Annotated in this window: 52 protein-coding genes, 2 pseudogenes and 1 riboswitch (1 of these 55 running past the window's edge); of the genes and pseudogenes, 28 read left to right on the top strand and 26 right to left on the bottom strand. The window is 71.5% G+C overall.

Annotated features, from left to right (window positions below):
• Together aroA and ACVV2G_RS04640 are read right to left on the bottom strand one after the other, a co-directional pair.
• On the bottom strand, nt 1–1,139 hold the 5' portion of the coding sequence (aroA, locus tag ACVV2G_RS04645) for a 3-phosphoshikimate 1-carboxyvinyltransferase (RefSeq protein ID WP_453841283.1). Its footprint begins 178 nt before the window's first position; only the first 1,139 of its 1,317 coding nucleotides appear in the window; it begins with the start codon at nt 1,137–1,139; its stop codon lies off the left edge, out of view.
• A 156-nt stretch (nt 1,140–1,295) separates the two neighbouring features.
• On the bottom strand, nt 1,296–2,018 hold the full coding sequence (locus ACVV2G_RS04640) for a M50 family metallopeptidase (protein WP_453841282.1): 723 nt from the start codon (nt 2,016–2,018) through the stop codon (nt 1,296–1,298).
• 104 nt (nt 2,019–2,122) lie between these two features.
• On the opposite strand from ACVV2G_RS04640, the gene ACVV2G_RS04635 reads away from it, so the two are divergent.
• The 10 genes from ACVV2G_RS04635 (at nt 2,123) to ACVV2G_RS04590 (ending at nt 12,583) form a co-directional block, all read left to right on the top strand.
• Complete coding sequence (locus ACVV2G_RS04635; protein WP_453841281.1) at nt 2,123–2,938, top strand: SOS response-associated peptidase; 816 nt, start codon at nt 2,123–2,125, stop codon at nt 2,936–2,938.
• A 1-nt stretch (nt 2,939) separates the two neighbouring features.
• Entirely contained in the window at nt 2,940–3,593 is a 654-nt protein-coding gene (locus ACVV2G_RS04630; protein WP_453841280.1) for an alpha/beta hydrolase family protein, read from the top strand.
• Nucleotides 3,594–3,850: 257 nt separating this feature from the next.
• Entirely contained in the window at nt 3,851–4,534 is a 684-nt protein-coding gene (gene sigR / locus ACVV2G_RS04625) for an RNA polymerase sigma factor SigR (protein WP_121749131.1), read from the top strand.
• Nucleotides 4,531–4,848, top strand: a complete 318-nt coding sequence (gene rsrA / locus ACVV2G_RS04620) for a mycothiol system anti-sigma-R factor (RefSeq protein ID WP_453841279.1) — start codon at nt 4,531–4,533, stop codon at nt 4,846–4,848. Before sigR ends, rsrA begins: the two co-directional genes overlap by 4 nt.
• A gap of 148 nt (nt 4,849–4,996) precedes the next feature.
• Nucleotides 4,997–6,334, top strand: coding sequence for an HD-GYP domain-containing protein (locus ACVV2G_RS04615; RefSeq protein ID WP_453841278.1), 1,338 nt, complete (start codon nt 4,997–4,999; stop codon nt 6,332–6,334).
• Nucleotides 6,335–6,464: 130 nt separating this feature from the next.
• A complete protein-coding gene (locus ACVV2G_RS04610; protein WP_453841277.1) occupies nt 6,465–7,745 on the top strand; it encodes an HD-GYP domain-containing protein in 1,281 nt (426 codons plus the stop codon).
• A gap of 305 nt (nt 7,746–8,050) precedes the next feature.
• A complete protein-coding gene (locus ACVV2G_RS04605) occupies nt 8,051–9,031 on the top strand; it encodes a tetratricopeptide repeat protein (protein ID WP_453841276.1) in 981 nt (326 codons plus the stop codon).
• Between the two features lie 149 nt (nt 9,032–9,180).
• Nucleotides 9,181–9,831: a peptide deformylase gene (gene def, locus ACVV2G_RS04600; protein WP_453841275.1), complete on the top strand. Its 651-nt coding sequence runs from the start codon at nt 9,181–9,183 to the stop codon at nt 9,829–9,831.
• Between the two features lie 248 nt (nt 9,832–10,079).
• Nucleotides 10,080–11,171 (top strand): epi-isozizaene synthase, encoded by a 1,092-nt coding sequence (cyc1, locus tag ACVV2G_RS04595; protein ID WP_453841274.1) that lies wholly within the window; start codon nt 10,080–10,082, stop codon nt 11,169–11,171.
• On the top strand, nt 11,168–12,583 hold the full coding sequence (locus ACVV2G_RS04590) for a bifunctional albaflavenone monooxygenase/terpene synthase (RefSeq protein ID WP_453841273.1): 1,416 nt from the start codon (nt 11,168–11,170) through the stop codon (nt 12,581–12,583). The genes cyc1 and ACVV2G_RS04590 overlap by 4 nt, the downstream gene beginning before the upstream one ends.
• Nucleotides 12,584–12,586: 3 nt before the next feature.
• On the opposite strand, the gene ACVV2G_RS04585 is transcribed toward ACVV2G_RS04590, so the two are convergent.
• Nucleotides 12,587–13,555, bottom strand: a complete 969-nt coding sequence (locus tag ACVV2G_RS04585; RefSeq protein ID WP_453841272.1) for a helix-turn-helix domain-containing protein — start codon at nt 13,553–13,555, stop codon at nt 12,587–12,589.
• Between the two features lie 92 nt (nt 13,556–13,647).
• On the opposite strand from ACVV2G_RS04585, the gene ACVV2G_RS04580 reads away from it, so the two are divergent.
• Nucleotides 13,648–13,893: a hypothetical protein gene (locus tag ACVV2G_RS04580; protein WP_453841271.1), complete on the top strand. Its 246-nt coding sequence runs from the start codon at nt 13,648–13,650 to the stop codon at nt 13,891–13,893.
• Here the strand turns inward: ACVV2G_RS04580 and ACVV2G_RS04575 are convergent.
• From ACVV2G_RS04575 to ACVV2G_RS04550, 6 genes are all read right to left on the bottom strand, one after another.
• A complete protein-coding gene (locus tag ACVV2G_RS04575) occupies nt 13,806–14,819 on the bottom strand; it encodes a ribonucleotide-diphosphate reductase subunit beta (RefSeq protein WP_453841270.1) in 1,014 nt (337 codons plus the stop codon). The genes ACVV2G_RS04580 and ACVV2G_RS04575 overlap by 88 nt on opposite strands.
• Nucleotides 14,819–17,197, bottom strand: a complete 2,379-nt coding sequence (locus tag ACVV2G_RS04570) for a ribonucleoside-diphosphate reductase subunit alpha (RefSeq protein WP_453841269.1) — start codon at nt 17,195–17,197, stop codon at nt 14,819–14,821. Before ACVV2G_RS04570 ends, ACVV2G_RS04575 begins: the two co-directional genes overlap by 1 nt.
• A 124-nt stretch (nt 17,198–17,321) precedes the next feature.
• Nucleotides 17,322–17,465, bottom strand: a riboswitch (cobalamin riboswitch).
• Between the two features lie 74 nt (nt 17,466–17,539).
• A complete protein-coding gene (locus ACVV2G_RS04565) occupies nt 17,540–18,046 on the bottom strand; it encodes a GNAT family N-acetyltransferase (RefSeq protein WP_453841268.1) in 507 nt (168 codons plus the stop codon).
• A 73-nt stretch (nt 18,047–18,119) separates the two neighbouring features.
• Nucleotides 18,120–19,730 (bottom strand): monocarboxylate uptake permease MctP, encoded by a 1,611-nt coding sequence (gene mctP, locus ACVV2G_RS04560; RefSeq protein WP_453841267.1) that lies wholly within the window; start codon nt 19,728–19,730, stop codon nt 18,120–18,122.
• A complete protein-coding gene (locus tag ACVV2G_RS04555) occupies nt 19,727–19,984 on the bottom strand; it encodes a DUF3311 domain-containing protein (RefSeq protein ID WP_453841266.1) in 258 nt (85 codons plus the stop codon). Before ACVV2G_RS04555 ends, mctP begins: the two co-directional genes overlap by 4 nt.
• Before the next feature lie 166 nt (nt 19,985–20,150).
• Complete coding sequence (locus tag ACVV2G_RS04550) at nt 20,151–20,915, bottom strand: GntR family transcriptional regulator (protein ID WP_453841265.1); 765 nt, start codon at nt 20,913–20,915, stop codon at nt 20,151–20,153.
• Nucleotides 20,916–21,368: 453 nt separating this feature from the next.
• Between ACVV2G_RS04550 and ACVV2G_RS04545 the strand changes: the two genes are divergently transcribed.
• From ACVV2G_RS04545 to ACVV2G_RS04530, 4 genes are all read left to right on the top strand, one after another.
• Nucleotides 21,369–22,646, top strand: coding sequence for an extracellular solute-binding protein (locus tag ACVV2G_RS04545; protein ID WP_453841264.1), 1,278 nt, complete (start codon nt 21,369–21,371; stop codon nt 22,644–22,646).
• A 91-nt stretch (nt 22,647–22,737) separates the two neighbouring features.
• Complete coding sequence (locus ACVV2G_RS04540; protein ID WP_453841263.1) at nt 22,738–23,724, top strand: carbohydrate ABC transporter permease; 987 nt, start codon at nt 22,738–22,740, stop codon at nt 23,722–23,724.
• On the top strand, nt 23,721–24,551 hold the full coding sequence (locus tag ACVV2G_RS04535; RefSeq protein ID WP_453841262.1) for a carbohydrate ABC transporter permease: 831 nt from the start codon (nt 23,721–23,723) through the stop codon (nt 24,549–24,551). The genes ACVV2G_RS04540 and ACVV2G_RS04535 overlap by 4 nt, the downstream gene beginning before the upstream one ends.
• A gap of 9 nt (nt 24,552–24,560) precedes the next feature.
• Nucleotides 24,561–26,054, top strand: a complete 1,494-nt coding sequence (locus ACVV2G_RS04530) for a glycoside hydrolase family 3 protein (protein ID WP_453841261.1) — start codon at nt 24,561–24,563, stop codon at nt 26,052–26,054.
• A gap of 504 nt (nt 26,055–26,558) precedes the next feature.
• Here ACVV2G_RS04530 and nagB read toward each other — a convergent pair.
• Both nagB and ACVV2G_RS04520 read right to left on the bottom strand, forming a co-directional pair.
• Complete coding sequence (gene nagB, locus ACVV2G_RS04525) at nt 26,559–27,344, bottom strand: glucosamine-6-phosphate deaminase (RefSeq protein ID WP_453841260.1); 786 nt, start codon at nt 27,342–27,344, stop codon at nt 26,559–26,561.
• Between the two features lie 132 nt (nt 27,345–27,476).
• Nucleotides 27,477–28,229 (bottom strand): SDR family oxidoreductase, encoded by a 753-nt coding sequence (locus ACVV2G_RS04520; RefSeq protein WP_453841259.1) that lies wholly within the window; start codon nt 28,227–28,229, stop codon nt 27,477–27,479.
• 97 nt (nt 28,230–28,326) lie between these two features.
• Between ACVV2G_RS04520 and ACVV2G_RS04515 the strand changes: the two genes are divergently transcribed.
• Together ACVV2G_RS04515 and ACVV2G_RS04510 are read left to right on the top strand one after the other, a co-directional pair.
• The gene (locus ACVV2G_RS04515; RefSeq protein WP_453841258.1) at nt 28,327–28,971 is read left to right on the top strand and encodes a TetR/AcrR family transcriptional regulator; all 645 of its coding nucleotides are present in this window, start codon (nt 28,327–28,329) and stop codon (nt 28,969–28,971) included.
• A gap of 418 nt (nt 28,972–29,389) precedes the next feature.
• A complete protein-coding gene (locus ACVV2G_RS04510) occupies nt 29,390–30,865 on the top strand; it encodes a sensor histidine kinase (protein WP_453841257.1) in 1,476 nt (491 codons plus the stop codon).
• A 241-nt stretch (nt 30,866–31,106) separates the two neighbouring features.
• Here the strand turns inward: ACVV2G_RS04510 and ACVV2G_RS04505 are convergent, their stop codons facing one another.
• Together ACVV2G_RS04505 and ACVV2G_RS04500 are read right to left on the bottom strand one after the other, a co-directional pair.
• Nucleotides 31,107–31,364, bottom strand: a complete 258-nt coding sequence (locus ACVV2G_RS04505; RefSeq protein WP_003973730.1) for a WhiB family transcriptional regulator — start codon at nt 31,362–31,364, stop codon at nt 31,107–31,109.
• Nucleotides 31,365–31,683: 319 nt separating this feature from the next.
• Nucleotides 31,684–32,652 (bottom strand): diacylglycerol/lipid kinase family protein, encoded by a 969-nt coding sequence (locus ACVV2G_RS04500; RefSeq protein ID WP_453841256.1) that lies wholly within the window; start codon nt 32,650–32,652, stop codon nt 31,684–31,686.
• Nucleotides 32,653–32,779: 127 nt separating this feature from the next.
• On the opposite strand from ACVV2G_RS04500, the gene ACVV2G_RS04495 reads away from it, so the two are divergent.
• Nucleotides 32,780–33,226, top strand: a complete 447-nt coding sequence (locus tag ACVV2G_RS04495) for a hypothetical protein (protein WP_453841255.1) — start codon at nt 32,780–32,782, stop codon at nt 33,224–33,226.
• A 59-nt stretch (nt 33,227–33,285) separates the two neighbouring features.
• On the opposite strand, the gene ACVV2G_RS04490 is transcribed toward ACVV2G_RS04495, so the two are convergent.
• From ACVV2G_RS04490 to ACVV2G_RS04480, 3 genes are all read right to left on the bottom strand, one after another.
• Nucleotides 33,286–34,350: an RNA polymerase sigma factor SigF gene (locus tag ACVV2G_RS04490; RefSeq protein WP_453841254.1), complete on the bottom strand. Its 1,065-nt coding sequence runs from the start codon at nt 34,348–34,350 to the stop codon at nt 33,286–33,288.
• A 17-nt stretch (nt 34,351–34,367) separates the two neighbouring features.
• Complete coding sequence (locus tag ACVV2G_RS04485; RefSeq protein ID WP_006136266.1) at nt 34,368–34,781, bottom strand: ATP-binding protein; 414 nt, start codon at nt 34,779–34,781, stop codon at nt 34,368–34,370.
• A 249-nt stretch (nt 34,782–35,030) separates the two neighbouring features.
• Nucleotides 35,031–35,291 (bottom strand): UBP-type zinc finger domain-containing protein, encoded by a 261-nt coding sequence (locus tag ACVV2G_RS04480; RefSeq protein WP_453841253.1) that lies wholly within the window; start codon nt 35,289–35,291, stop codon nt 35,031–35,033.
• Between the two features lie 61 nt (nt 35,292–35,352).
• On the opposite strand from ACVV2G_RS04480, the gene ACVV2G_RS04475 reads away from it, so the two are divergent.
• On the top strand, nt 35,353–36,945 hold the full coding sequence (locus ACVV2G_RS04475; RefSeq protein WP_453841252.1) for a Na+/H+ antiporter: 1,593 nt from the start codon (nt 35,353–35,355) through the stop codon (nt 36,943–36,945).
• Between the two features lie 60 nt (nt 36,946–37,005).
• On the opposite strand, the gene ACVV2G_RS04470 is transcribed toward ACVV2G_RS04475, so the two are convergent.
• Together ACVV2G_RS04470 and ACVV2G_RS04465 are read right to left on the bottom strand one after the other, a co-directional pair.
• A complete protein-coding gene (locus ACVV2G_RS04470; RefSeq protein WP_453841251.1) occupies nt 37,006–37,908 on the bottom strand; it encodes a 1-aminocyclopropane-1-carboxylate deaminase/D-cysteine desulfhydrase in 903 nt (300 codons plus the stop codon).
• Nucleotides 37,909–37,945: 37 nt separating this feature from the next.
• A complete protein-coding gene (locus ACVV2G_RS04465; protein WP_453841318.1) occupies nt 37,946–38,524 on the bottom strand; it encodes an N-acetylmuramoyl-L-alanine amidase in 579 nt (192 codons plus the stop codon).
• A 329-nt stretch (nt 38,525–38,853) separates the two neighbouring features.
• Between ACVV2G_RS04465 and ACVV2G_RS04460 the strand changes: the two genes are divergently transcribed.
• From ACVV2G_RS04460 to ACVV2G_RS04450, 3 genes and pseudogenes are all read left to right on the top strand, one after another.
• The gene (locus ACVV2G_RS04460) at nt 38,854–40,260 is read left to right on the top strand and encodes a family 2B encapsulin nanocompartment shell protein (RefSeq protein WP_453841250.1); all 1,407 of its coding nucleotides are present in this window, start codon (nt 38,854–38,856) and stop codon (nt 40,258–40,260) included.
• A gap of 88 nt (nt 40,261–40,348) precedes the next feature.
• Nucleotides 40,349–41,506: a family 2 encapsulin nanocompartment cargo protein polyprenyl transferase gene (locus ACVV2G_RS04455; protein ID WP_453841249.1), complete on the top strand. Its 1,158-nt coding sequence runs from the start codon at nt 40,349–40,351 to the stop codon at nt 41,504–41,506.
• A 286-nt stretch (nt 41,507–41,792) separates the two neighbouring features.
• Nucleotides 41,793–42,365, top strand: a pseudogene (locus tag ACVV2G_RS04450) (GNAT family N-acetyltransferase).
• A gap of 111 nt (nt 42,366–42,476) precedes the next feature.
• Here ACVV2G_RS04450 and sodN read toward each other — a convergent pair.
• Nucleotides 42,477–42,872 carry a superoxide dismutase, Ni gene (sodN, locus tag ACVV2G_RS04445; RefSeq protein ID WP_053136948.1) on the bottom strand — a complete coding sequence of 132 codons (396 nt, stop codon included), beginning with the start codon at nt 42,870–42,872 and terminating at the stop codon, nt 42,477–42,479.
• 145 nt (nt 42,873–43,017) lie between these two features.
• On the opposite strand from sodN, the gene sodX reads away from it, so the two are divergent.
• A complete protein-coding gene (sodX, locus tag ACVV2G_RS04440) occupies nt 43,018–43,452 on the top strand; it encodes a nickel-type superoxide dismutase maturation protease (RefSeq protein WP_453841248.1) in 435 nt (144 codons plus the stop codon).
• Here sodX and ACVV2G_RS04435 read toward each other — a convergent pair.
• Nucleotides 43,356–43,985 (bottom strand): CGNR zinc finger domain-containing protein, encoded by a 630-nt coding sequence (locus ACVV2G_RS04435; RefSeq protein ID WP_453841247.1) that lies wholly within the window; start codon nt 43,983–43,985, stop codon nt 43,356–43,358. The two genes, sodX and ACVV2G_RS04435, sit on opposite strands and share 97 nt — an antisense overlap.
• Nucleotides 43,986–44,084: 99 nt before the next feature.
• Between ACVV2G_RS04435 and ACVV2G_RS04430 the strand changes: the two genes are divergently transcribed.
• Nucleotides 44,085–44,864, top strand: coding sequence for a class I SAM-dependent methyltransferase (locus ACVV2G_RS04430; RefSeq protein WP_453841246.1), 780 nt, complete (start codon nt 44,085–44,087; stop codon nt 44,862–44,864).
• A gap of 115 nt (nt 44,865–44,979) precedes the next feature.
• Here ACVV2G_RS04430 and ACVV2G_RS04425 read toward each other — a convergent pair whose 3' ends face one another.
• From ACVV2G_RS04425 to ACVV2G_RS04415, 3 genes are read right to left on the bottom strand one after another with little or no spacing between them, the layout of a single operon-like run.
• Nucleotides 44,980–45,741 carry an amino acid ABC transporter ATP-binding protein gene (locus ACVV2G_RS04425; protein WP_453841244.1) on the bottom strand — a complete coding sequence of 254 codons (762 nt, stop codon included), beginning with the start codon at nt 45,739–45,741 and terminating at the stop codon, nt 44,980–44,982.
• The gene (locus tag ACVV2G_RS04420; protein WP_453841243.1) at nt 45,738–46,685 is read right to left on the bottom strand and encodes an amino acid ABC transporter permease; all 948 of its coding nucleotides are present in this window, start codon (nt 46,683–46,685) and stop codon (nt 45,738–45,740) included. The genes ACVV2G_RS04425 and ACVV2G_RS04420 overlap by 4 nt, the downstream gene beginning before the upstream one ends.
• Nucleotides 46,686–46,714: 29 nt before the next feature.
• Nucleotides 46,715–47,674 carry an ABC transporter substrate-binding protein gene (locus ACVV2G_RS04415; RefSeq protein WP_453841242.1) on the bottom strand — a complete coding sequence of 320 codons (960 nt, stop codon included), beginning with the start codon at nt 47,672–47,674 and terminating at the stop codon, nt 46,715–46,717.
• A 642-nt stretch (nt 47,675–48,316) separates the two neighbouring features.
• Here ACVV2G_RS04415 and ACVV2G_RS04410 point away from each other — a divergent pair.
• The 3 genes and pseudogenes from ACVV2G_RS04410 to ACVV2G_RS04400 form a co-directional block, all read left to right on the top strand.
• Complete coding sequence (locus tag ACVV2G_RS04410) at nt 48,317–49,543, top strand: NAD(P)-dependent malic enzyme (protein ID WP_453841241.1); 1,227 nt, start codon at nt 48,317–48,319, stop codon at nt 49,541–49,543.
• A 247-nt stretch (nt 49,544–49,790) separates the two neighbouring features.
• Entirely contained in the window at nt 49,791–50,756 is a 966-nt protein-coding gene (locus ACVV2G_RS04405) for a zinc-binding dehydrogenase (RefSeq protein WP_453841240.1), read from the top strand.
• A 78-nt stretch (nt 50,757–50,834) separates the two neighbouring features.
• Nucleotides 50,835–51,158 (top strand): annotated as a pseudogene (locus ACVV2G_RS04400) (Clp protease N-terminal domain-containing protein); the annotation flags it as partial.
• 309 nt (nt 51,159–51,467) lie between these two features.
• Here ACVV2G_RS04400 and ACVV2G_RS04395 read toward each other — a convergent pair.
• Both ACVV2G_RS04395 and ACVV2G_RS04390 read right to left on the bottom strand, forming a co-directional pair.
• Complete coding sequence (locus ACVV2G_RS04395) at nt 51,468–52,544, bottom strand: PadR family transcriptional regulator (protein ID WP_453841239.1); 1,077 nt, start codon at nt 52,542–52,544, stop codon at nt 51,468–51,470.
• Nucleotide 52,545: 1 nt separating this feature from the next.
• Complete coding sequence (locus ACVV2G_RS04390; protein WP_453841317.1) at nt 52,546–53,508, bottom strand: DUF4097 family beta strand repeat-containing protein; 963 nt, start codon at nt 53,506–53,508, stop codon at nt 52,546–52,548.
• 137 nt (nt 53,509–53,645) lie between these two features.
• On the opposite strand from ACVV2G_RS04390, the gene ACVV2G_RS04385 reads away from it, so the two are divergent.
• On the top strand, nt 53,646–54,455 hold the full coding sequence (locus ACVV2G_RS04385; protein ID WP_453841238.1) for a hypothetical protein: 810 nt from the start codon (nt 53,646–53,648) through the stop codon (nt 54,453–54,455).
• 224 nt (nt 54,456–54,679) lie between these two features.
• Here ACVV2G_RS04385 and ACVV2G_RS04380 read toward each other — a convergent pair whose 3' ends face one another.
• Nucleotides 54,680–54,862, bottom strand: a complete 183-nt coding sequence (locus tag ACVV2G_RS04380) for a DUF6104 family protein (RefSeq protein ID WP_453841237.1) — start codon at nt 54,860–54,862, stop codon at nt 54,680–54,682.
• Between the last annotated feature and the right edge of the window lie 184 nt (nt 54,863–55,046).

Here is a 55,046-nt window from a genome sequence, read left to right as displayed (position 1 = left end):
TGCAGGCCGTCGGCGGTCTCGGTGACGTCACCGCCGAGTTCGTTGATCTCCTTGGTGAGCGCGGCCAGGCGGTCCGTCTCGTGCAGACGCAGGTGCGCGACCCCCCGCAGGGTCGAGGGGGAGTCCGCGAGGGCGGCGACGGCCGCGATGCCCGGGGTCAGCTCGCCGACCTCGCCGAGGTCCACGTCGATGCCGTGCACGGCGCCCGACCCGGTGAAGACGAGCCCGTAGTCGGTCAGTTCGCAGCTGCCGCCCATCTCGGTGAAGATCTGGCGCAGCCGGTCACCGGGCTGGGTGGTGCGGGACGGCCAGTCGGGGATCACGACCCTGCCGCCGGTCACCAGCGCCGCCGCCAGGAACGGCTGCGCGTTGGAGAGGTCCGGCTCGATCGTCAGGTCCCGGCCGAGCAGCGCGCCCGGCGTGACCCGCCAGACGTTCGGCTCGCCGCCGGACTCCGGGGTGTCGACCTGGGCGCCGACCGCGCGCAGCATGTCGACGGTCATGCGGATGTGCGGCATGGACGGCAGCGCCGAGCCGGTGTGGCGGACCTCGACGCCCTGGTTGAAGCGCGGGCCGGACAGCAGCAGGGCGCTGACGAACTGAGAGGACGACGACGCGTCGATCTCGACCGCGCCGCCCTCCAGCGCCCCGCCGCCGTGCACGGTCATCGGGAGCGCTCCCCGCGCGTCGTCGTCGATGCGGGCGCCGAGGGCGCGCAACGCGTCGATCACGCCGTGCAGGGGACGCTCGTAGGCGCGCGGGTCGCCGTCGAAGCGGATCGCGCCGTCGGCGAGCGTGGCGACCGGCGGCAGGAAGCGCATGACCGTGCCGGCGTTGCCGACGTCGACCGTGGCCGGGCCGCGCAGGCCCGCCGGGATGACCCGCCAGAACTCGCCGGTCCCGTCCGGCCCGACGCCCTCCTCGATCTCGACGCCCATCGCGCGCAGGGCACCGGCCATCAGCAGGGTGTCCCGCGAACGCAGCGGACGGCGCAGCCAGCCGGGCTCGGAGGCCAGGGCGGCCAGCACCAGGGCGCGGTTGGTGACCGATTTGGACCCGGGCACGTGGACGGTCGCGTCGATGGCTCCGCTCGCGTGCGGGGCGGGCCAGAGGGCGGTGTGCGCGGGGTTCAGCGTCATGGGCCCCACTTTAATGGCTGACGACGACCGGAGATCTTGATCAAAAGCGGCGAAACCTGACCGAAAGCGCGTGAGGGTGGGGACGGTGCATATCCCCGCCGCCATGTGCCATGCATATATGCGGGACTTCCGGTAGTTGCGGGAGGCCGCCTCCCGCTACAGCTCCAGCAGCCAGCGCGCCCCGCCGATCAGCGAGCACAGCGACACCGCGTGGAACAGGAAGAACCACACCCCGGCCGGCGCGTGGGTCAGCCGGGCCAGCTGGTCCGCGTCCGAGTCGCCGGCGCCGCCCCGCGCCCGCTTGGCCTGCAGCTCGAAGGCCGGCCGCACCCCGCCGAACAGCAGGAACCACACCACCGCGTACGCGAACGCCGCCTGCACCTGCGGACCGGTGAGCCACGACACCAGGACGAACGTGGCGCCGGTGAGCACCACCGTCAGCACCCCGTAGGCGTTGCGCACCATCACCAGCAGGGCGACGAGCAGCGCCGTCGCCAGCCACAGCAGCAGGGTGATGCGCCCCGAGGCCAGCAGCGCGGCACCGCCGAGGCCGAGCAGCGGGGGAGCGGTGTAGCCGGCGACCGCGGTGAGGATCATGCCGAGCCCGTGCGGCTTGCCGCGGCTGACGGTCAGGCCGCTGGTGTCCGAGTGCAGGGTGATGCCAGTCAGCGTCCGCCCGGTCAGCAGCGCCACGAGCCCGTGGCCGCCCTCGTGGGCGATGGTGACCGCGTTGCGCGCTATCCGCCACAACCCGTGCGGCACGACGACGGCGAGCGCGGCCGCCAGAGTCGCGATCACCACCCACAGGTCGGGGTGGGGCTGGGTGCCGGAGACCTCGTCCCAGAGGGAGGCGAGCGAGGCCGATGCGAGGTGGTCCATGTGCGGTGAGGGCTCCTCGTGGTGCGGTTGAGCGGGTTGTGGTGCCGTGCGCCTCGTCGGCGGGTGGTGGCCGGGAGACGGGCGGGCCTGGCAGTGTGGCACGTATGTGCGGACGGTATGCGGCGAGTCGTCGACCCGAGGATCTCGCGGGAACCTTTGAGATCGAGAAGTGGGAACCCGGGGAAACCCTGGAGCCCGACTACAACGTGGCCCCGACCAAGGAGGTCTACGCCGTCCTCGACCGTCCCCTGAAGGACGCCGGGGACCCGAAGCCGGTTCGCCAGCTGCGGACGCTGAAGTGGGGTCTCGTCCCCTCCTGGTCCAAGACGCCCGAGGGCGCCGCCCGCATGATCAACGCGCGCGCGGAGACCGTCCACGAGAAGCCGTCCTACCGGCGGGCCTTCGCCACCCGGCGCTGCATCCTGCCCGCCGACGGCTACTACGAATGGGTCACCGGCGCACAGGAGCGCGACCTGGAGGTGGAGGGGCGCAGGAAGCGGCCCCGCAAGCAGCCGTACTTCGTGACCCCGGCCGACGGGTCCGTGTTCGCCATGGCGGGGCTGTACGAGTTCTGGCGGGACAGGACACTGCCGGACGACCACCCGCGGGCCTGGTGGGTGACGTGCTCGGTGATCACCACGGAGGCGGAGACCACGCCGCTCGCGGCCGCCCCGGACGACGGACCGCGCGCCCTGGCCGACATCCACCCGAGGATGCCGCTGATGCTGACGCCGGACCGGTGGGACGACTGGCTCGACCCGGCGCGCACGGACCCCGACGAGCTGTCCGCCCTGCTGGCGCCGCCGCCCGCCGGACTGATGCGGGCGTTCCCCGTCACCACGGCCGTCAGCAACGTCCGCAACAACGGCCCGGAGCTCCTGAAGGAGCTGGAGGGACCGGAAGAGGGCACACTCTTCTGACGTGACCAGCGAGAACACGCACACCGAGACCGTCGGCACGGACGCGGGCCCCGCCCGCCTCACCTGGCACCCGGCGAAGGAGCCCCGCCTCGTGCTGGGCCTGGGCCACGGTGCCGGCGGTGGCATCGAGGCCCGAGACCTGAGGGCACTGGCGGCCGTGCTGCCCGCGCACGGAGTGACCGTCGCCCTCGTCGAACAGCCCTGGCGGGTGGCCGGCAGGAAACTCGCGCCCGCGCCGAAGACCCTGGACGCCGGCTGGCGGGGCGTGTGGCCCGCGCTGGCCGCGCCGGGGCTGCCGGTGGTCTCGGGCGGCCGGAGCGCCGGGGCCCGCGTCGCCTGCCGTACCGCCGCCGCACTGGGCGCCCGCGCCGTCCTCGCCCTGAGCTTCCCGCTGCACCCGCCGGGCAGGCCGGAGAAGTCGCGCGCGGAGGAACTGCTCGGGGCCGGCGTGCCGACCCTCGTCGTACAGGGCGGCAACGACCCCTTCGGCGGACCGGAGGAGTTCCCCGAGGCCCCCGAGGGGACGTACGACCTGATCGAGGTGGCGTACGGCGACCACGGCTTCGCCGTGCCCAAGCGGGCGGAGACCACCCAGGAACGGGCCCTCGAAGTGATCACCGAGGGGGTCGCGGAGTGGGTCGGCTCACTCGGGTGACGGCCTGGGAATGACCGGCACGGGACCACTGTTGTCGCGGACATACGTTGCTGAGAATCAGCACCGACGCCGTACGAGAGGAAGTCCGCCGCATGGCTTCAGCCTTCTGCCCGAGTCGCAGCAGCCGCGCCGACCTGGACTGGACGGTGCTGCACGCGGCGAAGACCGCCCCCATTCGGGCGGCGGGCGGACCGGATCGTCGTCTATCCTCCGATTCGAGTGGGGCCGGTCTCGGCCTCGCGACGTCACTGGAGGAGGTGGGTCCGGTCACTGGGACCGACGCAGGGACCGAACACGGCCAGGCGGAGCAGCCCGAGGGCCGGGGCGCGGGCGCGGAGTCGACCGCGGAGCGCAGCGCGCGCTTCGAGCGGGACGCGCTGGAGTTCCTCGACCAGATGTACTCGGCCGCGCTGCGCATGACGCGTAATCCGGCCGACGCCGAGGACCTGGTGCAGGAGACCTACGCCAAGGCGTACGCGTCCTTCCACCAGTTCCGCGAGGGCACCAACCTCAAGGCGTGGCTGTACCGCATCCTCACCAACACCTTCATCAACTCGTACCGCAAGAAGCAGCGCGAACCTCAGCGCAGTGCGGCCGAGGAGATCGAGGACTGGCAGCTCGCGCGCGCCGAGTCGCACATGTCGACGGGTCTGCGCTCCGCGGAGTCGCAGGCGCTCGACCACCTGCCCGACTCGGACGTGAAGCAGGCGCTGCAGGCGATTCCCGAGGAGTTCCGCATCGCCGTGTACCTGGCGGACGTCGAGGGCTTCGCCTACAAGGAGATCGCCGACATCATGGGGACACCCATCGGTACGGTGATGTCCCGGTTGCACCGTGGGCGCCGTCAGCTGCGCGGCATGCTGGAGGACTACGCCCGCGACCGTGGTCTGGTCCCGGCCGGCGCCGGAGAGTCGAACGAAGCGAAAGGCTCGGGGTCATGAGCTGCGGAGAGCCGCACGAGACGGATTGCAGCGAAATCCTCGATCATCTCTACGAGTTCCTCGACCGGGAGATGCCGGACTCGGACTGCGTGAAGTTCGAGCACCACTTCGAGGAGTGTTCGCCCTGCCTGGAGAAGTACGGGCTGGAGCAGGCGGTGAAGAAGCTGGTCAAGCGGTGCTGCGGACAGGACGACGTGCCGGGTGACCTGCGGTCCAAGGTGATGGGACGGATCGACCTGATCCGCTCCGGGCAGTCCGTGCCCCAGCACGACGTCACCGCCGCGCCGCCGGCTCCGCATCCCCAGGAGTCCTGAGGCGGTTCCCCGGGCCGCACCCGCACGTGACGCGGCACGTCACCGGTCACGTCACTCGTACGTGCTAATCCTCGGGTTGTCCGCCCGCGTTCCCCCTGCCGCCGTCCTAGGCTCCGGAGCCTGACAGGCATGGCCGGGGGAGGGGCTCATGGACGCCGTACCGGCACGGGCACGGGCGTACGTCGCCGGTGTGGTCCTCGCCGCCCTGGCCTGTCTGCGCCCCCTGCCGGACGTGGACACGCCCTGGTGGGCGGTGTCGCTGCTCGCCGCGCTGTACGCGGGCTCGGAGCTGGTCGCCCGCTCCGCCCGCTCCTGTTTCGTCGGGACCTGTTACCCCGTCCTGCTCGCCGGGGCCTTCCTGCTGCCGCCGCCCGCCGCCGCGCTCGTGGCGCTGCCCGGGGCCCTGCTGTCCCCGGTGGCGCAGCGGCCCTTCGTGCTGCGACGCCTCTGGCGGGCCGCGCAGCTGATGCTCGCCGTGTGGGCCGCCGCGCGGGTGCACGGGGAGTGCGGCGGGTGGGACGCGGTCGTCGCGCCCGACTTCCCGTACGTGCTCGTACCGGCGGGGGCCGCGGTGCTGGCGTTCTGCCTGGTGCTGACCGTACTGGACGGCGGTATCGCGGTGCTGGCGGACCGGGTGCCCGCGGGGCGGGCCTGGCGCGGGCTGTTCTCCCGGTCGCTGGCGCCGATCGCCGTGCACGGGCTCGCCGGCCTCATGATGGCCGTCCTGTGGCGCAGCCCGTACGGGGCCGTCGCCGCGCTGCTCGTGCTGCTGCCGATGTGCGTGGCGTGGTGGGCGTTCGCCCAGTACCACCGGGAGCGGGCCGCCCACCAGGCGACGATCCGCGCCCTGGTGCAGGCCGTCGACATCAAGGACGGCTACACGCGCGGGCACAGCGAGCGCGTCGGCCAGGCCTCGATGATGATCGCCCGCGAGCTGGGCATGGACGACGAACGCGTCGAGACGCTCCGGTTCGCCGGCATCCTGCACGACGTGGGCAAACTCGGCGTGCCCACCCGGCTGCTGCGCAAGGACGGGCCGCTGACGCCCGAGGAGCGCCGGGTGATCGAGCTGCACCCCGAGTACGGGCACGAGATGGTGCGCGGCATCCGCTTCCTGGGAGAGGCCCGGGCCGCCGTCCTCCACCACCATGAACGGCTGGACGGCAGCGGCTACCCGTACGGCCTGACGGGCGACCGGATCCCCGAGTCGGCGCGGGTGGTGGCGGTCGCCGACGCCTTCGACGCGATGACGTCCACACGCTCCTACCGCCGGGCCCGTCCCGTCGCGGCGGCGGTCGAGGAACTCCAGCGGTGCGCGGGGGCCCAGTTCGACCCGCGGATGGTCGGGGCGCTGGTCCGGGCCCTGGGCCGGCACGGCTGGCGCCCGGCGGTGACGGCGGACGGCACGCCGGCCCTCCCCGCGGGCGTGGTGCCGGGCCGGGGCGAGGGGGCGCGGGACAGCGTCGGGAGAGGGGCACCGCGATGAGGAGGGCGGGGACGACGAGCGGGGGCGCCCGCCGGAGGGCGACGGCCCGGGGGCAGCCTGCTGCCGGTGCTGCCGGTGCTGCCGGTGCTGCCGGTGGTGACCCGCCCGCACCCGGCGGCGGGGGCGGATCATGACGGCGTCTCCGTACGGCGCCCTGTCCCCCTACCGGCCCCAGCCCGCGGCGGGGCACCTCCTGGTTCCCGCGTGCGCCGGGCTGCTCGCGCTGGCCGCTCTCGCGTCCGTGCTGTGGTCGGGGCCGGTGGAACGGCCCGTCGCGCTCGCCTTCGGCGCACTCGTCGCCCTCGGCGAGCTGACCCGGTGGACCGGGACCGGAGCCCGGGAGGCGGCGCCGCTCGGGGCCGCCGGGGCGATGGCGTACGCGCTGCTCGGGGACGTCGCCGGACGGCCCACGCAGCACGGGGTCGGCCAGACCGTCACCGTCGTGCTCGCCGCCTCGCTGCTCGGCAGCGTGCCCCACATCGCGCGCGGCGGCGGACCCGTGCTGGACCACCTGGCGCGGCGCGTGCTCACCGTCGCCTTCGCCGCCGTGTGCTTCCAGCCGCTGTCCAACCAGGGCGCCTTCCGCGACTGGAGCGGCCCCGCCCACGCGCTGCTGCTGATCGCGCTGCTGGCCCTGACCGCGCTGTGCGACGCCCTGCTCGCCGCGGTGCCCGCGCACGCGCGCACCGGGTGGCCCCTCGGGCCGCTGCTGCGCGAGGAGCTGCGCGGCATGGTCGGCATCACGTCCGCGGTGTGCGCGACCGGGGCGGTGATGGCCCTCGCGGTGGCCGTCGCGGGACTGTGGGCGCTCCCCGTCTTCTGCGTACCGCTGCTCCTCACCCAGCTGTCCTACCGGCGGTACGCGGCCGTGCGGGCCACCTACCGGCAGACCATCGCCTGCCTGGCCCGGGCCACCGAGATCGCCGGGTACACCCCGGTCGGGCACGCCCGTCGCGTCGCCGAACTCAGCCGCGCCGTCGGGCGGGACCTGGGATTGTCCGGGGCCGAGCTGACCGTGCTGGAGTACGCCGCCCTCATGCACGACATCGGCCAGCTGAGCCTGGTCGACCCGGTACCGGCCGGAGCCACCGCCTGCCTGCCCGCCGCGGATCAGCGGCGGATCGCGCTGCTCGGCGGGGCCGTCGTCCGCCGGACCGGGGTCGACGCGGCGGTCGCGGTGGTGGTGGAGCGACAGGCCGACCCCTGCCGGGAGCAGCCGGTCGCCGCGCGGATCGTGCGGGCCGTCAACGCCTACGAGGAGAAGACACGGGACGCCGGACCCGGCGGCGGCCTCACGGCACTGGAGGAGCTGCGCCTGGCCGTCGCGGACGACTACGCTCCCGACGTCGTGGAGGCCCTGGCCCGGGTGCTCTCCCGGCAGGGCGGGGCGGCGCGCGAGTGTCCCGGCTGAGGGCGGGACGGGAGACGGGTGGGCAGTCCGATCGTGCCCGCGACGGGAGACGGGCGGGCAGTCCTACCGCGCCCGCGACGGGAGGTGGATGGGCAGTCTTACCGCGCCCGCGACGAGAGGCGGATGGACAGCCTCACCGCGCCCGCGACGGGTAGCGGATGGGCAGTCTTACCGCGCCCGCGACGGGGTAACCCATGGGTAATGAGCGACCTCGTGGCCGCACGTGGTTGGATGCGAAGGAGAAGGTGTCCGGGGGCGCGGGAAGGCACAGCCAGCCCACTGAACGGAACTGGCAGGCGGGAATCGTGAGGATCTTCGGCAAGGGACGACACCGGCCCTCCGCCTCCTGGCGGCAGGCCACCGACCGGGCGTTCACCCTGATCGGCGACGGTCGGTACGAGGATGCGGGCGCGCTGCTGACGCGCGCCGCCGACCTGGAACCCTGGCTGTCCGAGTCCTGGTTCAACCTCGCCCTGCTGCACAAGTTCCGCCACGACTGGGAGCAGGCCAGGGCGGCCGGCCTGAGGGCCGTCGCGCTGCTCGACCGGGACGTCGGTGCGCCCGACTGGTGGAACGTCGGCATCGCCGCGACCGCCCTGCAGGACTGGCCGCTGGCCCGCCGGGCCTGGCAGGCCTACGGGCTGCGCACCCCCGGGCACGCGACGGACGCAGGCGAGCCGCTCGGCATGGAACTCGGCAGCGCGGCCGTACGGCTGTCCCCGGAAGGGGAGGCCGAGGTCGTCTGGGGGCGGCGGCTGGACCCCGCCCGCATGGAGGTGCTGTCCATTCCGCTGCCGTCCTCCGGCCGGCGCTGGGGCGAGGTGGTCCTGCACGACGGTGTGCCGCACGGGGAGCGGACCACCACCGCCGGGCACGCCTACCCCGTCTTCGACGAGATCGAGCTGTGGGCGCCGTCGCCCGTGCCCACCTGGGTGGTCCTCCTGGAGGCCGCCACCGAGTCCGACCGGGACGCCCTGGAGCAGCTCGCCGCCGACGCCGGTTTCGCCGCCGAGGACTGGTCGTCGTCGGTCCGGCTGCTGTGCCGGATGTGCTCGGAGTCGCGGATGCCGTCCGACGAGGGCGAGGGCGAGCACCTCGACCCGCACGACCACAGCGAACCGGGCCATCCGGGGCCCCTGGGCCACCGCACCGACGGGCAGCTGTGGGTACCGGAGCGGGAGTGCGGGGTGGCCGCGCCCGCCGCGCTGGTACGAGGGCTGCTGGACGGCTGGGTCGCGGACAGCCCGGACTCACGTGACTGGCGGGATCTGGAAGAGGTCTGCTGAGCCGTCCCCGTGCCGCCGACCGTCGCGGCCGGCCGCGCCCGGGCGGCGGAGCCGCGCACGGACACGGTCCCGCACCCCCGCGGAGCGCGATCCCCGTACCCTGTATCAGGCATCACCCCCGGTTTTATCCAGGAAGGCACACGTCGGTCATGGCGCAGCAGGACACCGATCAGCAGCACGCGGGCGTGCTCCCCGTCGACGACGAGGGATTCGTCGTCGACACCGAGGAGTGCGAGGAGCGCGAGACCGCCTGGCGGGAACGCGGCACCTCGCGTCCGATCACGGTGGTCGGCAATCCGGTGCTGCACAAGGAGTGCGAGGATGTCACCGACTTCGGCGAGGAGTTCCAGCAGCTGGTCGCGGACATGTTCGCCAGCCAGCGCACCGCCGAGGGCGTGGGCCTCGCCGCCAACCAGATCGGCGTCGCCCGGAAGGTCTTCGTCTACGACTGCCCCGACGACGAGGGCGTCCGCCACGTCGGCGTGGTCTGCAACCCGACACTCGTCGAACTGCCCGCCGAGCGGCGCCGGCTGGACGACAGCAACGAAGGCTGCCTGTCCGTCCCGACCGCCTACGCGCCGCTCGCCCGCCCCGACTACGCCGAGGTGACCGGGCAGGATGAGAAGGGCAACCCGGTCAGGGTGCGCGGCACCGGCTACTTCGCACGGTGTTTGCAGCACGAGACGGACCACCTCTACGGATACCTGTACATCGACCGGCTCTCCAAGCGAGAACGCAAGGACGCGCTGCGGCAGATGGCCGAGAACGAGCCGCGCTACCCCGTGGTCGCCAACGACTGACACCGCCTCACCGGCCACCCCTCTCCGTGCGCACGGCGCCTGTTCGGGTCTCCCCCGAGCAGGCGCCGTTCGTCTGCCGGAACCTGCCACACATCAGGAGAATCCCGGCGCCGGAGGGAGTGAATGGAGCAAATCCGTTCCCACAGGGGTCAGTTGTGGTGCTGAATGGGAAGTGCGGGGATACGCAACGGCGCACACCCCGCTCAGCGAGAGGGGTGCGCCCACCGGCGGCTGAGAGGGGTTTGTTCGTGCATGCTTTCCCACACGGCACCACAGCGACACCGACCGCGGTCGCAGTACCGCCATCACTTCGCCTTCCGGTGATCGAGGCGGCATTTCCCCGGCAACTGCACCCGTATTGGCCGAGACTCCAGGAGAAGACCCGTACCTGGCTGCTCGAAAAGCGGCTCATGCCGGCGGACAAGGTCGCGGAATATGCCGACGGCCTGTGCTACACGGACCTCATGGCGGGGTACTACCTGGGCGCCCCCGACGAGGTCCTGCAGGCGATCGCGGACTACAGCGCGTGGTTCTTCGTCTGGGACGACCGGCACGACCGGGACATCGTCCACGGCCGTCCCGGTGCCTGGCGGCGGCTGCGGGACCAACTGCACACGGCACTCGACTCGCCCGAGGACCACCTGCACCACGAGGACACACTGGTTGCCGGGTTCGCCGACAGCGTGCGACGGCTGTACGCCTTTCTGCCGCCGCCGGCGAGGTGGAACGCCCGGTTCGCCCGGCACTTCCACGCGGTGATCGAGGCGTACGACCGGGAATTCCACAACCGGACCCACTCCATCGTGCCCGGTGTCGAGGAGTACCTCGAACTGCGCCGGCTCACCTTCGCCCACTGGATCTGGACCGACCTGCTGGAGCCGGGCGCGGGCTGCGAACTGCCGGACGCCGTGAGGAAACACCCGGCATACCGCCGCGCGGCGCTGCTGAGCCAGGAATTCGCCGCCTGGTACAACGACCTCTGCTCGCTGCCCAAGGAAATAGCGGGCGACGAGGTGCACAATCTCGGTATCAGTCTCATCACCCATCACGGACTGACCCTGGAAGAATCCATCGGGGAAGTCCGCCGACGCGTCGAGGAATGCATCACCGAATTCCTCGACGTGGAACAGGCGGCGTTGCGGCTCGCCGACGAACTCGACGACGGCACCGTACGCGGAAAGGAGCTGTGCGGCGCCGTGCGCGCCAACGTCGGCAATATGCGGAACTGGTTCAGTTCCGTCTACTGGTTCCACCACGAGTCCGGCCGGTACATGGTGGACAGCTGGGACGACCGGTCCACGCCCCCGTACGTCAACAACGAAGCGGCAGGTGAGAAATGACCGTCGAGTCCTCCCCCGAGTCCCCGGCCCCGCCCGGACGGGGAGCGCCCCCGCCTCCCACGGCCCGGACCGACGAGGCGCCCCGGCTGGGCGAGCCGCCCGTGGCGGGCGGCGGCGTCCCGCTCCTCGGCCACGGCTGGCGGCTGGCCCGCGACCCGCTGGCCTTCATGGCCCAGCTGCGCGACCACGGCGACATCGTGCGCATCAAGCTCGGTCCGAAGACCGTCTACGCGGTCACCGCACCGGAACTCACGGGCGCGCTGGCCCTGAGCCCCGACTACCACATAGCCGGTCCGCTCTGGGAGTCGCTGGAGGGCCTGCTCGGCAAGGAGGGCGTGGCGACCGCCAACGGCCCGCTCCACCGCCGTCAGCGGCGCACCATCCAGCCGGCGTTCCGGCTCGACGCCATACCCGCCTACGGGCCGATCATGGAGGAGGAGGCGCACGCCCTCGCCGAGCGCTGGCAGCCGGGGCGGACCGTCGACGCCACCTCCGAGTCCTTCCGCGTCGCCGTGCGCGTCGCGGCCCGCTGCCTGCTGCGCGGCCAGTACATGGACGAGCGGGCCGAGCGGCTGTGCGTCGCGCTCGCCACCGTCTTCCGGGGGATGTACCGGCGGATGGTCGTCCCGCTGGGTCCCCTCTACCGGCTGCCGCTTCCGGCCAATCGCGCATTCAACGAAGCGCTGGCCGATTTGCACCTTCTCGTCGACGAGATCATCGCCGAGCGCCGCGCATCCGGTCAAAAGCCGGACGATTTGCTGACGGCATTGCTGGACGCGAAGGACGACAATGGCGATCCGATCGGGGAACAGGAGATCCATGACCAAGTGGTCGCGATACTCACTCCCGGCAGTGAAACGATCGCCTCCACGGTCATGTGGTTGCTCCAGGCACTTGCCGACCACCCGGAACATGCCGACCGCATACGCGACGAAGTCGAAGCGGTCACCGGCGGGCGGGCCGTGGCATTCGAGGACGTCCGCGAGCTCACGCACACGAACAATGTCATCATGGAGGCCATGCGTTTGCGTCCCGCCGTGTGGGTATTGACGCGGCGCGCGGTGGCCGAGACCGAACTCGGTGGCTATCGCATTCCGGCCGGGTCGGACATCATCTACAGTCCGTACGCAATCCAGCGCGACCCGAAGTCGTATGCCGACAACCTGGAGTTCGACCCGGACCGATGGCTTCCGGAGAGGGCCCCGGATGTGCCGAAATTCGCCATGAAGCCGTTCAGCGTCGGCAATCGGAAGTGCCCCAGCGACCACTTCTCGATGGCCCAGCTGACGCTGATCACGGCGGCCCTCGCCGCGAAGTACCGCTTCGAGCAGGTGGCGGGCTCCAACGACGCGGTCCGCGTCGGCATCACCCTCCGCCCGCACGACCTGCTGGTCAGACCGGTGGCACGGTGACGCTCAGGCTGCCGCCTCCGGGCCGCGGAAGGTGCGCCGGTACTGGTGCGGAGTGGTGCCCAGGGACCTGACGAACTGGTGCCTGAGGGCCGCCGCCGTACCGAATCCGGTGCGCCGGGCGATCGCGTCCATCGTCTCGTCCGTCGCCTCCAGCAGCCGCTGGGCCAGCAGGACGCGCTGGCGCAGCATCCACCGGTAGGGAGTCGTGCCCGTCTCCTGCTGGAAGCGGCGGGCGAAGGTGCGCGGGGACATGCGCGCCCGGGCCGCGAGCCGGTCGACGGTGACCTCCTCGGCGAGGTGCTGCTCCATCCAGGACAGCACCTCGCCGACGGTGTCGCAGGAGGAGCGGGGCAGCGGCCGCTCGATGTACTGGGCCTGGCCGCCGTCCCGGTGCGGCGGCACGACCATGCGCCGGGCGATCCTGTTGGCCACCTCCGGGCCCTGCTCCTTGCGCACGAGGTGCAGGCAGGCGTCGATGCCGGCGGCGGTGCCGGCGCTGGTGATCACCGGGTCCTCGTCCACGTAGAGCACGTCGGGCGAGACGGCCACCCGCGGGTACTGGCGGTTCAGCTCGGCCGCGTGGTGCCAGTGGACCGCGCACCGCCGTCCGTCCAGCAGCCCGGCGGCGGCCAGCACGAACACGCCGGAGCACACGCTCAGGACCCGCGCGCCCCGGTCCACCGCCCGCCGCAGGGCCTCCAGCAGCTCGGGCGGGTACTCCCGGCGGGCGAAATCGCTTCCGGCCGGTACGGCGATCAGGTCGGCCTCCTCGAGCCGGTCCAGACCGTACGGCGTGGAGACGGAGAGCCCGCCGACGTGGGTGCTCAGCGACGGGCCCTCCGCCGAGACCACGGCGAAGTCGTACCTCGGCAGGCCCTCGTCGCTGCGGTCGATGCCGAAGACCTCGCAGACCACGCCGAGTTCGAAGGGGTGCGCGCCGTCGAGCAGGACGGCGGCCACGTTCTGCAGCATGCCGCCAGTGTGCCCTGCGGATGGCAGGAAATCGAGGCCCTACGGCAGTCCTGCCACTCCCGGTAAGGAGCATCCGGCGCGACAGTGGTGTCATGACCGGAAACCAGATCGAAGCCCTGATCGGAATGCTCGTGGCCTTCGGACTCCTGGCCCTCACGGTCCTCCCCTCGGCGATCGGCATCGTGCGCGACAAGCGCGTCGACCGTCAGCTCAGGGAGGCCCGGCAGGACGAGGGAGCGGGGAAGGAGACTCAGAAGTCCTCGGACAGGTCGACGGTGCCCTCCACCGCCACCTGGTACGCCGAGGGACGCCGCTCGAAGAAGTTGGTCAGCTCCTGAACGCCCTGCAGCTCCATGAAGGAGAAGGGGTTCTCGGAGCCGTACACCGGGGCGAAGCCGAGGCGCGTCAGGCGCTGATCGGCCACGCACTCCAGATACTGCCGCATCGAGTCGGTGTTCATGCCCGGGAGGCCGTCGCCGCACAGGTCGCGCGCGAACTGCAGCTCGGCCTCGACGGCCTCCCGCAGCATGTCGGTGACCTCCTGCCGGAGCGCGTCGTCGAACAGCTCCGGCTCCTCCCTGCGCACGGTGTCGACGACGTCGAAGGCGAAGGACATGTGCATCGTCTCGTCCCGGAACACCCAGTTGGTGCCGGTGGCCAGGCCGTGCAGCAGGCCCCGGCTGCGGAACCAGTAGACGTAGGCGAAGGCGCCGTAGAAGAACAGGCCCTCGATGCACGCCGCGAAGCAGATGAGATTGAGCAGGAAGCGGCGGCGGTCGGCCTTGGTCTCCAGGCGGTCGATCGACTCGACCGAGTCCATCCACTTGAAGCAGAACCCGGCCTTCTCGCGGATGGACGGGATGTTCTCCACGGCCGCGAAGGCGGCGGCGCGGTCGTCCGGGTCGGGCAGGTAGGTGTCCAGCAGCGTCAGGTAGAACTGGACGTGGACGGCCTCCTCGAAGAGCTGGCGGCTCAGGTACAGCCGGGCCTCGGGGGAGTTGATGTGCTTGTAGAGGGTGAGCACCAGGTTGTTCGCGACGATCGAGTCGCCGGTGGCGAAGAAGGCCACCAGCCGGCCGATCAGATGCTGCTCCATGGGGCTCAGCTTCGCGAGGTCGGCGACGTCCGAGTGGAGGTCGACCTCCTCGACGTGCCAGGTGTTCTTGATGGCGTCCCGGTAGCGCTCGTAGAAGTCCGGGTAGCGCATGGGGCGGAGGGTCAGCTCGAAGCCCGGGTCGAGCAGGTTCTTCGTGTTGTCGGTCATTACTGGCAGGCCTCGCAGGACTCGGGGTTCTCCAGGGAGCAGGCGACCGCTTCGGGGTCCGGGGCGGCCTGCACGGGGACGGTGGCTCGGGCGGCGGCGCGGGCGATGCGGGTGGCCGGGCGGGAGCGCAGGTAGTACGTGGTCTTCAGGCCCCGCTTCCAGGCGTACGCGTACATCGAGGAGAGCTTCCCGATGGTCGGCGTCTCCAGGAACAGGTTCAGCGACTGGGCCTGGTCGAGGTACGGGGTGCGGGCGGCGGCCATGTCGATCAGGCCGCGCTGAGGGATCTCCCAGGCGGTGCGGTACAGCGCGCGGACGTCCTCGGGGATCCAGGTGAAGTCCTGCACCGAGCCGCCCGCCTCGCGCAGCGCCTCGCGGGTGCGGGCGTCCCAGACACCGAGCCGCTTGAGGTCGTTCACCAGGTACGAGTTGACCTGGAGGAACTCGCCGGAGAGCGTCTCGCGCTTGAACAGGTTGGACACCTGCGGCTCGATGCACTCGTAGGCGCCGACGATGGAGGCGATGGTGGCGGTCGGCGCGATGGCGAGGAGCAGGGAGTTGCGCAGGCCGGTCGCGGCGATGCGCTCGCGCAGCGCCGCCCAGCGCTCCGGCCAGGCGGGCTCGACGCCGTAGTGGTCGGGGTGCAGCACGCCCCGGGCGGTGCGGGTCTTCTCCCAGGCCGGCAGCGGGCCGTTGCGCTCGGCGAGGCCGGCGGACGTCTCGTACGCGGCGAGCATGATCCGCTCGGCGATGCGGGTGGAGAGGGCCTTGGCCTCGGGCGAGTCGAAGGGCAGGCGGAGCTGGAAGAAGACGTCCTGGAGGCCCATCGCGCCGAGGCCGACCGGGCGCCAGCGGGCGTTGGAGCGGCCCGCCTGCTCGGTCGGGTAGAAGTTGATGTCGACGACCCGGTCCAGGAAGGTGACGGCGGTGCGGACGGTGGCGTCCAGGCGCTCCCAGTCGAGGTCGCCGCTCGCCCGGTCGACGAACGCGCCGAGGTTGACCGAGCCCAGGTTGCAGACCGCCGTCTCCCCGTCGTCGGTGACCTCCAGGATCTCCGTGCAGAGGTTGGAGGAGTGGACGACGTGGCCCGGCTCGGCGGTCTGGTTGGCGGTGCGGTTGGCGGTGTCCTTGAAGGTCATCCAGCCGTTGCCGGTCTGCGCGAGGGTACGCATCATGCGGCCGTACAGCTCGCGGGCGGGAAGGGTCCTGCGGGCGAGCCCCGCCGCCTCGGCCTTGCGGTAGGCGGCGTCGAACTCCTCGCCCCACAGGTCGGTCAGCCCGGGCACGTCGGCGGGGGAGAAGAGCGACCAGGGGCCGTCGGCGTCCACCCGGCGCATGAACTCGTCCGGCACCCAGTGGGCGAGGTTCAGGTTGTGCGTGCGGCGGGCGTCCTCGCCGGTGTTGTCCCGCAGCTCCAGGAACTCCTCGACGTCCGCGTGCCAGGTCTCCAGGTAGACCGCCGCCGCGCCCTTGCGCCGGCCGCCCTGGTTCACGGCGGCGACCGAGGCGTCCAGCGTCTTCAGGAACGGGACGATGCCGTTGGAGTGCCCGTTGGTGCCGCGGATCAGGGAGCCGCGGGAGCGGATGCGGGAGTAGGCGATGCCGATGCCGCCGGCGTGCTGGGAGAGGCGGGCCACCTGGTGGAGGCGGTCGTAGAGGGAGTCCAGCTCGTCCTTGGGGGAGTCGAGGAGGTAGCAGGACGACATCTGGGCGTGCCGGGTGCCGGAGTTGAACAGGGTGGGGGAGGAGGGCAGGTAGTCGAGGCGGCTCATCAGCCCGTACAGGGCCGCGACCTCGTCGACCGAACGCGCGGTGTCGTCCTCGGCGAGTCCGGCGGCCACCCGCAGCATGAAGTCCTGGGGCGTCTCGACGACCTTGCGGGTGATCGGGTGCCGGAGCAGGTAGCGGCTGTGCAGCGTGCGCAGCCCGAAGTAGCCGAAGCGGTCGTCGGCGGCCGGGTCGATCAGCGCGTCCAGGCGGTCCGCGTGCAGCCGTACGAACGCGGCGGTGCGGTCGGCGATCAGGCCCTCGCGGTGGCCGGTGGCGACCGACCCGGTGAAGGAGGTGACGCCCTGGGAGGCGGCCTCGGCGCGGATGGCGACGGTCAGCAGGCGGGCGGCCAGCCTGGAGTAGACCGGGTCCTCCGAGATGAGTCCGGCCGCCGCCTCGGTGGCCAGTTCGCGCAGCTCGGCCTCGTCGGCGCGGGCGGACCGGCCGCGCAGCGCGGCGGCGGCCACCCGGCCGGGATCGGCGCCGGGGAGGTCGGCGGTCAGCTCGGTCAGGGTCCGCAGCAGCGCGGCACCGGGGCCGTCGGGCTCCTCGGTCGCTGAAGTCGTCACCGGAGTCGCTGAAGCCGGATCGGCTGGCGCGATGGTCACGTGGAGCACTCCCTCGCTCGGCACGGGGCCTGGCGGAGGGCAGGGGGCAGCTCACGAGCGCACACGGCGTCGCGTCCACCGGCCCACTCCACGAGGCCCGGACGTCAGGCACCCGGACCGGGACGGCACGGGCGCACTGTCGGCAGGTCCTCGGACTGGACATGCGTGTGCACCCGTGCGGAGACGCGCGGATACACACAAGTACACCGTTGCGGGACAGTTCCGGATTCGCACCGGATTCCCCTGCGGCGACAGCGAGCACGAGCATACATCTTGTGCCGCGTTCGGTGAGCACCCCCAGATGTTGTGTCGCGGAGGGGCCGCCGAGGGGTGGCGCTGGTGTCAGAGCGTCAGTTCGTAGGTGAGGAGCGTGATGCCGTCGAGTCCCGGCAGCGGGTTCCAGTCGCGGTCGGGCGTGCGGGCGAAGCCCATCCGTTCGTAGAGGCGGTGGGCGCTGCGCATGGCGCGCTGGGTCGACAGCACGACGCGCGCGCAGCCCTCGACGGCCCGGGCACGGTCGACGCAGGTCCGTACGAGGGCCTCGCCCACCCCGCGTCCGCGTGCCTCGCGGGCGACGGCGAGCATCCGTACCTCGGCCTCGCCCGGCCGGGCGATGTCGGCCATGGGGCCGCCGGACGGCACGAAGGTCACGCCGCCGAGCACCCGGCCGTCCGCCGCGGCGACCAGCACCTCGGCGGCCGCCGCACGCTTGGCGACGTTCCTCAGCTCGCCGAGGTACGCGTCGCTCTCCCCGAAGTCGAGGAGGCCGTCCCGCAGATACGCCTGCGCGGTGATCTCACCGAGGGTGTCGTACTCGTCCGTCGCCGCCTGCCGGATCACGAAGTCCATGCAGCCGAGTGTGCCCGACGGGTACGGCGGCGGGCCGCCGGATTTCTCCGACGGCCCGCCGCGTTGTCGGGGATCAGTGCGAGGTGCCCGCCGTGGCCGGCGGCAGCTCCACTTCGACGCCCGGGTCGCCCGCGTCCGCCGTGTAGTCGCCCGGCTTGGTCTCGTCGACGCCGTCGGGCGCCTTGACCGCCCTCATGACGAAGGTCAGGACCACGGTGACCAGGACGTTCAGCACGAAGGCGGTGAGGCCGATGTAGCCGATCTCGCCGATGCCGGGGATCTCGTCGGAGGAGCCGCCGAAGTGCTTCTGCGTCGGCGAGGCGACACCGTACGCGGCGACCGTGCCGTAGACCATGCCGACCGCCCAGCCGCCGAGCAGCGCCCAGCGGTGGAACCAGCGGGTGAACAGTCCGCCGACCAGAGCCGGGAAGGTCTGCAGGATCCAGATGCCGCCGAGCAGCTGGAAGTTGATCGCGACCGTCTTGTCCATGCCCAGGACGAAGACCAGCGCGCCCACCTTCACCAGCAGGGACACCAGCTTGGAGACCTTGGTCTCCTGGGCCGGGGTGGCGTCCGGCTTGATGAAGTCCTTGTAGATGTTGCGGGTGAAGAGGTTCGCGGCCGCGATCGACATGATCGCCGCCGGGACCAGCGCGCCGATGCCGATCGCCGCGAACGCCACGCCGGCGAACCAGTCCGGGAACATGTTCTCGAACAGCTGCGGGATCGCCAGCTGCCCGTTCTCCACCTCGACCCCGGCCGCGATCGCCATGAAGCCCAGCAGCGCGAGCAGGCCGAGCATCAGCGAGTACAGGGGCAGGATCGTGGTGTTGCGGCGGATCACCTCACGGCTGCGCGAGGACAGCGTCGCGGTGATCGAGTGCGGGTACATGAAGAGCGCCAGCGCCGAGCCGAGCGCCAGCGTGGCGTACGTCCACTGGCCGCCGTGATCCGGCACCAGCCCGCCCTTGCCCGATTCGGTGAACTTGTCGCCCGCCGCGGCGAAGATGTCGTCGAAGCCGCCGAGCTTGATCGGGATGTAGATGATCGCCACCGCGATGACGATGTAGATCAGGGTGTCCTTCACGAACGCGATCAGCGCGGGCGCGCGCAGCCCCGACGAGTAGGTGTACGCCGCCAGCACGCCGAAGGCGATCAGCAGCGGCAGGTCCTTGACGAACCAGTTGGTGTCCTCGCCGCCGCCGACGCCCATCACGTCCAGCACGGCCTGGATGCCGACCAGCTGGAGCGCGATGTACGGCATCGTCGCCAGGATGCCGGTCAGGGCGACCGCCAGCGACAGCCCCTTCGAGCCGAACCGGCCGCGCACGAAGTCCGAGGTCGTCACGTACCCGTGCTTGTGGGAGACCGACCACAGCCGCGGCAGGAAGGTGAAGATCAGCGGGTAGACCAGGATGGTGTACGGCACCGCGAAGAAGCCGGCCGCGCCCGCCGCGTAGATCGCCGCCGGGACGGCCACGAAGGTGTACGCCGTGTACAGGTCGCCGCCCAGCAGGAACCAGGTGACCCAGGTGCCGAACGAGCGGCCGCCGAGACCCCACTCGTCGAGGCTCTGGTCGTTGGCGGCCCGGCGCCAGCGGGCGGCCAGGAAGCCCATGGCGGTGACGAGGACGAAGAAGAAGATGAAGACGGCGAGCGCGACGCCGTTCACGCCGTCGTTCACTTGGCCCCGCCTTCCCGGCGGGCGCGCTGGTCACGCTGCCACAGCTGGTACGCGATCACGGTGAGCACGGTGGAGATGAGCACCCACGCCATCTGGTACCAGTAGAAGAACGGGATGCCGATGAAGGCCGGGTCCGTCCTGGCGTACGAACCGACCCACAGCATGGCGACGAACGGTGCGACAAGGCAGAGGCCGATGACGACGCGCACCGGTGTCACCACCGGTCCTCTGCTCACTTCCGGGGCTTGTGACATGTGGTGGCTCCGTCCCCTTGCTGATCACCTGGTGCAGTGCGCACGAAATGTAGGTGACGGCGTCGAGAGAGCGGAACCCCTCGTCCGCATATCGGTCCTGAACTGCCACTTCGCAGTCCCGGCTGCCGGAATATGTCGGATACGCGCCCCGGCCCCGGCCCCGGTCCTAGTCCTGGGGCCGCTTGAGCCGGGCCACGAACTTGTAGCGGTCGCCCCGGTACACCGAGCGCACCCACTCCACCGGCCGGCCCGTCGTGTCCTGCGAGTGCCGGGAGAGCATCAGCATGGGCAGACCGACGTCGGTGCCGAGCAGGCCGGCCTCGCGCGGGGTGGCCAGCGAGGTCTCGATGGTCTCCTCGGCCTCGGCGAGGTGGACGTCGTACACCTCGGCGAGCGCCGTGTAGAGGGACGTGTACTTCACCAGGGAACGGCGCAGGGCCGGGAAGCGCTTGGCCGACAGATGGGTGGTCTCGATGGCCATGGGCTCGCCGTTGGCCATGCGCAGCCGCTCGATGCGCAGCACCCGCCCGCCGGCCGTGATGTCGAGCAGTCCGGCGAGCCGGTCGTCCGCCGTGATGTAGCCGATGTCCAGCAGCTGCGAGGTGGGTTCGAGCCCCTGCGCCCGCATGTCCTCGGTGTACGAGGTGAGTTGCAGGGCCTGCGACACCTTGGGCTTGGCGACGAAGGTGCCCTTGCCCTGGATGCGCTCCAGGCGGCCCTCGACGACCAGTTCCTGCAGGGCCTGGCGCACCGTCGTGCGCGAGGTGTCGAACTCCGCGGCCAGCGTGCGCTCGGGCGGGACCGGGGTGCCCGGCGCCTGGGTCCGGGTCATGTCGAGCAGGTGCTTCTTCAGTCGGTAGTACTTGGGCACGCGCGCGGTACGGACGGTCGCCCCACCCTCGTTCTCCGCACTGCTGACGTCGGTGCTCATGCTCTGCCTTCCCGGCTCCGGGTGCCGAAGCGACCGATATCCCTTGTCGGCCACGGCCCACATCGTGGCACGGCTTCGCGCGGGACGGGCCCGCACGCTCCGTGATCCCTTCTGTATACCTCCGCGCCCCTTGTTGGTCTAGTCCACAGCGCCGCCGGACGTCGCTGGTACGCGCGTTCGGAACCGTACCGGCACGTCGTTCCGCGGGCAGTGGTACACCCGGTCCCGGTCCGTCCGTTCTGCCGCTTGCGCAATGAAAGGTCCCTGCATATCTCGGTCGCATCACGGAGGGGAGGAGCGTGCTTGCGCACCCTTGACAGCCCTATTGGTCTGGGCCAAGCTCCCGGTACTGGTCTACACCATTGGTCCAGGTCCCGGCCCCATGGGCGGTCCGCGTCGACGAGCAACCGCGGGGAGGCAGGGGGGTTTTGTGGCATCCCTGAGGAGGGTGGCGTGAAGCGCAAGCTGATAGCCGCGATCGGTATCGCGGGCATGATGGTCTCGATCGCGGCGTGCGGGGGCGACGGCGAGGACGACGGCAAGAAGGCCGGAGCGGACGGATACGCCGGTGAGACGCTCACCGTGTGGGTGATGGACGGCTCCTCGCCCGACGACTGGCAGGCGGACCTCGCCGAGGAGTTCGAGGCGAAGACCAAGGCCAAGGTCAAGTTCGAGATCCAGAAGTGGAACGGCATCCAGCAGAAGCTGACCACCGCCCTCTCCGAGGAGAACCCGCCCGACGTCTTCGAGATCGGCAACACCCAGACCCCGGCGTACGCCAAGACCGGCGGCCTGGCGGACCTGAGCGACCTGAAGAGCGAGATCGGCACCGACTGGTCCGAGTCCCTCAACAAGTCCGCCGTCTTCGACGGCAAGCAGTACGCCGCCCCGTGGTTCGTGGTCAACCGCGTGGTCATCTACAACAAGAAGATCTGGGCGGACGCCGGTATCAAGGACACGCCCGAGACCCGCGACGAGTTCTACGACGCCCTCAGGACGATCGGCGAGAAGACCGACGCCGAGCCGATCTACCTGCCCGGCCAGAACTGGTACCACTTCGTGGGCCTGGCCATCGGTGAGGGCGCCGAGCTGGTCAAGAAGGACGGCGACACCTACGTCTCCAACCTGGACGACCCGAAGATCGCCGCCGCCACCGAGACCTACAAGAAGTTCCAGGCCCTGTCCAAGGCGCCCAAGGACAAGGACGAGGCCACCCCGCAGCAGGGCGAGATCTTCGCCAAGGGCAAGACCGGCGCCATCATCGGCATGGGCTGGGAGGGCGCCACGGCGATCACCACCAACCCGGCGATCGAGAAGGACCTCGGCTACTTCACCATCCCGGGTGCCACGGCCGACAAGCCCGAGGGCGTCTTCCTCGGCGGCTCCAACCTGGCCGTCGCCGCGGGCAGCAAGAAGCAGGACCTCGCCAAGGAGTTCCTGAGGATCGCACTGTCCGACAAGTACGAGGGTGCGTTGGCCAAGGCCAACGGCGTCATCCCGAACAAGGAGTCGCTCCAGGGCAACCTGCAGGGCAACGCCGCCGCCGAGGCCGCCGCACCGGCCGCCTCCGGGGGTGACACCACGCCTCTGATCCCGGAGTGGGCCGCGGTCGAGAACGACCCCAACCCGATCAAGACGTACCTGACGGCCGTGCTGAAGGGCAAGTCCCCCGCCGAGGCCGCGGAGCAGGTCGAAGGCGAGTTCAACAAGCGCCTGGCGCAGCAGCAGTAACCCCGGGTGAGAGCAGGGACGGGGGCCGGCACGCGACCGGCCCCCGCCCCGGCGTTGAGCTGAACAGGTCGAGAAGAGAGAGACCGCGAGCATGACCGTGCAGACCGAACGGCCGCCCGCAGGCCCGTCGGACGTCCGCAAGGCGGATGGCGAGGGGACCGGCAGGCCGAAACCGAGAGCCGCCTCGCGCGCCGGCGCGCTCGTCCCGTACCTGTTGCTGCTGCCCGCCTGCGCGGCCACGGTGCTCCTGCTCGGCTGGCCGCTGGTGAAGGACGCCCTGCTGTCCTTCCAGAACCTCAACATGACGCAGCTGATCCAGCACGTCACCGAGTGGACCGGCTTCGACAACTACACAGAGGTCCTCACCGGCGAGGACTTCTGGCGGGTCACCGGCCGTTCGATCGTCTTCACCGCGGTCAACGTCGCCCTCACCATGGTGCTGGGCGGTCTCGTCGGCCTGCTGCTCGCCCGCCTCGGCAGGGTGATGCGGCTGGTGCTGATGATCGGCCTGGTCCTCGCGTGGGCCATGCCGGTGGTCGCCGCGACCACCGTCTACCAGTGGCTCTTCGCTCAGCGCTTCGGCGTCGTCAACTGGGTCCTGGACAAGCTCGGCTGGCACTCCATGGCCGACTACAGCTGGACCGGCAGCCAGATGTCGACCTTCTTCGTCGTCACCGTGCTGATCGTCTGGATGTCCGTCCCGTTCGTCGCGATCAACCTGTACGCGGCCACCACCACCATCTCCGGCGAGCTGTACGAGGCCGCCGCCCTCGACGGAGCCGGCGCCTGGCGCAGCTTCACCACGGTCACCCTGCCCGTCCTGCGGCCGTTCCTCTACGCGACGACCTTCCTGGAGATCATCTGGATCTTCAAGGCGTTCGTCCAGGTCTACACGTTCAACGGCGGCGGCCCGGACCGTCTCACCGAGATCCTGCCCGTCTACGCCTACATCGAGGGTGTCGGCAACCAGCACTACGGCATGGGCGCGGCGATCGCCGTCCTGACCATCCTGATCCTGCTCGGCCTGACCGCCTACTACCTCAGGATTGTGCTCAAGCAAGAGGAGGACGAGCTGTGAAGCGCTCGCTCTTCGGCCGCCTGTGGCCCAACGCCACGGCCGTCGTCCTGTTCATCGGCCTCGTCTTCCCCGTCTACTGGATGTTCGCCACGGCCTTCAAACCGACCGGCGACATCATCTCGGAGGACCCGGTCTGGTTCCCGACCGACGTCACCTTCGAGCACTTCAGGACCGCGGTCGACGCCGACCACTTCTGGACGTACGTCACCAACTCGCTCGTCGTCACCGTGTGCGCGGTCGTCTTCTCGCTGGTCATCGCGCTGGCCGGGGCGTTCGCCCTGGCACGGATGCGGTTCAGGGGGCGGCGCGGCTTCATCGTCGGCTTCATGCTCGCCCAGATGGCGCCCTGGGAAGTCATGGTCATCGCGATCTACATGATCGTGCGCGACGCGTCCATGCTGAACAGCCTGGTGCCGCTCACCCTCTTCTACATGATGATGATCCTGCCCTTCACCATCCTGACGCTGCGCGGCTTCGTGGCCGCCGTGCCGAGGGAGCTGGAGGAGTCCGCGCTGGTCGACGGCTGCACCCGGGCCCAGGCGTTCCGCCGGATCATCCTGCCGCTGCTCGCCCCGGGCCTGATGTCCACCTCGATGTTCGGCTTCATCACCGCCTGGAACGAGCTGCCCCTCGTCCTGGTCGTCAACAAGGAGGCCGAGGCCCAGACCCTGCCGCTGTGGCTGACCAGCTTCCAGACCGTCTTCGGCGACAACTGGGGCGCGACCATGGCCGCCTCGTCGCTCTTCGCCATCCCGATCCTGATCCTCTTCGTCTTCCTGCAGCGCAAGGCCGTCAGTGGCCTGACCGCCGGCGCCGTGAAGGGATAACGCCACCCGATGACGACAATCGCCAGCGGCACCGACACGCTCACGCGCGACGCGCTGACCGTCCTCCAGCCCGGTTTCACCGGCACCACCGCCCCCGACTGGCTGCTGCGCAGCCTCGGCGAGGGGCTGGCCTCCGTCGGCCTGTTCGGGCGCAACATCGCCTCGGCCGGACAACTGGCCGCCCTCACCGCCCAGCTGCGCGCCGAACGCGAGGACGTGCTGGTCGCCATCGACGAGGAGGGCGGCGACGTCACCCGCCTGGAGGTGCGCACCGGCTCCTCCTTCCCCGGCAACCTCGCCCTCGGCGCGGTGGACGACGTCGGACTGACCCGGGAGGTGGCCGCGGAACTGGGCCGCCGGCTCGCGGCCTGCGGGGTGAACCTCAACTGGGCCCCGTCCGCCGACGTGAACTCCAACCCGGACAACCCGGTCATCGGGGTGCGGTCCTTCGGGGCCGGTACCGACCTGGTCGCCCGGCACACCGCCGCCTACGTCACCGGTCTTCAGTCGGTGGGCGTGGCCGCCTGCACCAAGCACTTCCCCGGGCACGGCGACACCGCCGTCGACTCCCACCAGGCCCTGCCGCGCATCGACGTGGACGCCCACGTGCTGGCCGAACGCGACCTGTTCCCGTTCCGCGCCGCCATCGCCGCCGGCAGCCGCGCGGTGATGAGCGCGCACATCCTGGTCCCGGCCCTGGACCCGGACCGGCCCGCGACGTTGTCCCGGCGCATCCTGACCGAGCTGCTCCGCGGCGAGCTGGGCTACGAAGGCCTGATCGTCACCGACGGTATGGAGATGCGCGCCGTCTCGGCCACGTACGGCATCGAACGCGGCAGCGTCCTGGCCATCGCGGCGGGCGCCGACGCGATCTGCGTGGGCGGCGGGCTGGCCGACGAGGAGACCGTACGACGGCTGCGCGACGCCCTGGTCGCGGCCGTCCGCTCGGGCGAGCTGCCCGAGGACCGCCTGGCCGACGCGGCGCAACGGGTCCGCGCCCTGGCCGGCTGGACCGCGGCCCGCCGGACGGACACGGTCCGGACCACGGGTGGTGCCGACGGCGACGTGGGCCTGCGCGCCGCCCGACGCGCCCTGCGGATCACCGGCGCCGACGGCTTCACCCCCCTCACCGAACCGCCGTACGTCGCCGCGCTCGCCCCCGTCGCGAACATCGCGGTCGGCGACGAGACGCCCTGGGGCGTCGCCGCCGAACTCTTCCGTCTGCTGCCCGGCACGGAGACCGGCAGCTTCACCGGGCCGGACGCGGGGAAGGAGGTGCTGGCCGCGGCCGGTCCGCGCCGCATCGTGGCCGTCGTCCGCGACGAGCACCGTCACCCCTGGATGGCGGCCGCACTCGACGCCCTGCTGGCGGACCGTCCCGACACGATCGTGGTCGAGATGGGCGTCCCCCGCGCCGCACCGCGCGGGGCCCTCCACCTGGCCACCCACGGCGCGGCCCGCGTCTGCGGCCTGGCGGCGGCGGAGGCCGTCACGGGCGGCTAGCGCGTATCCCGGTCGGCACGACGCGGGCGCCGGTCCCCTCGCCGAGGGGGCACGGCGCCCGCGTCGTGCGGTGAGGGCTCGGCCGGCGGGTCCTCGCACGGACACCGGGAGGGCCCGCCCGCGGGGACGCGGGAGGTCCCACCCGCGGTGTGCTCGCGCCCGCCCCCCCCGGGTGCGGACGCGAGCACACCCTCGGCGGTGGGGAGGGCGCTGTTCCTGGTGGTGGGGGAGGGCGGTGCTCCTGGCGTCGCGGGAAGGGGCGCTGCTTTTGGTGGTGGGGGAGGGCGGTGCTCCTGGCGTCGCGGGAAGGGGCGCTGCTCCTGGCGGTGGGGGAGGGCGGTGTTTCCGGCGGTGGGGAAGGCCGCCGCTCCCGGCCACGGCGAAGGGTCCCGCCCCCAGCGGCAGCGGAGGGCGCCGCGCCATGGCGACGGGGACCAGCGCCCTTCCTGTACGTGGCCGCCCGGCCTCACCGGCCTGCACGTGGCCGCGCGGGCCGGGGCGCGCTCAGATGCCCTGCCAGTCCGGCTTGTGCGCGAACGTGTGCCGGAAGTAGTCGGCGAGCTTCAGCTTGGAGGCGGCGGCCTCGTCGACGACGACCGTGGCATGCGGGTGGAGCTGGAGTGCGGAGGCCGGGCACAGGGCAGCCACCGGACCCTCGACACTCGCCGCGACCGCGTCCGCCTTGCCCTCGCCGGTGGCCAGCAGCACCACGTGCCGGGCCTCGAGGATGGTGCCGATACCCTGCGTGATCACGTGGTGCGGGACCTGCTCGATGTCACCGTCGAAGAAGCGCGCGTTGTCGACGCGGGTCTGCTCGGTGAGCGTCTTGATCCGGGTCCGCGACGCGAGCGAGGAGCACGGCTCGTTGAAGCCGATGTGCCCGTCGGTCCCGATCCCCAGCAGCTGGAGATCGACTCCGCCGGCCCGGCCCAGTGCCTCGTCGTACGCCTCGCACGCCCCCTGGACGTCGGTGGCCGTGCCGTCCGGGCCCATGAAGGCGTCCATGCCGAGTCCCAGCGGTTCGAGCACCTCCCGCCGCAGCACCGAGCGGTACGACTCGGGGTGCTCCGCGGGCAGCCCCACGTACTCGTCGAGCTGGGCGATCCGCGCCCGCGCGGTGTCCACGGCACGCGAGCGCACCTTGGCCGCCAGTGCCTCGTACACGGGCAGCGGCGTGGAACCGGTGGCCACCCCGAGCAGGGCGTCGGGCTTGCGCCGGAGCAGCTGCGCCATGGCCTCGGCTATCAGCTCGCCGCCTGCCTCGGCGTCGGGAACGATGACAACTTCCACGCTTGCCTGCCGTTTCGAAGAGAGGACTCACCCGGGGTCCGGGACTGGCTGTGTGGGGCCCTATGTGGTTTAGACCAATCTAACAGAGCTGGGCCTCACGAGCGCGTCGAACCGGCCGGGTGAGTGGCTGCCTCACGTCAGCGAACCGCCTGTCGCGTCCACCCAGCTCCCCGTGACCCACCGTCCCGCGTGCGAGGCGAGGAACGCCACCACGTCGGCCACCTCGGCCGGAGCGCCGACCCCGCCCAGCGCGGACAGAGCCGCCGCCCGGTCCCAGCCGTCCGCGCTCCCGTGCAGCAACTCCGCCGTGTTGTCGGTCTCGATGATGCCGGGCGCCACCGAGTTCACCGTGATGCCGCGGGCGCCCAGCACCTTGGAGAGGTCGCGCGAGAACACGTCCAGCGCGCCCTTCGTCATCGAGTACGCCATGTTGTCCGGCATGACCGCGGTGCGGGCCAGCCCCGAGGAGACGTTGATGACCCGGCCGCCGTCGCGCAGCCGGCCCATGCCGTGCTTGAGGATGAAGAACGGCGCCTTCACGTTGACGGTGAAAACCGCGTCGTATTCGGCTTCCCCTATCTCCCCGATGGGACGCGTGTTCCCGATCCCGGCGTTGTTCACCAGGATGTCCAGTCCGTCGGCGTGCCGGTCGAACTCCTCCCACAGGGACTCCGCCGCCCCGGAGGCGCTCAGATCGGCCCGGAGCGCGAACGCCGAGCCGCCGGCCGCCTCGATCGCGGCGACCGTCTCCTTCGCCGCCGCCTCGTTCCTGCCGTAGTGCACCGCGACGCGTGCGCCGTCCTGTCCCAGCCGCTCGGCGATGCCCCGTCCGATGCCCCTGCTCGCGCCCGTGACGAGTGCCGTCCTGCCGGTGAGCACGCCCATGGGACGCCCCCCTTCGCTTTTTCCTAGTGGTCGCTACAGAAATGACCGTACAGCACCCCCGCGTCATATCTCTAGTGCCCGCTATAAAATGCACTCCATGGTGAGCAGCGAGCAGAGCGAACGGGCGGAGGCGCCCGCGCGAAAAGGTGTGGCCAGGACCCGCGGCCGTCCCCGCTCCTTCGACCGGGCGACGGCCCTGGAGAAGGCGCTGATGGCCTTCTGGGAGCACGGTTACGAGGCCACCTCCGTGTCCGACCTCACCCGGGTCATGGACATCGGCGCCCCGAGCCTGTACGCCGCCTTCGGCGACAAGCGCACGCTTTTCGACGAGGTCGTCCAGGAGTACGGCGTGCGGTACGGCGCTTTCGGCGCCCGTGCCTTCGACGAGGAGCCGACCGCGCGTGCCGGGGTGGAGCGGATGCTGCGCGAGGCCGCCGTCGAGTACACCGTCCCGGGCCGGCCGCACGGCTGCCTCGTCATCCACGCGGCCGCCAACTGTTCGACGCCCGAGGTCGGGGAGGCCCTCCGGGAGCGGCGCAATGCCAACATCACCGCGATCGAGGACCGGATCGCGGCCGACGTGGCCGCGGGCGTGCTGCCGCCGGGCACCGACGCCCCGGCGCTCGCCCGGTACGTCGGCGCGATGATCCAGGGCATGTCCCAGCAGGCGCGCGACGGCGCGAGCCGGGCGGATCTGGAGGCGCTCGCGGAAATTGCCCTGGCTGCCTGGCCCCGCGTGTGAGCCAACAGGGTTAGGCTTCTGCCGGGCACTCGGGTGACCGAGTGGCCGGCAGGGCATGACAAGAACGAACGGCGTCCCTCGCATGGACACGGTGAGTGGTCTAGTCCACAATGGCAACGGGTGACACTTACCGGAATGCTCACGCAAGGTGATCGTCAGACTTCCGCCTTCCCCGCACAGGAGGGCGGACCGAGGAACCGGTGCTCTCTGCCCTGACTGCCCCGGCTCCTCATCCTTCGGCCGACCGGGACCGCACACCCCACGGCCGTTGTTGCTCCGGGCTGCGGTGCCGGGAGGGTTGAGGGTCCCTCTCAGGCGCCGCGGCCCGCGGGTGTCTCCGGGGCCGTTTCCGGGGCCCGGGCCGACGGCATCCGGCTGGTTTCGATCGCTGTCCGTACCGCCAGGTACGCTCGGCCACGTGCCCTCCATGAACGAACTCGCACGCCAGCACACAGCGCTCGACGACTCCGACCTCGAGTGGCTCCACCTGCTGGTCTCGGAGTGGCAGCTTCTCTCCGACCTCTCCTTCGCCGACCTGGTCCTGTGGGTCCCCACCCGCGACGGCACACGCTACGTCTCGGTCGCCCAGATGCGCCCCAACACCGGGCCGACCTCCTACCAGGACGACATGGTGGGTCATCTCGTCCCGCGCGGCCGGCGCCCCATGCTCGACGCCGCCCTGGACGAGGGCCGGATCGTGCGCGAGGGCGATCCGGAGTGGCGCGAGGAGGTCCCGGTCCGCGTCGAGTCCATTCCCGTGCGGCGGCAGGGGCGCGTCCTCGGCGTCATCGCCCGCAACACCAACCTGCTCACCGTGCGCACGCCGAGCCGTCTGGAACTCACGTACCTCCAGAGCGCCTCGGACCTCGCCCAGATGATCGCGGCCGGTGCCTTCCCGTTCGAGAACCAGCAGGTCGACATGGACGCCTCGCCCCGCGTGGGCGACGGCCTGATCCGGGTCGACGGGGACGGCATCGTCCAGTACGCCTCGCCGAACGCCCTGTCGGCGTACCACCGCATGGGTCTCGCCGCCGACCTGGTCGGCCACCACCTCGGCCGTACCACCGCCGAACTCGCTCCCTCCCGCGGTCCCGTGGACGAGGCGCTCGCCAAGATGGCCAGCGGCTGGGCGCCCCGCGAGTTCGAGATCGAGGCGCACGACGGGGTGATCCAGTTCCGCGCCATCCCCCTCAAGCCCAAGGGCACGCGCATCGGTTCACTGGTGCTCCTGCGCGACGTCACGGAACTGCGCCGCCGTGAACGTGAGTTGATCACCAAGGACGCCACCATCCGGGAGATCCACCACCGGGTGAAGAACAACCTCCAGACGGTGGCGGCCCTGCTGCGCCTCCAGGCCCGGCGCATCGAGTCCGACCGGGGGCGCGAGGCACTGGAAGAGGCCGTGCGCCGGGTCGGATCGATTGCGATCGTGCACGAGACGCTGTCCCAGAATCTGGACGAGCGGGTGGAGTTCGACGAGATCGCCGATCGCGTGCTGGCGATGGTGGCGGAGATCTCGCCGGGCAAGGTCACCGGCCGGCGCTCCGGACGCTTCGGCATCCTGGACGCCGAGGTGGCGACTCCGCTGTCGATGGTCCTGACCGAGGTTCTGCAGAACGCCCTGGAGCACGGCTTCCGTGAGGGCGACACCGGCACGGTCGAGGTCTCCGCGGTCCGCGGCGGTACGACGAAGGAGGCGCGGTTGCTGGTCACCGTCCAGGACGACGGCGTCGGCCTGCCCGAGGACTTCGACCCGCACCGCTCCGGCAACCTCGGCCTGCAGATCGTCCGCACCCTGGTGGAGGGTGAGCTGGGCGGCTCCTTCGACATGGTCCCGGCCCCGGACCGCGGCACCCGGGTGATCCTCGACATCCCGGTGCCCGCGGCGAAATAGGCGGAGCAGGGAAGAGGGGACGCGGGGGAGGACGAGGGAGGACCGGCCGGCGCGAGACCGGGACCGGACTCCGGACAGCACCGGACTCCGGACGGCAAAAGGCCTCGGACCGGTGAAGGTCCGAGGCCAGTGCTCGTGCGATGCATCTGCGCATCGGGTCCTGCGCGCTGCGGCTCGGGAGCGGGGGTGGCGTACTCGCTGTACGCGCCGCCAAGCTCAGGCTGTCAGCAGGGGTGGATGGTCAGGCGGAAGCCTGACGAGCCCGGTTGCGGGCGGCGCGGCGCTTCATTGCGCGGCGCTCGTCCTCGCTGAGTCCACCCCAGACGCCGGAGTCCTGACCGGACTCGAGCGCCCACTGCAGGCACTGCTCCATGACAGGGCAGCGACGGCAGACGGCCTTGGCTTCCTCGATCTGCAGCAGCGCGGGACCGGTGTTGCCGATGGGGAAGAAGAGCTCGGGGTCTTCTTCGCGGCAAACGGCGCGGTGACGCCAGTCCATGGCTGCTACCTCTCCTTGGTATTACATGCGGGATGCTTGTGAATGTGAACGCTTTCACGAAACCCTCAACAAGGGAAGGGCCTACCGCCAGGTTGCCCGGCGTGGTCCTGTGATGTGAAGAGGGGTTCCGGTGATCTGTGGAGGCTGGTGTTGCGGGCCGTCCCGATCGCCAAGAAGAGACTCGCAAACCTCGGCGGCGGATACAACCCCTTCCGGAAAGTTTTTTTTGATTCTTCGGTGTCGACTAGGTCACAGCCGTACTTCCATGGGGTGGACCCTGGTCTAAACGTTCGAGTGAAAGGACTTTCGCCGCTTCTGCTCACACAATCACACGCAGTGCACGGCGTACGCCTGTGAACGTCACGCTGGTTCGCAGCCCCAGGTGGTCACCGTCCATCTGGAGGGGGAGCGGGACCTTCGAATGCAAGGTGAAGCCGGTCAGGTCGTGCAGGGAGACGGCGTGCCGGCCCCGGGGTCCGTGCTCGGGGGACGAAGTGAGCAACTGGGTGCCATACCGGGCAACCGCGCCCGTGGACAAACGGCTGAGACCGAAGACGTCGAGCCCGGTATCGAACGAGGCCTTAGGTGACGCATAGATGGGGCGATTGCCGAGAAACGTCCAGGGGCAGGTGTTCGAGACTATGGACAGCACCAGATCGGTGACCGGGTCCTCGCCCGCCCGCTCCAGGGTGATCGTCCCGCTGCGGCGGTGAGGTTCGCCGATGAGTGCGCGCACGACCTGGCGGACGTAGAGGGCGTGTGTCGACTTCCTGCCGCGCTCGCGGTGCTGCTCCACGCGGCCGACCACGCCGGCGTCGAAGCCGAGCCCGGCGTTGAAGGTGAACCAGCGGGACGGCACCGACTCGTCCTCCGAGCCCGGCGTGCCCGAGGCCAGGCCCAGCCCGACGGTCCGCTCGCTGCCCTCGCGCAGGGCGTCCAGCAGGGCGCCGGTGGCCTCGACCGCGTGGTTGGGCAGGCCGAGGGCGCGGGCGAAGACGTTGGTGGAACCGCCGGGGACCACGGCGAGACGGGGCAGCTGCCCGGGGGCGGGGCCGGCGTGCAGCAGTCCGTTGACGACCTCGTTCACCGTGCCGTCGCCGCCGAGGGCGACCACCAGCTCGATGTCGTCGCTCTGCGCCGCCTGCCGGCCGAGGTCGCGCGCGTGGCCGCGGTACTCGGTGGTCACCGCCTCCAGCTTCATCTCGCTCGCGAGCGCGTGGATCAGCACGTCGCGCGTACGCGCACTCGTGGTGGTTGCCGCCGGATTGACCACGAGAAGTGCACGCATGGTCTGCAGGGTACCTACTGGGGGGTACCCGGCCCAGTCCGAGGTGGGATCCGTGCGGGCCCACGGGCGCCGGTGACGCACGGGGCGCGCGCACGGGCGCCGGCGTACCGAGGGCTACCCTTCAGGGGTGAGCAGTGAGCAGAACCCCAGCCCCGAAACCGCCGAGGAGCACGGCCCCCGCCCCGGCCGGCTGACCGCCGCGGCCGCGCTGGCCGCACTGGAGGGCCTGGCGCTCGTCGTCGGCGGCGCCTGGATGCTCGTGGGCGGTCTCACGGGCCACCCCGACGACCGGACCTCGGCCCTCACCGGCGGCGTCACCCTGATCGTCCTCGCCCTGCTGCCGCTGCTCGCCGCCCGCGGGCTGATCGCGCGGCGGGGGTGGAGCCGGGGTCCCGCCGTCATCACGCAGATCATGGCGCTGCCCGTGGCCTACAACCTGCTGCAGGCCGACAGCGTGGCCATCCCGGCGGGCATCGTGCTCGGCGTCGTGGCCGTCACGGCGCTGGTGCTGCTCGTGAACCCCACGACCACCCAGGCCCTCGGCATCCGCGGACCCGGCGGCGCCGGGAAGTAGAGCGTCCCTGCGGCGGCGACCGGGCGCGACCGCCGCCCGGCGCTCCCGGGCGCGGACGACTACTCCTCGACCAGCAGCTTCTCGCGCAACTGGGCCAGCGTGCGGGCCAGCAGGCGCGACACGTGCATCTGCGAGATGCCGACCTCCTGCGCGATCTGCGACTGGGTCATGTTGCCGAAGAAGCGCAGCAGCAGAATGCGCTTCTCCCGCGGCGGCAGGTCCTCCAGCAGCGGCTTGAGCGACTCCCGGTACTCGACGCCCTCCAGGGCCTCGTCCTCCGCGCCCAGGGTGTCCGCGACCGCCGGGGACTCGTCGTCGGTGTCCGGGACGTCCAGGGAGAGCGTGGAGTACGCGTTGGCCGACTCCAGGCCTTCCAGGACCTCCTCCTCCGAGATCGCCAGCTTCTCGGCGAGTTCGTGGACCGTGGGGGAGCGTCCGTGCAGCTGTGAGAGCTCCGCCGTGGCCGTCGTCAGGGCCAGCCGCAGCTCCTGGAGACGGCGCGGGACCCGCACCGCCCAGCCCTTGTCCCGGAAGTGCCGCTTGATCTCGCCGACGACCGTCGGGGTCGCGTACGTGGAGAACTCCACCCCGCGGTCCGGGTCGAAGCGGTCGACCGACTTGATCAGTCCGATCGTGGCGACCTGGGTGAGGTCGTCCAGGGGCTCCCCGCGGTTGCGGAAGCGGCGAGCGAGGTGCTCGACGAGCGGCAGGTGCATGCGGACCAGCCGATTGCGCAGCTCCGCGTACTCGGGGCTGTCCTTGGTCAGGGTGCGCAGCTCGGCGAACAGGAGACGCGCTCCGCTGCGGTCCTGCGGGTCGTGCCGCGTGCCCCGGGTGCCCCATGCAGCCGGTGCGCCGTCCTCGGAGTGTCGCTCGTGCTCGCTCATCGTCCCGCCCGTCGCCCTTTCCCGAGCCCTCGCCTCCGCTCGGACGGGCCGCACGGGGGTGTCCCCGGTCCGCTGCCCGTCACCGGGGACGACGGCCCCGGGCGAGGTCTCGTCCTCCGGATGCGGCCGGGCCTGATCGGGGATGCCGTCGATGCCGTCCGCCATCCGCCGGGCCTCGTTCTGAGAACGTGTGCCCTCGGCCGGCAGCTCCCGTGTACCGCGCTCTTCGTCCCGCACCGGCCCGTCCCCGTTCCTCACGCCGGCCCGGGTCCCGCGCCGCGCTGTTTGTAGAGGCTGATCGAAACGGTTCTGTCCTCGTCCACGGCCGAGGAGACCTTGCCCGCGAGGGCGGAGAGCACGGTCCACGCGAAGGTGTCCCGCGAGGGGGCGTGGCCGTCCGTGGTCGGCGCCGAGACGGTGACCTCGAGCGAGTCGTCGACGAGGCGGAAGACACAGCTGAGCACCGAGCCGGGCACGGCCTGCTGCAGCAGGATCGCGCAGGCCTCGTCGACTGCGATGCGCAGGTCCTCGATCTCGTCGAGGGTGAAGTCCAAACGGGCTGCGAGGCCGGCCGTCGCCGTACGCAGCACCGACAGGTAGGCACCCGCGGCCGGCAGCCGGACTTCGACGAAGTCCTGGGTCGCGGGCTCGCCTGCGATCTGGGACACCCTCACCTCCAAGGTGGTACAAGCGTTACCGGGCCGAGGATCGCCCTCGGGGTAACGCGACACGTGGTTCAGCGGTGACGTTATCGCGCTCCGAACTTTCCTGTCCCCGAGACCCCAACCCCGCACTGTCACTCATAGTAAACACATGAACACGCACAGTGGCTAGGGGTTCGGCGGGCCCAAATCGGAAGAGCGCGCGCCGGGTTGACGTACCCAGGCCTCAGACGGTCGAACCGTCCCGGGGCGAGGTCACACGAGTACGTGGTCGACGAAGCACCAGCGCCAGTTCTCCCCGGGCTCGAAGGTGCGCATCACCGGGTGGCCGGTCTCCCTGTGGTGCGCCGTGGCGTGCCGCCTCGGTGAGGAGTCGCAGCAGCCGACGTGCCCGCAGTCGAGGCACAGCCTCAGCTGCACCGGGTCCGTGCCCTCGGCCAGGCACTCCGGGCAGGTCCGGCTGCGCGGCTCCGGCTCCGGGTGGGGCAGCGCGTCGGCGTGCGTGCACTGTTTCATGATTGCCAGGTTACGACGGGCGTGCGGACGACCGCGCGGAAAACGAGGGTGGGCGAGGACGATGGACGTGATGCCGCTGCTGTTGCTGGTGGCGGGCAGCGCCGCGATCGCCGCGGTGGGGCGGCGCGTGCCGGTGCCCGCACCGCTGCTGCTGGTCGCGGTGGGTCTGGCGGTGAGCTACCTCCCCGGAGTGCCCGACTACACCCTCGACCCGCACATCGTCCTGCCCCTGCTGCTGCCCCCGCTGCTGCACACGGCGGCCATCGACAGCTCCTACCTGGACCTGCGGGCGCAGGTACGGCCCGTGGCGCTGCTCTCCGTGGGCTACGTGCTCTTCGCGACCCTCGTCGTCGGCTGCGCCGCGTACCTGATCGTGCCGGGTCTGCCGCTGACCGCCGCGCTGGTGCTCGGTGCGGTGGTGGCGCCGCCGGACGCCGTCGCGGCGACGGCGGTCGCGCGCCGGGTGGGCCTGCCGTCCCGGATCACGACCATCCTCCAGGGCGAGTCCCTGGTGAACGACGCCACCGCGATCACCGCCTTCAAGGTGGCGCTGGCGGCGGCCGTCGGCGAGGGCGCGACCTGGGCGGGCGGCATCGGCGAGTTCCTGGTCGCGGCGGTGGGCGGCGTGGGCGTGGGCCTGGTGCTGATGGTGCCGATCCACTGGCTGCGCACGCACCTGAAGGAAGCGCTGCTGCAGAACACGCTCTCCCTGCTCATCCCGTTCGTCGCCTACGCGGTGGCGGAGCAGGTGCACGCGTCCGGGGTGCTCGCGGTGGTGGTCGTCGCGCTCCATCTCGGCCACCGCGCGTGGGAGGTCGACTTCGCCACCCGCCTCCAGGAGGAGGCGGTGTGGAAGATGGTCGCGTTCGTCCTGGAGTCGGCCGTGTTCGCCCTGATCGGACTCCAGCTCCCCGTCGTCCTCAAGGGACTCGGCGAGTACGAAGGAGTCGACGCCGCCTGGTACGCGGTCGCCGTCTTCCTGGTGGTGGCCGTCGCCCGGTTCGCCTGGGTCTACCCGGCGACCTTCCTGCCGCGGCTGTCGGCACGCGTACGCGCGCGCGAGGGTGGCCTCTCCTGGAAGGGACCGTTCGTGATCGGCTGGGCCGGGATGCGCGGCGTGGTCTCGCTGGCGATCGCCTTCTCCATCCCGCTCACCGTGCACGGCGGCGAGCCCTTCCCCGGGCGCAACCTCATCCTGTTCCTCACCTTCACCACGGTCATCGGCACTCTGGTCGTCCAGGGCGTCAGCCTGCCGCCGCTGATCCGCCTGCTGGAGTTCCCCGCGCACGACGTGCAGGCCGAGACGCTCGCGGAGGCCAACGCCCAGGCGCAGGCCTCCCGTGCCGCCGAGCAGCGCCTGGACGAACTCCTCGCGGACGAGCGCAACCTCCTGCCCGCCCCGCTCGCCGACCGTCTCCGCACGGTGCTGGAACGCCGCCGCAACGCCGTCTGGGAACGGCTCGGGCAGGCCAACCCCGTCACCGGGGAGACCGTGGACGACACCTACCGCCGGCTGTCCCGGGAAATGATCGGCGCCGAACGCGAGGTCTTCGTCCGGTTGCGCGACGGCCGCCACATCGACGACGAGATGCTCCGGACCCTGCTGCGCCGGCTGGACCTGGAGGAGGCGGCGGCCTACCGGGAGACGGCCTAGAGGTGTCTCCCCGCATCGGTCGTCCACGCGGCGCGCGCTCGTGCCGGCCCGCCGGCCGGCTCAGGGGAAGGGCCGCCCGGTGACGACCGCCGCCAGGGTCGTCCCGTGAGGGAAACCGCCCTCCTGGGTGAGGGCGAGCAGGGCGTGCAGCATCTTGGCGACGTAGAGGCGCTCCACAGGGAGCCCGTGGCGGCGTTCGAAGTCCTCGGCGAAGGAGTCGACCTCGGGAGTGGTGCGGGCGTAGCCGCCGCAGTGGAAGCGGTCGTCGAGGCTCCAGGTGCCCCGGAGCCCGCCGAAGGCCTGGATCTGGAGCCGCCGTACGTCGTCGGTCAGGAAGCCGCCCTTGAGGACGGGGATCCCGAGCGCCCGCCTTCCCCGGGGCAGGCCGGCGGCCAGTCCGGCGAGCGTGCCGCCGGTGCCGCAGGCGAGCGCGGCCACGTCGGCGTGCCCGCCCAGTTCCTCGCCGAGCGCCCGGCAGCCGCGGACGGCCTCCGCGTTGCTGCCGCCCTCGGGGACGACGACCGCGTCCTCGGCGTCCACCGCGCGCAGGAGGGCCCCCAGGGTCTCCGCCTCGGCTTTGCGGCGGTACGTGGAGCGGTCGACGAAGTGCAGCCGCATGCCGTCGGCCGCACACCGGGCCAGCGAGGGGTTGAGCGGCAGGCCCGCCAGCTCCTGGCCGCGCACGACGCCCACCGTGGACAGGTTCAGCAGCCGGCCGGCGGCGGCCGTGGCGCGCAGGTGGTTGGAGTAGGCGCCGCCGAACGTGACGACGGTGCGGTCCGCCGCCGTGGCGAGATTCGGTGCGAGTTTGCGCCACTTGTTGCCGATCAGCTCCGGGTGGATCAGATCGTCCCGCTTCAGCAGCAGGCGGACACCGTGACGCTCGAAACGTCCGTCGCGGATCTCCTGCAGGGGCGAGGGCAGGCGGGGCCGCAGGGCGGTGAGGTCGCGGGTGCCGGTCATCCGGCCATTGTCACGCCGCCGCACGGTGGCGGACACGTCACTTCAGCCGGTCCCGGATCCGGCCCCGCACCGAGGCCATCGTGAACCCCCGCGGGTCCACCTTGCCCGGCTGCCATTCGAGGTGGCCGATCACGGAGCGTTCGTTCCATCCGTGGTGGCGGCAGACCGCGGCGGCGGCCCGCTCGATCGCCTCCAGCTGCGCCGCGGGCCAGGGATCGAGGCCGTCGCCCAGGTTCTCGCACTCGAAGCCGTAGAAGTGCCGGTTGCCATCGGTGTTCGCCTCGTTGTCCCGCGGCAGCCCCTTCTCCGCGATCACCGCGCGCAGGACGTCGTCGTCACCGAGCCCCGCGTGGTTGGCCCGGCCGTACCCGACCAGGTGGACCCTGCCGTCCTTGGTGATCACCCCGTGGCACAGGGGCCCGGGCAGGCCTGCGTAACCCCTGCGGCAGAGGTCCACCGTCCGCGCGCTGCCCTTGGTGACCGTGTGGTGGATCATCACGCCGTGCACGGGCCCCCAGGGGCCCTTGTGGTTGCGGTTGTGGTCCCGCCAGTCGCCGACCTCGACGACGGTGAGCCCCTCCGCCTTCAGTGCCCTGATGAAACTGCTCGCGGACATGGGTGAGGCCACGGTCGGCTCCTTCACTCTGCGCGACGACCGCTCGGCGCGTTCGCCTTCTACGGTGCTTGTACCGAAACGGAGCGCTTTCTAGTACTTGTTCGGCCTGTGTGCGATTCGATCCGGACAAATCCATCCCCGTCAACAACCCTGCGCGGGGCCGGACAAGGTGCCGAGACGTTGAAACGAGCCCCCATGCCTGCCCTGGCCGCGGGTGATCCATTCCCGCTCTTTCGGGTAATACCATCGGCACGCTCGGTGAGGAAGGCTGGTCCACGCACATCGATGCCGGGCGCAGCCGTCCGGCATGACCGGGAGGGCAATTCCTTATGTCGGTAGGCGAAGAGGTCCGCACCGAGCAGACCAGGCCGCAGCAGAGTCTGGACACGGCGGCCGCGCGGAACCTGGCCACCACGACCAAGTCCGTTCCTCAGATGCAGGAGATCAGCTCCCGCTGGCTGCTGCGCACGCTCCCCTGGGTGGACGTCCAGGGCGGTACGTACCGGGTGAACCGGCGTATGACCTTCGCCGTCGGTGACGGCAGGGTGACGTTCGTGAAGACCGGCGACCGCGTCGAGGTCATCCCCGCGGAACTGGGCGAGCTGCCGGCCCTGCGGTCATACGAGGACGAGGAGGTGCTCTCGGAGCTCGCGCAGCGCTGTGAGCAACGGGAGTTCGGCCCCGGAGAGGTGATCGCGTCGTTCGGTGGCCGCGCCGACGAGGTCTACCTGCTGGCGCACGGCAAGGTGGAGAAGGTCGGCACCGGCCCCTACGGCGACGACGCGGTGCTCGGCGTCCTCGCCGACGGCGCCTACTTCGGCGACGAGGCGCTGCTCGACTCGGACGCCATCTGGGAGTACACCGCCCGTACGGTCACCGCCTGCACGGTGCTCGTCCTGCCCCGGCAGGAGGTGGAGCAGGTCGCGGAGCGCGCGGATTCCCTGCACGCGCACCTGGCGGAGCGGCGCTCGCTTCCCGACCAGCCCACCAACCGGCACGGCGAGAAGGCGATCGACCTCTCCGCCGGCCACAGCGGCGAGCCGGACATCCCGCACACCTTCGTCGACTACGAGGCCCGGCCCCGTGAGTACGAGCTGAGTGTCGCCCAGACCGTGCTGCGCATCCATTCGCGCGTGGCCGACCTCTACAACCAGCCGATGAACCAGACGGAACAGCAGATCCGCCTGACCGTGGAGGCGTTGAGGGAGCGTCAGGAGCACGAACTCGTCAACAACCGCGAGTTCGGCCTGCTGCACAACTGCGAGTACGACCAGCGCATCCAGCCGCACGACGGCGTGCCCGGCCCGGACGACCTGGACGAGCTGCTGAGCCGCCGGCGCGGCACCAAGATGCTCCTCGCCCACCCGAAGGCCATCGCCGCCATCGGCCGCGAGCTGAACCGGCGGGGACTCGTCCCCGAGACGATCGACATCGCCGGCAACCGCATCCCGACCTGGCGCGGGGTGCCGATCTACCCGTGCAACAAGATTCCGGTCACCGAGGCCCGCACGTCGTCCATCATCGCGTTGCGTACCGGTGAGCAGGACCAGGGTGTCATCGGCCTGCGGGCCACCGGCATCCCGGACGAGATCGAGCCGAGTCTGTCGGTGCGCTTCATGGGCATCAACGAGCAGGCCATCATCAAGTACCTGGTCACGGCCTACTACTCGGCCGCGGTCCTGGTCCCGGACGCGCTCGGAGTTCTGGAGAACGTCGAGATCGGCCGCTGGCAGTGACGCCAGTCTCCCGAACGCCGTGTCCCCGTCCTGGCGGGCGGGTACACCCCGGGGGTACGGACGGTGGACGGACGCGGGAGGGGAGTCCATGACGGAAGCTCCGCACGGCGTCACCGGCACGCGTCGTCCCACCGGAACACTGGGGAGGCGCGGGGCCATCGGCGCACAGCGGGAGGAGGAGCCGCAGGTGCCGGCCGGCGGACAGGGGGCGTCGGCCGACGGCCAGGAGGCGGCGGTGCTCCTGCGGGAGTCCCGGGCGTCGGTCGACCCCGAACTGCGGTCCGCCATCGCGTCACTGCCCGCCTCGATGCGCCGGATCGCGCTCTACCACTTCGGCTGGCAGCACGCGGACGGCAGCCCCGCGGCCGGCAACGCCGGCAAGGCGATCCGGCCCGCGCTCGTCCTCACCTCGGCCGCCGCGCTCGGCGGACCCGGTGCCCGGGCGGCGGCGGTGCGGGCCGCGGCGGCGGTGGAGCTGGTCCACAACTTCACGTTGCTGCACGACGACGTGATGGACCGGGACGCCACCCGGCGGCACCGCCCGACCGCGTGGACGGTCTACGGCGACGCCGACGCGATCCTCGCGGGGGACGCGCTCCAGGCGCTGGCGCTGCGGCTGCTCGCGGCGGACCCGCACCCGGCGTCCGCGGCGGCGGCCGCCCGGCTCGCCGACTGCGTCATGGAGTTGTGCGAGGGCCAGCACGCGGACACGGCCATGGAGCGGCGCGCCCCGGGCGAGGTCACCCTGGCGGAGACGCTCGCCATGGCCGAGGCCAAGACGGGCGCCCTACTGGGCTGCGCCTGTGCCCTCGGCGCGCTGTACGCCGATGCCGCGGACGAGGACGTCGAAGCCCTGGACGCGTTCGGCCGCGAGGCCGGGCTGGCCTTCCAGCTCATCGACGACGTGATCGGCACATGGGGCGACCCGCACCGCACCGGCAAGCCGGCCGGCGCCGACCTCGCCGCCCGCAAGAAGTCGTTGCCCGTCGTCGCCGGCCTCACCTCCGGCACCCCGGCCGCCGCCGAACTCGCCGAGCTCTACGCGGCGCCGTACGAGGAGGGCAGGGAGGATCTGGAACGGACCGCACTTGCCGTCGAGCGGGCGGGCGGCCGGGACTGGGCGCAGGCCCAGGCGGCCGACCGCATGGCGAGGGCCATGCAGGAACTGGCCCGGGCCGTGCCCGACCCGGAGGCGGCGGGTGGGCTGCTGGCGCTGGCCGAGTTCGTGACCCGGCGCACCACCTGACGGCTCCCGGGTCACTCCGGCCGCTCTGCGGCGACCGCGAGCGGCCCGGCCGGCCAGGGCAAGAACCCCGGAGCCCGTACGGGGCCGTACGGCACCTGACCGACGTACGGCCGCACCGCCGAGGGCTCCGGTTCGGCGGGTCCCGCACTTCCCCACGGTGTGCGGGGCCCGCCCCTTCGGCACACGGCCGGGACGTTCCTCGCCCCTGATCCCGGCGGATGGGCTCGACTCTCAGCCCCCTCTATAAGTGGTCAGAGTTGAGTCGAAGGGGCGGGCGGGCACGGGTGTGGTGATCCGGACGGCGGGGGAAGGCGACCGGGACCTGGCCGTCCGGTTGCTGGAGGCGGCCTTCCGGGACGATCCGGTGAGCTGCTGGGTCTTCCCGACGAGGAGCACCGCCGCCGGACCCACCACCGGCTGATGGCCCCTTTCCCCGACGCCGTGCTCGCCGAGGGACACATCGACGTCACCGAGGACGGCGCGGCCCGCGCGCTGTGGCTGCCCGTACCCGCGGGCAGGTCCGCCGACGGCGAGCCCGGTCGACGGCGACGGACCCGCCCAGGTGCGCGAGGCCGTCGATCCGGGCAACGAGCGCGTCGAGCTGATGGCCCGGCTCACGGAGGGCATCCATCCGTCCGGCCGGGCCCACGCGTACCTGTGGATGATCCGGGTGGTCCCGGGGCGGCACGGTCAGGGGCCGGGAACCGCGCTCATCGAGTCGGTGCTCGACCGCTGCGACCGTGAGGAGCTGCCGGCCTCTCTGGAGGCGAGCAGTGCCTCCGGCCGGGCCCTGGAGCTGCCCGACGGCCCCCGGATGTGGCCGATGTGGTGCGACCCCCGGACGCCGGCGGAGCCCTGACCGGGCCGAACGCGCGCACCCGGCCCGCCGGGGACGCCGTGATCGGCGTACCGGGGGCCGGGTGCGAACCGGAAGACCGCGCGGCCACAGGCCGAACGGCGTGACCTCGGGTCAGGCCTTCTTGGTCTCCCAGAAGATCTTGTCGATCTGGGCGATGTAGTCCAGGGCCTTCTGGCCGGTCGCCGGGTCGGTCGAGCCCTTGGCGGCCGACAGGGCCTTCAGGGTGTCGTTGACCAGCTGGTGCAGCTCCGGGTACTTCTCGAAGTGCGGCGGCTTGAAGTAGTCGCTCCACAGCACGGAGACGTGGTGCTTGGCCAGCTCGGCGCGCTGCTCCTTGATGACCGTGGCACGCGTCTGGAAGTGCGGGTCGTCGTTGCCGGCCATCTTCTCCTGCACGGCCTTGACCGACTCCGCCTCGATGCGGGCCTGGGCAGGGTCGTACACGCCGCAGGGCAGGTCGCAGTGGGCGCTGACCGTGACCTTGGGGGCAAACAGGCGGGAAAGCATGAAGCGTTCCTTCCTCGTGATCGTCTTCTCAGGGGGGACATTACTCCCTGCGAGACCCGTTTTGGCGGGTGCCCCCGTGGGCTTAGGACAAAAGTCCGGGGTGACACTGAGACTGGTGGAGGAAAGACCGGGGAGGTGCCGGGTGATGCCGGAGTCGTCACAGGAGACCGAGCGCGCGAGAGGGTCGTTGCCGTTCGGTCCGGCCGAGGTGACCGGGCCGTCGATGGTGCCCACGCTGCACCACGGGGACGTGCTGCTCGTCCACTGGGGAGCACGGGTCGGGCCGGGTGACGTGATCGTGCTGCGGCACCCCTTCCAGCAGGACCTGCTCGTGGTCAAGCGGGCCGTCGAGCGGCGCGGAGCCGGCTGGTGGGTGCTCGGGGACAACGCCTTCGCGGGCGGCGACAGCACCGACTACGGGGTCGTGCCGGAGGAGCTGGTGCTCGGCAGGGTGCGGTTGCGCTACCGGCCGCTCAAGGCCGGTCAGCGCTCGCCCTTCGCCGTGGTCCGCTGGTTCCTGTCGGCGCTCAGGCCGGTGCTGGGCGACCGGTCCGCCTCCAGGCGTTTGCGGGCCCGGTAGGCGGCGACGTTGGCACGGGTGGCGCAGCGGTCGGAGCAGTAGCGCCGGGAGCGGTTGGTGGAGGTGTCCAGGTAGGCGTTGCGGCAGGGCGCCGCCTCGCACAGGCCCAGGCGGTCCACGCCGTACTCGGTGAGGTGGAAGGCCAGGCCCATCGCCGCGATGGCGGCGAAACCGGCGGTCGCGTTGGACGGGTGGTCGGCCAGGTGCATGTGCCACAGGGGGCTGCCGTCGTCGTCGCGGTGGTCGTGGCCGGAGATCTGCGGGCTCACCGGGAACTCCAGGAGGAGGGAGTTCAGGAGGTCCACGGCGAGGGTCTCGTCGCCGCCGTCGGCCGCCTCGAAAACCGCGCGCAGTCGGCCCCGCACCGAGCGGAACCGGGTCACGTCCGTGTCCGTGGCACGCCGGGCCGCCGACTGGTTGGTGCCGAAGAGCTTCCGGACGGCCTCGACGGAGGTGAGGGAGTCCTGCCCCCGGGCCGGCTCCTCGGTGTTGACGAGACGGACGGCGTAATCCGAGTAATAGGCCAGTTCCACTTGTAGTCCTTACGGAGGGGCTCTATGGTCGTGCCTGCGGTCAGGTAACAGCTGATCGTGGGTCCAGGGTATTACGTGACGCACGCGAGGAGCGGCTCCATGACGGACGCGGACATCAGCACCGCCACCACGCCCGCAGCCGACTGGCAGGCCTGGCAGGAGAGCTGGGACCGGCAGCAGGAGTCGTACATGCCCGACCGGGAGGACCGCTTCCGGACCATGCTGGACATGGTCGGGGCGCTGGTCGGCCCGGCACCGCGCGTGCTCGACCTCGCCTGCGGCACCGGGACCATCACGGCCCGGCTGCTCGCCCGGTTCCCGGAGGCCACCAGCACCGGCGTGGACCTCGACCCCGCGCTCCTCGCCATCGCCGAGGGCACCTTCGCGGACGACGACCGGGTCCACCTGGTCACCGCCGACCTCAAGGACCCCGACTGGACGGCGAAGCTGCCGTACGACTCCTACGACGCGGTGCTGACCGCCACGGCTCTGCACTGGTTCCACACCGAACCTCTGGCGGCCCTCTACGGTCAGGTCGCGGAGCTGGTCCGCGACGGTGGTGTCCTCATGAACGCGGACCACATGATCGACGAGTCGACGCCCCGGATCAACGCGGCCGAGCGCGCGCACCGGCATGCGCAGATGGACGCCGCCAAGGGGAGGGGCGCGCTCGACTGGGCCGAGTGGTGGCAGCTCGCCGCCAAGGACCCGGTCCTCGCCGGACCCACCGCCCGCCGCTTCGAGATCTACGGCGAGCACGCCGACGGCGACATGCCCTCGGCGGCGTGGCACGCGCGCGTGCTGCGCGAGAAGGGCTTCGGCGAGGTGCGGCCGGTGTGGTGCTCGCCGTCGGACACGCTGCTGCTGGCACTCAAGTAGCCCGGGACGGGCGGAGGGGGCGGTACGGAGACCCGTACCGCCCCCTCGCTCCACCGTCGTACGAGCGACGTTCGAGCGCCCGGCGGGCGTCCTTCGATCCGCGCAGGACGCGTCCTCAGAGAACCTTGGACAGGAACGACTTCGTCCGCTCGTGCTGCGGGTCCGTCAGGACGACGCGCGGATCGCCCGACTCGACCACCACGCCGTCGTCCATGAAGACCAGGCTGTCGCCGACCTCGCGGGCGAAACCCATCTCGTGGGTGACGACCACCATCGTCATGCCGGACTCGGCGAGATCGCGCATGACGTCGAGGACGTCGCCGACCAGCTCCGGGTCGAGGGCCGAGGTGGGCTCGTCGAACAGCATCAGCTTCGGGTCCATGGCGAGGGCCCGCGCGATCGCGACCCGCTGCTGCTGGCCGCCGGAGAGCTGCGAGGGGTAGTTGCCGGCCTTGTCGGCCAGGCCCACGCGCTCCAGGAGCCCGCCCGCGCGGTCCCTGGCCTGGGCCTTGCTCACGCCCCTGACCTGCACCGGCGCCTCCATGACGTTCTCCAGGGCCGTCATGTGCGGGAACAGGTTGAAGCGCTGGAAGACCATACCGATGTCCCGGCGCTTGACGGCGACCTCGCTGTCCTTCAGCTCGTAGAGCTTGTCGCCCTTCTGGCGGTAGCCGACCAGCTCGCCGTCGACGTAGAGGCGTCCGGCGTTGATCTTCTCCAGGTGGTTGATGCAGCGCAGGAAGGTCGACTTGCCCGAGCCGGAGGGGCCGATGAGGCAGAACACCTCGCCGGACTTCACCTCCAGGTCGATGCCCTTGAGGACCTCGACGGCGCCGAAGGACTTGTGCACGCCCTCGGCCTTGACCATGGCGGTCATGCGGTACCTCCCGCCTTGGATCGGTTCGACAGGGACAGTACGTTCGTCCTGATCTTCTGCCACGGCGTCGCCGGCAGACTGCGGCTCGAGCCGCGGGCGTAGTAGCGCTCCAGGTAGTACTGGCCGACGCTGAAGATCGAGGTCAGCAGCAGGTACCAGGCCGCGGCCAGGAACAGCATCTCGGCCGGGGCCCCCGAGGTCTGGCCGATGTCCTGGGCGGCGCGGAACAGCTCGGGGTACTGGACGACCGAGACCAGCGAGGTCGTCTTCAGCATGTTGATGACCTCGTTGCCCGTGGGCGGCACGATCACGCGCATCGCCTGCGGGATGACGATCCGGCGCAGCGTCTTGACGTGACTCATGCCGAGCGCGTGCGACGCCTCGGTCTGGCCCTCGTCGACCGCGAGCAGACCGGCACGGCAGATCTCCGCCATGTACGCGGCCTCGTTGAGGCCGAGGCCGAGCAGCGCCGTCAGGAACGGCGTCATGAAGTCCGACCACTCGTCGCGGTAGACCGGGCCGAGGTTGATGTACTCGAAGACCAGGCCCAGGTTGAACCAGACGATCAGCTGCACCAGGACCGGGGTGCCGCGGAAGAACCAGATGTAGAACCACGCGATGGACGAGGTCACCGGGTTCTTCGACAGCCGCATCACGGCGAGCAGGACGCCGCCGACGATGCCGATCAGCATGGCCAGGACGGTGATCAGAAGCGTCTTGCCCATGCCGGACAGGATGCGGTCGTCGAAGAAGTAGTCCGGGAGCGTACCCCAGTTGATCTTGCCCTGGGAGAACGCGTAGACGACCGCGGCCAGCAGCGCGATCGCGACGGCCGCCGAGACGTAGCGCCCGTAGTGCCGGACCGGGACGGCCTTGATGGCCTCCGGTCCGGCCGGCGGGGTGCCGGCCGGGCCGCCCGCCGTCTTGTCGATGTCAACAGTCACGGATGTTGCCTTTCAGTGCCGCCGCGCGGTCACTTGCCGCCGTTGATGGTGGCCTCCGTGACGGCGCCTTCCGTCACGCCCCACTTGTCCATGATCTTCTTGTACTCGCCGTTGGCGATGACCGCGTCCAGCGCCGCCTTCAGGGCGTCGCGCAGCTGGGCGTTGTCCTTGGCGACCGCGATGCCGTACGGAGCGGCCTCGACCTGCTCGCCGACGAGCTGGAAGTCGTTGCCGCCGCCCGAGGTCTTCACCGCGTAGGCCGCGACCGGGAAGTCGGAGGAGCCGGCGTCGGCGCCGCCGGCGCGCAGGCGGGTCTGGGCCTGCTGATCGTTGTCGAAGGCCTCCATGGAGATCTTCTTTCCGGCCGGGCACTTCTCGTTCTCGGCCTTGGCGAGGTCCTCGGAGACCGTGCCGCGCTGCAGAACGAGCTTCTTGCCGCACAGGTCGGACCAGCTCTTGATGCCCTGGTCGTCGCCCTTCTTGGTGTAGATCGAGACACCGGCGGTGAAGTAGTCCACGAAGTCGACGCCCTCGCCGACCTTCTTGCCCGTGTCGGAGTCGACGCCCTCCTGGCGGTCCTTGGTGTCGGTCATCGCGGACATGGCGATGTCGTAGCGCTTGGAGCGCAGACCGGTGATCAGGGTGTCGAAGGTGCCGTTCTCGAACTCGAACGTCACCCCGAGCTGCTTGCCCATGGCGTCCGCGAGGTCGGGGTCGATGCCGACCGTCTTGCCGGACTCGTCCTTGAACTCGACCGGGGCGTAGGCGATGTCGGAGCCGACCTTGACGACGCCCTTGTCGCGGATGGACTGGGGCAGCCTGTCGGCCAGCGGGGCGCCGGCCGCGGACTGGTTGTCGCTGCCGGAATTGCTGCTCTCGGTCTGGTCGCCGCATCCGGTGAGCAGCAGGGCGCCTGCGACCGCGATCGCACCGACCGCTGCTAGCCGGGAGTGCGCGGCGGTCGTACGACGGGTGGAGCGTGCGGTCATGGTGGTTCCTCCGGCGGATGAAAGGAGATGCCGATGGGGACGGTGGAGTTCCGGTGGGGCGCGGCGCAGGCCGGGGGACCGGCAGGCGCCGTGGGTCGACGAGGGCACACGCCTTCGAGTGTCGCGACCTCGTGTGATTACGGCATCTTGCCATTCGGACTCGGTCGTTCAGGGGGGACGTCATGTCAAAATCGGATAACGGGTCACCCCCCGAACCGCACCAGTTCGGTACATCACGTCCGAACCTTTACGGGAATCACCCCTTCCGGCCGGAAGATCTTCGGCATTTATCGAAATGCGGAAGCGGTTCGGCGGTACGTGCGGCCGTCGAAAGTGTGTTCCGCTGGCCTGTCAAGGGGTGACGGGAAGTTGTCCTGATCCCCGGCTATGAGCCATGTCACCGGCATGCGGCGTTCGAGGTCCGACATGTGAGCTTGCCCTTATCGGACTCGTCGAGGGGGGTGTCCGTCGGGTAAGAAGGTTCTTCACACCCCTCATCAGGGGCTCAGGGCGCGTGTGCGGCGCGCCCGTCGCGCAGGGGCCCGCGTGGCCCGGACAGCCATCTTCCTGCGCGGTGCCCGCCCATTCCTCACCAGGAGTGGACAAACCCTCAAACCGTGAACTCTTAAGGGGTAACACAAAGTGGCAGCGGAGATCGTCAATCCTCGCAGCGACAGCGACGCCGGTACGGAACAGGAGGCGGGGGAGCCCCTCGACCCCTTCGACCCGGCGTTCGCCCTGCACCGCGGAGGCAAGATGGCCGTGCAGGCCACCGTGCCGGTCCGCGACAAGGACGACCTGTCCCTGGCGTACACGCCCGGCGTCGCGAAAGTGTGCAGCGCGATCGCCGAGCAGCCCGACCTGGTGCACGACTACACGTGGAAGTCGTCGGTCGTGGCGGTCGTGACGGACGGTACGGCCGTCCTGGGGCTCGGGGACATCGGGCCCGAGGCTTCTCTTCCGGTGATGGAGGGGAAGGCGATCCTGTTCAAGCAGTTCGGCGGTGTGGACGCGGTTCCGATCGCGCTGGCCTGCACGGACGCCGACGAGATCGTCGAGACGGTGGTGCGGCTCGCGCCCTCCTTCGGTGGTGTGAACCTGGAGGACATCTCGGCGCCGCGGTGCTTCGAGATCGAGCGCAAGCTCCAGGAGCGCCTCGACATCCCGGTCTTCCACGACGACCAGCACGGCACGGCGGTCGTGACGCTGGCGGCGCTGCGGAACGCCGCGCGGCTGAGCGGGCGGACGCTGGGTGAGCTGCGGGCGGTGATCTCCGGCGCCGGCGCGGCCGGGGTCGCCATCGCCAAGATGCTGGTGGAGGCCGGTATCGGGGATGTCGCGGTCGCCGACCGCAAGGGCCTCGTGTCTGCCGACCGGGAGGATCTGACCCCGGTCAAGCGGGAGTTGGCCTCCTTCACCAACAAGGCCGGACTGTCCGGCTCGCTGGAGGCGGCCCTGTCGGGCGCCGACGTCTTCATCGGCGTCTCCGGCGGTACGGTGCCGGAGCCGGCGGTGGCCTCGATGGCGAAGGGCGCGTTCGTCTTCGCGATGGCCAACCCGAACCCCGAGGTGCACCCGGAGGTCGCGCACAAGTACGCGGCGGTCGTCGCCACGGGGCGCTCGGACTTCCCGAACCAGATCAACAACGTGCTGGCGTTCCCGGGCATCTTCGCGGGTGCGCTGCAGGTGCGGGCGTCCCGGATCACCGAGGGCATGAAGCTCGCGGCGGCCGAGGCGCTGGCCTCCGTGGTGGGGGACGACCTCGCCGCGGACTACGTCATCCCGTCCCCGTTCGACGAGCGGGTCGCCCCGGCCGTCACGGCGGCCGTGGCGGCGGCGGCCCGGGCGGAGGGTGTCGCGCGCCGGTGACGGTGTGACACACGTGCGGGCCGACGGCCCCGTCCCTTGGGGCGGGGCCTTTCCCGTGTCCCGTGTCTGGGGCGGCCGGGCGGTGTGCCCTCTGTGCGGGGCGGCCGGGCGGTGTGCCCTCTGTGCGGGGCGGCCGGGCGGTGTGCCCTCTGCGCGGGACGGTCGGACTGCGCGCCGACGGCAAGAGGGCGTGTGTCACAGGGCGGCACGGTTCCGGATGGCCGGTGCGGAACCTATCGTCAAGGTCATGTTCGCTGTCTACGCCGCCCGAATCGACCGCGACCGGCCGCTGACCGGCCTGGAGTCGGGAGAACGCCCGGCTCCCGAGGCCCGCCCCGGCTGGAGCGTCGTCGATGTCAGGGCCGCCTCCCTCAACCATCACGACCTGTGGTCCCTGCGCGGTGTCGGCCTCCCCGAGGAGCGGCTGCCGATGATCCTCGGCTGTGACGCCGCCGGTGTCGACGAGGACGGCAACGAGGTCGTCCTGCACTCCGTGATCGGGCAGACCGGTCACGGGGTGGGCCCCGAGGAGCCCCGCTCCATCCTCACCGAGCGCTATCCGGGGACGTTCGCCGAGCAGGTCGCCGTGCCCACCTGGAACATCCTGCCCAAGCCGAAGGAGCTCTCCTTCGAGGAGGCGGCCTGTCTGCCGACCGCCTGGCTGACGGCGTACCGGATGCTGTTCACCAACGCCGGGGTGCGTCCCGGTGACTCGGTGCTGGTGCAGGGCGCTGGCGGAGGGGTCGCCACGGCTGCGATCGTGCTCGGCAAGGCTGCGGGGCTGCGGGTCTTCGCCACCAGCCGGGACGAGGCCAAGCGGAAGCGGGCCCTGGAGCTGGGCGCCGTGGAGGCCGTCGAGCCGGGCGCGCGGCTGCCGCAGCGGGTCGATGCCGTGATCGAGACCGTGGGTGCCGCCACCTGGTCCCACTCGGTGAAGTCGCTGCGGCCGGGCGGCACGCTGGTCATCTCCGGTGCCACCAGCGGTGACCGGCCCTCGCACGCCGAACTGACCCGGGTCTTCTTCCTGGAGCTCAGGATCGTCGGCTCCACGATGGGCACCAAGGACGAGTTGGAGGACCTGCTGTCCTTCTGCGCCGCCACCGGCGTACGCCCCGTCATCGACGAGGTGCTCCCGCTGGACCGGGCCCGCGAGGGCTTCGAGCGGATGGCCTCGGGCGGGCAGTTCGGCAAGATCGTACTCAGCGGGTCCTGACGCGTTCCTCCCGTCCACCCTGTCCCTCCCGTCCGCCACGGCGGGTCCGGTCCTCCGGGCCCGCCGTTCGTGTGTCCCCTCGCCGGGCTGGGGATCGACGTCTCCGAGATCGTCGCCCGGATGGAGGAGGCCCATGGTGTCGGCGCGATGTCCGGCGACGGGGAGGGCGAACGGCACCGGTCCGGGCGCCGCCGCTTCGGCAAGGGCGCCAAGGAGGTGCTGGAGCAGGCCCTGCGGGTCGCCGTCGCCCGGCACGACCGGCACATCGGTGACGAGCACATCCTCCTCGCCCTGACCGTCCGTCCCGGTGTGCCGGCCGAGGTGCTCGCCGACTACGGGGAGACCCAGGCGTCGCTGAACGGGGTGCTGGGCGGGGGCGCGGGGGGCCTGCGCCTGATGTGAGCGGGCGTGCGTAGCCCGGCGCGGCCACCGGTGCGGCTCCGAACCGGTCTGCGGTGCGGCGCCCCGAAGCGGTCAGCGGTGCGGCCACGAGTCGCTCAGCGGCGCGGCCCCGGCCGGTCCCCGGAGAGGTCACCGGTGCGGCTCCGAACCGGCCACCGGCGTGGCCCCAGCCGGCCCTCCAACCGGTCCCCCGGCGAGGCCACCGGTATGGCCCCTGCCGAGGCCCGGCAAGGTCGGCGGCGGTGGTACGACGCTGCCACGGTGGCTCCCGGTGAGGCGTCTGCCGGGGGCGCCGGGCCGCGCCGGGGCTCAGGCCTTCGGCGTCCGCAGTATCGCGCCGATGTGGGCCGCCGCCGTCGACAGCTGTCCGCGGGCGTCGCGGAGCTGGTCGGCCGTGACGCCGTGGTCCCTGGCCGCGTCGCGGATGTCGTCCCGGAAGCGGTCGAGCAGCCGGTCCAGGTCGCGGGCCGGGTCACCGGTGGACTCCGCGGTGTCCTCGTGGGCCCAGGCCGGGGCGTAGCCGGCCGGGAAGTCCTCGGGGGTGTCGGAGTACTCGGCAGTGCAGGAGTGCTCCTGCCGGTGGGTGGCCGTCGTCCCGGCGTCGGTACGGCCGAAGCCCCAGTCCCTGCCGAACTCCTTGCCGAAGTCGCCGACCTCCTTGGCCAGTTCGCTCAGGCCCTCGCGCAGGCCCGTCGGCCAGTCGCCGCGCGAGAAGTGGTCCTGCACCTGTTCCTGGACCCGCTGGGCGATGCGCTGCACCTCCTCCTGGGCCTGTGCCCGAGCCCGTTCCTGGGCCTCCTTGGCCTGGTGCCGGGCCCGCTGGGCCTCCTCGCGGGCGCGACGGCTCTCGTCCTTGGCGCGGCGGGCCTGGTCCTTCCACTCCTGCTTGACGCGTCGCATCTCCTCCTTGGCCGCGCGCCCGGCCTCCTTCTCGTCGGAGTCCGCCGCACCGGCGGCGGAGCCGTCGGCCTCGTCGGGCGCCGCCGTGCCGGCGCCCCGGCGGGCGGCACTGGCGGCGGCCCGCATCTCCCGGCGCAGGTCGCCCGCCGCGCCGCGCACGTCGGCCCGGATCTCGGCGGCGAGCTCGGCCACCGATTCCCTGATCTCCAGCTCCAGGTCGGCCAGCTCACCACTGCGGTCGGCCAGCTCGGCGCGTCCGGCGTCCGTGATGGCGTACACCTTGCGGCCGCCCTCGGTGGTGTGGGTCACCAGGCCCTCGGCCTCCAGCTTGGCCAAGCGCGGGTACACCGTGCCCGCCGACGGTGCGTACAGACCCTGGAAGCGCTCTTCGAGAAGGCGGATCACCTCGTAGCCGTGGCGCGGGGCCTCGTCCAGGAGTTTGAGGAGGTAGAGGCGGAGGCGGCCGTGCGCGAAGACGGGGGGCATGTCAGAGCACCTTCTTGTGGGTCGTGCCGTCGGCCGGGGCGCCGGGGGCGCCGTGGTCCCGGCCGGAAGTGGAATTGTCCCCCGAGTCGGTTTGTGGGCCGCCCGCGGGGGCGGTGTCGGCGGCGTCCTGCGGCGGCCGCCCCTCTCGTGGGGCGTCCTCCGTCGCCGGACGGCGCAGCAGGGCGATCGAGCCGGAGACCGTGGTGGCCTTCAGCCGGCCGTTGCCCGCGCCGAGCCGCCCGGTGATCCGCTTGGCGCCCCACTGCCCGGCCATCCGGAGGTCCTCGAAGGCGCTGGAGACGGTGCCACTGGCCGTGTTCGCCTCCACCCGCGCGTCGGCCGGCTGCGGCAGCCGGATGGCGATCTCGCCCGAGACGCTGGTCAGGTCGATGGCGGTGGGCTCGCCGGCCGTGTCCAGGTCGACGATCATCGAACCGCTCACCGAGTCCGCCCGGACGGAGGAGCCCGCCTCGACCACCGTCAGGTCACCGGAGACGGAGGTGAAGCGCAGGTCGCCGCTGAGGGCCTGCGCCTCCACGTTCCCGGAGACGGTGTTCGCGCGGACCGGGCCGGAGAGGCTGACCAGCGTGGTGTCCCCGGAGACGCCTCTCACCTCGGCACGTCCCTCGAGCCCGGAGACGACGGCCGTCGCGCTGACCACGCCCACCTCCACGCGGGTGCCGGTCGGCACGGCCAGGGAGACCACCGCGCTGCGCCGCCACCCTCTGCGGTCCAGCCACTTGAGGAAACCCTTCCAGGGGAGGTCCTCGTAGGCCACCGTGAGTACGCCGCCCCGGTGGGTCACGATCAGGGGCGGTCCCTCGATCTCGGACACCTCCAGGCGGGCGGGACCCTCGTCCGCGCCCACGACGTTCACCGTTCCACCGACGATGCGTACGTGAAGCTCGCTCACGGACTCGTCGAAGGTGAGTTTCCCGGGCTCCGCGACGGACCACTCGGACATCGTGCAGACCTCCTTGACCGAACGCGCCATATCGCGTCCTCCCAATTTCACGATATATCGCGGACGCGGAAAGTCAAGGCACCCGTTCTGGTGACCTCCGAACGGCCGGGAGGGCGGCAGTGCCCTAACTTGTGAGCATGTCGACGGAAAAGTCCGTACCCGCCCCCACTGCCGGTGCCCTGCTGCTGTGCCGTGCGGAGCCGGACTCGGTCGCCGCCGTCGCCCCGCTGCTGGGGGAGCGCATGCCGCTCGCCCGGGCCGGCGGGCCGTGGAGTGTGCTCGTTCCCGAGGGCAGACCCTGGCGGCACGGCGGCGAACCGGTCGACCGCGTGCTCACCGGCTGGGCCGCGGCGCTCGCCGTCGGCGCCCCGTGGCCCGTACTCGCCCTGTGGTGGGACGCCGACCGGGCCGGCTTCACCCTCGCGTCCGGATTCCGTCGCCCCGTCGGCTACGTGTGGCTCGCGAGCGGCGTCCCGGCCGGCGAGGACGAGGCGATGCGCACCTTCGCCGCCCGCCTCGGCCTGGATCCCGTCCTGGACCTCGCGTCGCTGGACCGGCTGACCGGCCCCGATCCCGAGGCCGACGCCCGGGCCAGACTGCGCGGGCTGCTCGCGGTCCTCACGCGCGCGGGGATCGCACTCCCCGCCGGGCTCGACCCCGGCGAGCCCGCCGACCGCCTCGGCGCGGCCGCCCGTGCCCTGCCCGGCGTCCGGCGGACCGAGGCCCCCGGGCGGCGCCCCACCGCCGACGAGACGCGCCTCGCCCCGTGGATGCCCTGGGTGGGCGGCCCCGGGGCCCGTGCCCTGGCCCTGGCGCAGATGGCGGCCGGCCTGCCGCTCACCGCCTGGGGCGTGCGGCGCCGCAGCGGCGGCTGGACCACGGCGGGGGCGCTCCTGCTGGCACACGGTGCGCTGGGGGCGGCGTACGGCCTCTCACGGCGCCCCTGACCGACGCGGCGGCTGTACGCCGTTCACGCGGCGCACAGCCGTACGCGGCGCGCGGGTCACACGGCGCGGTGGTCACACGGCGCGGTGGTCACGCGGCGCACAGCCGCACGGCGGTCCGGCGTCGAGGCGGTTCGGCGCCGATGCGCCGAGGCGCGGACTGCGGGGGCCCGAGGGCCCGGGGACGCGTCCGGTCCGGTTCGTACGACGGGCGGCTGCTCGTCGTCCTAGTCCTCGTTGTCCTCGTCGTCCAGTCGCGCCAGCCACGTCGCCAGCCGCTCCACGGGCACCTCGAAGTCCGGGTTCAGGTCCACGAAGGTCCGCAGCTGGTCGGCGAGCCACTCGAAGGTGACCTCTTCCTCGCCGCGCCGCTTCGCCAGTTCCTCGATGCCGCGGTCGGTGAAGTACAACGTGCTCTCCGTCGGATGGGCCGGCTGGTTCGGCCGGGTCGAACAGGGTCGGATCTGTCGGAACCGCTGGTCCCAGGATAGGCGGTGTCCGGTACGCCGGAGGGCCCGGTCCGCCCAGCGGACCGGCGGGCCCGGCGCGCCCGTGCGGCCGTCAGGCCACGTCGGTCACGCCGGGCCCGTCAGG

The sequence above is a fragment of the Streptomyces sp. JK94 genome, from assembly GCF_053613315.1.
This window is presented reverse-complemented; position numbering and strand designations above follow the sequence as displayed.

What these genes read in the sequence shown, in the direction of transcription:
- ACVV2G_RS04465 (WP_453841318.1), bottom strand. Translation starts at nt 38,524, where the DNA reads ATGTCCGCGAGCAGTTTCATCAGGGCACTGAAGGCGGAGGGGCTCACC.
- ACVV2G_RS04455 (WP_453841249.1), top strand. Translation starts at nt 40,349, where the DNA reads ATGACGGAAGCTCCGCACGGCGTCACCGGCACGCGTCGTCCCACCGGA.
- ACVV2G_RS04480 (WP_453841253.1), bottom strand. Translation starts at nt 35,291, where the DNA reads ATGAAACAGTGCACGCACGCCGACGCGCTGCCCCACCCGGAGCCGGAG.
- ACVV2G_RS04385 (WP_453841238.1), top strand. Translation starts at nt 53,646, where the DNA reads ATGTCGACGGAAAAGTCCGTACCCGCCCCCACTGCCGGTGCCCTGCTG.
- ACVV2G_RS04585 (WP_453841272.1), bottom strand. Translation starts at nt 13,555, where the DNA reads ATGCTGCAGAACGTGGCCGCCGTCCTGCTCGACGGCGCGCACCCCTTC.
- ACVV2G_RS04395 (WP_453841239.1), bottom strand. Translation starts at nt 52,544, where the DNA reads ATGCCCCCCGTCTTCGCGCACGGCCGCCTCCGCCTCTACCTCCTCAAA.
- ACVV2G_RS04615 (WP_453841278.1), top strand. Translation starts at nt 4,997, where the DNA reads ATGGACGCCGTACCGGCACGGGCACGGGCGTACGTCGCCGGTGTGGTC.
- ACVV2G_RS04390 (WP_453841317.1), bottom strand. Translation starts at nt 53,508, where the DNA reads ATGTCCGAGTGGTCCGTCGCGGAGCCCGGGAAACTCACCTTCGACGAG.
- ACVV2G_RS04520 (WP_453841259.1), bottom strand. Translation starts at nt 28,229, where the DNA reads ATGGGCGTGCTCACCGGCAGGACGGCACTCGTCACGGGCGCGAGCAGG.
- ACVV2G_RS04405 (WP_453841240.1), top strand. Translation starts at nt 49,791, where the DNA reads ATGTTCGCTGTCTACGCCGCCCGAATCGACCGCGACCGGCCGCTGACC.
- ACVV2G_RS04580 (WP_453841271.1), top strand. Translation starts at nt 13,648, where the DNA reads ATGACCGGAAACCAGATCGAAGCCCTGATCGGAATGCTCGTGGCCTTC.
- ACVV2G_RS04540 (WP_453841263.1), top strand. Translation starts at nt 22,738, where the DNA reads ATGACCGTGCAGACCGAACGGCCGCCCGCAGGCCCGTCGGACGTCCGC.
- ACVV2G_RS04430 (WP_453841246.1), top strand. Translation starts at nt 44,085, where the DNA reads ATGACGGACGCGGACATCAGCACCGCCACCACGCCCGCAGCCGACTGG.
- ACVV2G_RS04425 (WP_453841244.1), bottom strand. Translation starts at nt 45,741, where the DNA reads ATGACCGCCATGGTCAAGGCCGAGGGCGTGCACAAGTCCTTCGGCGCC.
- ACVV2G_RS04530 (WP_453841261.1), top strand. Translation starts at nt 24,561, where the DNA reads ATGACGACAATCGCCAGCGGCACCGACACGCTCACGCGCGACGCGCTG.
- def (WP_453841275.1), top strand. Translation starts at nt 9,181, where the DNA reads ATGGCGCAGCAGGACACCGATCAGCAGCACGCGGGCGTGCTCCCCGTC.
- ACVV2G_RS04470 (WP_453841251.1), bottom strand. Translation starts at nt 37,908, where the DNA reads ATGACCGGCACCCGCGACCTCACCGCCCTGCGGCCCCGCCTGCCCTCG.
- sodX (WP_453841248.1), top strand. Translation starts at nt 43,018, where the DNA reads ATGCCGGAGTCGTCACAGGAGACCGAGCGCGCGAGAGGGTCGTTGCCG.
- ACVV2G_RS04575 (WP_453841270.1), bottom strand. Translation starts at nt 14,819, where the DNA reads ATGACCGACAACACGAAGAACCTGCTCGACCCGGGCTTCGAGCTGACC.
- ACVV2G_RS04515 (WP_453841258.1), top strand. Translation starts at nt 28,327, where the DNA reads ATGGTGAGCAGCGAGCAGAGCGAACGGGCGGAGGCGCCCGCGCGAAAA.
- ACVV2G_RS04590 (WP_453841273.1), top strand. Translation starts at nt 11,168, where the DNA reads ATGACCGTCGAGTCCTCCCCCGAGTCCCCGGCCCCGCCCGGACGGGGA.
- sodN (WP_053136948.1), bottom strand. Translation starts at nt 42,872, where the DNA reads ATGCTTTCCCGCCTGTTTGCCCCCAAGGTCACGGTCAGCGCCCACTGC.
- ACVV2G_RS04565 (WP_453841268.1), bottom strand. Translation starts at nt 18,046, where the DNA reads ATGGACTTCGTGATCCGGCAGGCGGCGACGGACGAGTACGACACCCTC.
- ACVV2G_RS04460 (WP_453841250.1), top strand. Translation starts at nt 38,854, where the DNA reads ATGTCGGTAGGCGAAGAGGTCCGCACCGAGCAGACCAGGCCGCAGCAG.
- ACVV2G_RS04505 (WP_003973730.1), bottom strand. Translation starts at nt 31,364, where the DNA reads ATGGACTGGCGTCACCGCGCCGTTTGCCGCGAAGAAGACCCCGAGCTC.
- rsrA (WP_453841279.1), top strand. Translation starts at nt 4,531, where the DNA reads ATGAGCTGCGGAGAGCCGCACGAGACGGATTGCAGCGAAATCCTCGAT.
- ACVV2G_RS04475 (WP_453841252.1), top strand. Translation starts at nt 35,353, where the DNA reads ATGGACGTGATGCCGCTGCTGTTGCTGGTGGCGGGCAGCGCCGCGATC.
- ACVV2G_RS04415 (WP_453841242.1), bottom strand. Translation starts at nt 47,674, where the DNA reads ATGACCGCACGCTCCACCCGTCGTACGACCGCCGCGCACTCCCGGCTA.
- ACVV2G_RS04640 (WP_453841282.1), bottom strand. Translation starts at nt 2,018, where the DNA reads ATGGACCACCTCGCATCGGCCTCGCTCGCCTCCCTCTGGGACGAGGTC.
- ACVV2G_RS04555 (WP_453841266.1), bottom strand. Translation starts at nt 19,984, where the DNA reads ATGTCACAAGCCCCGGAAGTGAGCAGAGGACCGGTGGTGACACCGGTG.
- ACVV2G_RS04610 (WP_453841277.1), top strand. Translation starts at nt 6,465, where the DNA reads ATGACGGCGTCTCCGTACGGCGCCCTGTCCCCCTACCGGCCCCAGCCC.
- ACVV2G_RS04500 (WP_453841256.1), bottom strand. Translation starts at nt 32,652, where the DNA reads ATGCGTGCACTTCTCGTGGTCAATCCGGCGGCAACCACCACGAGTGCG.
- ACVV2G_RS04635 (WP_453841281.1), top strand. Translation starts at nt 2,123, where the DNA reads ATGTGCGGACGGTATGCGGCGAGTCGTCGACCCGAGGATCTCGCGGGA.
- ACVV2G_RS04550 (WP_453841265.1), bottom strand. Translation starts at nt 20,915, where the DNA reads ATGAGCACCGACGTCAGCAGTGCGGAGAACGAGGGTGGGGCGACCGTC.